The organism is Lysobacter sp. Soil_N_51, assembly GCF_057655755.1.
This window is the reverse complement of the sequence record NZ_JBDGLR010000001.1, coordinates 565,636-621,705: the sequence shown is the minus strand read 5'-3', so window position 1 is coordinate 621,705 and position 56,070 is coordinate 565,636. Positions and strand designations below refer to the sequence as shown.

Sequence of the window (56,070 nt, the reverse complement as noted above, 5' to 3'; positions counted from 1 at the left end):
CGGTCGGGTACAGCATCATGCCCGGGTCGAGCGGACGCACCACGGCGCCGGTGCCCTTGGAATTGGCGAACAGGCGCGCGGACTTGACCACGGTGACCGCCTGCTGCGAATTCGAGGCCGACGGATTGTCCGACAGGCCGCCCAGTTCGGCGACCAGGTTGGTGTAGGCCTGCAGATAGGCCATGGTGATGACCTGGCCGACTTCGGTATTGGCGTAGCCCGACACGCCGGCGCCGCCGAGGCCGCTGCCGCCGAACAAGGCGCCGCTGCCACCGAAGCCGATGTCGGTCTTCTTGGCGCTGCCCTCGGCCATCGCGACCTGCTCGGAGGAGCGCACGTCGGTCACCGTCAGCACCACGTCGGCGGTCTTCTTGTTGAAGTTGAGGTTGCCGGCGACCGCGCCGGCCTTGCCGCCGATCAGACCGCCGAGCAGGCCGCCGATCGCGTTGCCGCCGGCGTTGCTGTTCTTGGAGATCAGGTCCGGCACCAGCACGTAGTCGGCGGCGCGGATCTGGCCCTTGCCGATGTTGGACTTGTTGCGCAGCTGGCCGTCCGAGGCGAGGTCGCGTTCGCGCATCGCCGAGTCCATGCCGACGCCGCGGTCGACCAGGGTGAAGCAGCGCGATTTCTGCACGAACACTTTGATCAGCTTGCTCGGCGCGGGCAACTGCTGGCCGCTCCACCAGTTCACCGTATCTTCCGGCTCGATCACCGAAATCGCGCCGAGGTTCTTGGAGCAGGTCGGGATCTGGGTCATCTTTTCGGCGCGCTGGTCCTGCACGCTCTTGCGCTGGGCCCAGCCCGGTGCGGCGCTCAGCGCGGCGGCCAGCCCGATCACGCAGGCGGCGGCCTGGATTCCCCTGTTTGCGGTCTTCATCGTTCTTCGTTCCTTCAAACTGCTTTCCTGAAAGCCGCGGCCGATGCGGACGCAGCGCCTGATTCGAGTCGATCCGTCCACCCGCCGCGCGGCCAGCAGGCCGGGTCGGTCGGGTCCCCAGACGAATGCAGACACGGATAATCCGTGCCTGAGGGTGACTCGCTTGGCAATAATAACGTGATCGATGTCCGTTTAAGGGCGTCGCCTGTCAGTGTCGACAGGGGCGGGCGTCGCCGGGCGGGTTCTGGCAGGCTGGGCGCCCGTCTGCCGCGTTCGACCCGCATGCTCAGCACTCTGGCTATCGCCAACTACCGCTCCCTGCGCGAACTGGTCGTGCCGATGGGCCGGCTCAACGTGGTCACCGGTGCCAACGGCAGCGGCAAGTCGAATCTGTACCGCGCACTGCGCCTGCTCGCCCAGACCGCGCAGGGCGGGGTGGTGACGGCGCTCGCGCGCGAGGGCGGGCTGGAGTCGACCCTGTGGGCCGGGCCGGAGACGATCTCGGCGCGGATGAAGCGCGGCGAGGTGCCGATCCAGGGCGGGCCGCGCAATGCGCCGGTGTCGCTGCGGCTAGGCTTCGCCGGCGACGAATACGGCTATGCGATCGACCTGGGCTTGCCGATACCGAGCCGGTCGATGTTCGCGCACGACCCGGAGATCAAGCGCGAGGTGATCTGGAGCGGGCCGTTCCTGCGCTCGTCCAATCTGCTGGTCGACCGGCGCGGGCCGATGGCGCGGGTGCGCGAGGGCCGCGGCTGGCGGGTCGCCGCCGAACACCTGAGCGCGTTCGACAGCGTGTTCGCCCAGATCGCCGACCCGCGCGCCGCGCCGGAGGTGTTGAGCCTGCGCGAAACCATCCGCGGCTGGCGCTTCTACGATCACTTCCGCAGCGACGCGCAGGCGCCGGCGCGGCAGCCGCAACTGGGCACGCGCACGCCGGTGCTGAGCCACGACGGCCGCGATCTGGCCGCGGCCTGGCAGACCATCGTCGAGATCGGCGATCCGCGCGCGCTGGCCGAGGCGGTCGACGATGCGTTTCCCGGCGCGCGGGTCGAGGTCGACGGCGAGGGCGGGCGGTTCTCGTTGCGCTTCTTCCAGCACGGCCTGCTGCGGCCGTTGTCGGCGGCGGAACTGTCCGACGGCACCTTGCGCTATCTGTTGTGGATCGCCGCCCTGCACACCCCGCGCCCGCCGCCGCTGATGGTGCTCAACGAACCCGAAACCAGCCTGCACCCGGACCTGCTGCCGGCGCTGGCGCGGCTGATCGCGCACGCTTCGCGCCGCACCCAGGTGTGGGTGGTCTCGCACGCCTCGCGCCTGATCAGCGCGCTGGAGGCCGAAGACGAGTGCAACAGTCTGCATCTGGAAAAACAGTTCAGCCAGACCGGCATCGCCGGGCAGGGGATGCTGGATGCGCCGGCTTGGTATTGGCCGGAGCGTTAGTGCTGCGGCGGTTCGTCTTTTTTGAAGACGTTGTCGTTCCCCGCGTTGACGCCGTTGCTGTTCCTCCCTTTGGAAAAGGGAGGGCAGGGGGATTCGCTTTTGCTCTTCCAATTCCCATGCAACGTCGTTGCTTGCGGGTAAAAGCAAATCCCCTCTAACTGCCCTTTTTCAAATGGGGAAGCGGTAGATCGCTACGCCGCCTCGCGCCACCCCTGCGCCTGCAACCCCACCAACCCCGGAATCCGCTCCACCAGCAGATCGATCGCCGCGCGCGTGCGCAGCGGCAGGTAGTGGGTGTGCGGCCACACCGCGTTGATGCGGCCGCCGACCACGCGGTCGGCGTGCATCACCATCTGCAATTCGCCGGTGCGCACGTACTGGCTCAGCAGCCAGCACGGCAACAAAGCCAGGCCGGCGTCGGCGATCGCGGCGTCGGCGATCGCCTGCAGGTCGTCGAACCGCAGCCGCGCGCGCACCTCGGGTTCGCGCACCTGGCCGTTCGCGTCGCGCAGGCGCCACGGCACGCTCTGGCCGTTGCGGCCGTACAGCACCGCGTCGTGGCCGGCGAAGTCGTCGACCTCGCGCGGCAGTCCGCGCTGCGCGAGGTAAGCGGGCGAGGCGCAGATGCCGAGGCTTTCATCGGTCAACCGGCGCGCCGCGAGGGTCGCGCTGTCGGGCAGGCGGCCGATGCGGATCGCCAGGTCGTAGCCGTCTTCGACCAGATCGACCACGCGGTCGTTGAAGGACAGGTCGATGTCGAGTTTCGGATGCCGGCGCGCGAGTTCCAGCATCACCGGCGCCACGCAATGACGGCCGAACAGCACCGGCGCGCTGACCCGCAACCGACCGCTGGGTTCGCGCCGGCCGCTGTCGAGCGCGGCCTGCGCGGCATCGAGTTCGGCCAGCGCTTTGACGCAGCGTTCGTAATAGGCCTGGCCGTCGTCGGTCAGGCTCTGGCGGCGAGTGCTGCGATGGAACAGGCGCGCGCCGAGCTGCTGTTCGAGCCGGGCGATGCGCTTGCCGATCGCCGAGCGGGTCACGCCCAGGCGCTCGGCGGCGATCGCGAAGCTGCCGGCCTCGGCCGACTGGACGAAGGCGACGATGCCGAGCAGGCGGTCGTTGACGGCCATATTGGTTCCTATAAGGATACAAAGTGTGGCCTGAAGCTAGCCACTGGGGCGTTCGGGGCGACGCTATCGTAGCGCCACACGGTCGCCGGGCACATCGGGTAAGCGCATACCAATCCCTGCCTGGCTGCCGCACTCCCCCACATCCACAGAGAATTCCCATGAAGGCATATCGCATCCGCAGCGGCGCCGGTATCGGCGCGCTGGAATCGTTCGACCGTCCCTCGCTCGCGCTGGCCGCCGGCCAGATCCGGGTCCGGGTCCGCGCGGTTTCGTTGAATTTCCGCGACCTGATGGTCGCCGACGGCAGTTACTCCGCGCGCCCCGACGCGCCGGTGGTGCCGGCCTCGGACGCGGTGGGCGAAATCGTCGAGGTCGGCGAGGGCGCCGGCCGCTGGAAGGTCGGCGATCGGGTCGCGACCAGTTTCTTCCCGCACTGGCACGCCGGCGCGCCGAGCGCGCACAACACCCGCGACTCCTTCGGCGCGATCGCCGACGGTGTGCTGGCCGAGGAAATCGTGGTCTCGGAAGCATCGGTGTTCGCGGTGCCCGCGCATCTCGACGACGCCCAGGCCGCGACCCTGACCTGCGCCGGGGTGACCGCGTGGAACGCGATGTTCGTCGAGGCGCGTCTGCGGCCGGGCGCGAGCGTATTGCTGCTGGGCACCGGCGGCGTATCGATCTGGGGCCTGCAACTGGCCAAGGCGGCCGGGCTGCAGGCGATCATCACCTCGTCCAGCGACGACAAGCTCGCGCGCGCCAGGGCGCTCGGCGCCGACGCGACGATCAACTACCGCGCAACGCCCGAATGGCAGGACGAAGTGCGCCGGCTCACCGATGGACGCGGCGTGGACGCGGTGCTGGAGGTCGGCGGCCAGGGCACCTTGCAGCGTTCGATCGACGCCGCCGCGATCGGCGGGGCGATCTCGATCATCGGCGGGGTCAGCGGCTTCGGCGGCGACTTCAATCCGTTCGCGCTGATCACCGGCGCCAAGCGCCTGTCCGGCATCTTCGTCGGCAGCCGCGCCATGGCCGAGGACCTGTCGCGCTTCGTCGCGGTCAACGCGATCGCGCCGGTGGTCGATCGGGTGTTCGGTTTCGATCGGGCGCGCGAGGCGTATGAGTATCTGCAAAGCGGCGCGCATTTCGGCAAGGTGGTGATCGAGGTCGGGCGTTGAGAATGGCGTGAGTTGTCGCGGGTTGCCTGGGATCGCGCCGCCGATGCGGTGGCGCGGTCGCGGCTTGCGCCGCTGCTACAGGGGGCTGGCGCGGATGCGTTCGAGCGGCGGGCGTGCGATCTTGATCGGCCCTTTCGAAAGCCTCCCGTCATGAGCGATTCGACCGATGTTGCCGCTGCCCTCACCGCCGCCCTCACCGCCACCCACATCCGCCGCGCCCATGCCGGCGACGCCGGCGCGCTCGCCCTGGCGGGCGCGGCGACGTTTCTGGAAACCTTCGCCGGCATCCTGCACGGCCGCGACATCGTCGAGCACTGCCGCGCGCAGCACGCGGCCGAGGTCTACACCGCCTGGCTCGCCGATCCGGCGACCGCATCGTGGCTGGCCGAAACCGATCGGGGCGATGCGCCGGTCGGTTACGCGGTGGTCGCTCCGGCCAAGTTGCCGCTCGACGACTTGAGCGCGGACGATCTGGAGCTCAAGCGCATCTATCTGTTGTCGCGTTTTCATGGCGGCGGCGTCGGTCGCGAACTGATGCGGCACGCTGTCGCCGAATCGCGCGCGCGCGGCGCGCGGCGTCTGCTGCTCGGAGTCTATGCCGGCAATGCGCGCGCGTTGGCCTTCTATGCGCGCAACGGTTTCCGCCAAGTCGGCGAACGACGCTTCCAAGTAGGTGAAAACACCTATGGCGATGCGATCCTTTCATTAAATCTGCATGAATGAAGGTGTGGGTGCCTCGATGTGCGGCGCGGTCGATTGAATCCGGGCGACGACCATATCGCGCAGGAAAATGCGTTCTTTATATGCCTGATGTATGTAAAAAATGAGCGGAAAATTTTAATTGGACAGATCGCGAACACGATCAGTCGGTAACGCGCGCGCGCGTTCGCTCAAGCCGTCGCGGGCCGCGCACGAACGCGGCCGAAACAGGAAAATAAATTCGCGCGAAATCACATCGGATTGACATGAAACGGCGCGTCGGCACGTTAGCCTGCGCACAGAACACGGCAACATCGCTGTGTTCGTCGACCAGGCAAGGAGGGTGCCGTGAGTATTTTGGTCGTTGACCGTTGGATAGACTTTAAGGGAACTTCGATTCACACACTCGATGCTGGCACTCAGAAGGCATACGCCTATCTGAGTCCGCATATTTCGATCACCGCGGACGGCGCGCCCGACGCTTATCATCCACAAAACCTGGGGCTGGCGAACATCCGCCTGAGCGGCTGGCCCGATGGCGACTGGCGTAGCGCGCTGGTCGCCGATCCCAAGCGGCCCGGGCGGCCGCTGGAACAAAGCCGCGGTCGCAACGCCGGCTACTACATCTCGATGACCGCATTGAGCGATCCCGAGCGTCCGCGCACCGATCCGTTGGCTTATGTCGACGCCGCACGCATTCCGTATCTGACCTTGCCGTCGACGTTCCTGGAGATAAACGGCACCGGCGAACTCGGCGATTTCGTCGTGGCCTACCACCCGCGAACGCGTCGCTGCAGTTACGGCGTGGTCGGCGATATCGGCTGGGACAAGCCGCTGGGCGAGGTGTCGATCCGCATGGCCAGCGATCTGTCGGGGCAGACGGTGAACCTGGCCAGCGGCAAGGGCGCGCCGACCGGAGCGACCTTGTACCTGGTGTTTCCCAAGTCGCGGTTGAGTCCGGCCTGGCCGATGGCGCCGGCGGCGATTCGCGCGCGTTGCGCGGCATTGCTTAAGCCATTGGGAGGAAGCGCGCGACTGGAGCAGATCGCCGAAGCGCTGGCCTGAGGCCGGCGCGGCGGCGTGCGCTCACGACCGCGCGACCTCGGGCTGGCCAGCCAGACTGAGGTCCAGCCGCACCAGGCGACCAAGCCGGTCGCGGCGCTGCGCGCGCAGATACCAATGCGCGCGCAGCCGGTCGATGCGCACCGGCGGCAACACCGGTTCGCCCCACAGGCTCAGTTCGTAATGGCGTTCGTGCAGCCAGTGCAGCAGCGCGTTGAAGCGCTCTTCGTCGTCGGGCAACTGCAGGTCCGCATCGCCGGGTCGGCGCGCGTCCGGATCGCCATCGTGCGCGAGCCAATGGGCGAAGCTGCCGTACAGATCGAACGCGAAGCCGGCCTCGCGCATCGCCCGCAGTTCGTCGATGGTGCTGCGCAGGCAGATGGTTTCGGCGGTCTTGTGCATCACCAGCGCGTATTCGTGGCTGCGGTTGCTGGCGCTGGCGCCGGCGGGCAGCGGCGCGGTGTCGCGTTCGTAGCACAGCAGGCGTTCCTCGCGCGCCACGAACATCGCGCCGAGCACCCGGCCCAGGTCCCAGGCCAGCGGCAGCATGCGGCCTTCGACCACCAGGTTCTCCGCCATCGCGATGCAATAGCCGCCCTCGGGCAGGGCCGCGCGCACCGCGTAGAAGATGTCGCGCAGGCGTTCGAGGTAAGCGGCGTAGTCGCGTTCGAGATACAGCTGATCGCGGTTGCGCGGGCTGTCGTCGGTGTTGGTCTGCGGCCAGCGGCAGCCGAAGTAGGGCACGCTGGTCAGGCACAGGTCGATCGGGCCAGGGATCGCGGTCCGCGGCAGGCTGCCGATCGCGATCGGCGCGTCGACGCCGTGCCGGCGCAGCCGTTCGCTGGCGAGCGCGGCGCGGTCGGGATCGATCTCGACGCCGCAACCGGCGCGGCCTTCCAGCGCCGCGGCCAGCAAGGTCGTGCCGAAGCCGCAGAACGGATCGAACACGGTCTGGCCGGGGCGGCTGAAGTGGCGCACGAACGGCCGCATCTGGCTGACCCAGCCGCAGTCGCGGCCGTCGAAGCCGTCGCGGCCGCGCAGATCCTCGGGCAGGCGATGTTCGGGCGGATCGGGCGACAGCACCCACCAACTACGGTTGTCCATGCATCGCTCCGTGAGTCTTGTCCCAAAGAATGTCGCGGTCGGGCTGCCAGCCGGCGCACAGACGGCCGTCGGCATGGAACACCAGTTTGTAGATGTCGCCGCTGGCGTGGCGGCGGTGCATCGCGCTGTAGTCGGAGGATTCGAACACCACCTCCAGACCGCTGCTCTCGTCGCGCAGGCGCAGGTTCCAGAAGTAATAGCCTTCGGTGATCTGCAGCGCGCGCAGGCGCGGCCACCAGTGCGAGGCCATGCAGTCGCCGAGCACCTGTTCGATCGCGACGCGTTCGCTGTCGACGTAACGGCGGGTGCCGTTGTCGCGGTAGCCATCGCCCAGGCGCGAGAACTCGCGGAAGATCACCGTGCCGGCGCCGCATTGCTTCGCCCAGTCGAGGTAGGCGGCGACGCCGTGCGCATCGGCGACGCCGTCGCGTTGCAGGATGCAGACCTGACGCAGCGGCAACGCGGCCGAAATCGCGCGCGCGACCGCTTCGAACGCGGCGTTTTCGGCGACCGCTTCGCCGTCGCGGAAGCGCATGATGCGCTGGTTGCGCAGTGGGTCGGGGTGATGCCGCGACAGTTCGACCCAGGACAGGCCGAAGTCTTGCAGCGCGGCGATCAGTTCCTCGCCGCGCCCGCGCGCGAAGCCGGCGCCGTTGCTGTACAGCACCCGGTCCTGGGTGATGACGCCGTCGCGTTCGGCCTGTTGCAAGGTCCGCAGCAGTTGCAGGAACCAATCTTCGTCATCGCTGGATTCCAGGCCCGACAACGACCACGACAGCGGCAGGCCGCGCAGTTGCGCCAATGCCTGGGTCAGGGTGTCGAAATAGTCATCGGCCGGCCGCAAGGTCTGCGCCATCGTGCCGCCTTCGAGCGGGCGCAGGGTTTCCGAACAGAAGCGACAACGCGCCGAGCACGCGCGCACCGAGGCGTACGGGGTGAAGGTGATGGGTTGGGCGAAGCGGTAGCGTCGGCCGCTCACGCTGTGCGGATGCCAGCGGGTGGCGTCGTGTTCGACCGGCGCGCGGCGCGCGAGTTGCGGCGTGCTCGCGCGCAGGCGTTCGAACAACGAGGAGGCTGCGCTCAGGGGCAGGGTCGCCGGGTCTGCGGCGGCTAGCCCTTCGATGGGGGCTTGCATGGTGGTTTCCGATGATTGTCATGGTGTGGGAAAGCCAAAGCATTTCGAGCCTTCGGCTCTCATCCCTCACCCTGGCCCTCTCCCGCAAGCGGGAGAGGGAACTGCTACGTCGTTACCTGATGATCGCGTCGCCGCTAGCCCCTCTCCCGCTTGCGGGAGAGGGGTTGGGGTGAGGGCCGCGAGCAAGATCAAAGCCGGGTAGCGTTAGCCAACTCGCGCACCTGCGCGAAGGTCCAGTCGTTGACGATCCTGCCGTCCTCCCACACCGTCACCATCGCATCGTCGAAGCCCAGCGGCTTGACCGCTTCTTCCAGCGACGCGGCTTCCGGCGGCACCGGCACGGTCTTGAAGTGGCCGTATTCGCGATGGCGCAGCAGGGTCATGCGGCCGCGCTTGCTCGACTTGCCCTTGTCGGTGACCGGGTCCTTGTACACGTCGATCCATTCGCCGTTGACCCGCGCCGCCGAACACTTGAGCGCGAACTTCTGGGTATCGCGATCCAGTCGCTGCAGCAACGCGCCGCCCATGCCGAAGGCGAGGTTGTCGGTGGCGTAGCCGTAGCTGGTGATGCGTTCGAGGATCGCGCGGATGCTGGTCGGGTTGATGCCGTCGCCCTGGATCACGCGGACGTGGTTCAACACCTTGAAACCCTTGCTGTTGACGGTGTGACCGAAGGCTTCGTCGAGCATGGTCACGCACTGATGCACGACGTCGACCGGATCGCCGGAGTCCGGACGCACCACCAAGGTCGCGCCCGAGGCGATCACTTCCTCGCGCAAGGTCTTGCCCCAATGCTCGCGGATCGCGTGGAAGATGTCGTAGCTGTCGGACACCACCGCGACGATCGCGCCGGGCTTGCCGAACTGGGTCAGCATGTTGCGATACGCATCGACCTCGTGCTCGCGGCCCCAACTGGTGATGGTGCTGTGCTCGGCGGCCGGGATCGAGAAACCCGCCATCGGCTCGTGGTAGTAGCGCTTGGCCAGCAACAGGCCCGAAACCGTGTCGGTGCCGAGGAAGTTGACCAGATGCGCGGCGCCGCCGAACGCCGCCGATTCGGTGCTGGATACGCCGCGCGCGCCGAAGTCGTGCAGCTTGAACGGCAACTGGCCTTCGGGATCGTCGCTGGTGCGTTCCAGGAACTGGCGGATCGTCTGCTTGGCATGCCAGCTGATCGTCGCCACCGTCACCGGATACCACAGCCGCAGCAACAATGTTTCCAGATACGAAGGCACCCAATACGCATCCGGGTCGGTCGATTCGATCGTCACCAGCGCCTGATGGGTCGGCACCACCGTGCCTTCAGGCACGGCGCGGATCCGGATCGGCATCAGGCCGCCATGACGGTCGACGATGTAACGCCAGCCGGTTTCGTTGAACGGCTCGCCGTGCGCGGCGAACAGGTCGCGCGCTTCGTCGATGTCGGCGTGGGTGATCGGCTTGGCCAGGTATTCCTTGAGGATCGCCTGCAGGCCGAAGAACACGGTGCGGTCGTGCACGCCGCCGCGCGATTCGACGTAGAAGAACGTCGCATCGGTGCCGGGCGGGTATTGCAGCCAGTGGCTGGCTTTATAGCTGTCGGTGTTGAGCAGCAGGTTGTCGAGGCATTGCATGACGGGAAGCTCCTTCGCGTCTGGGGTAAGCCGGCGGTCTGTCCGCCGGCGGAGGGCCGGGCGGTGCGTGTGCGCTTAGCCGCGGCCGAGAAAGAATTCGAGGATGTGCAGGTGGTCTTCGAACAACTGCGGGCCCATTTCCAGCGCCTCGCTGACCGCGATCCAGCGCGCCTTGTCGGCGTCGTCGCCGCCGCGCACCGGCGGCAGTTCGCCGGCCGGGAATTCGAAGTGGAAGGCGTGGGTGATGGTGCGTCCGCGCGCGCTGCGTTCGGGATGGTCGAACACGTGCTCGCCCTTGATCGAGCCCTTGAGCACCGGCAGCGGCAGCTTGAGCCGGGTTTCCTCGCGCAGCTCGCGCAGGCAGGCTTCCAGCAGGCTTTCGTGCTGGCCGACGAAACCGCCCGGTAGCGCCCACAGGCCCTTGCCCGGCTCGGCCCGGCGGCGCACCAGCAGCACGTGGCCGGAATGCACGATCACCGCGTCGGTGGTGACGAAGGTCGGGGGGTAGGGCGCATCGCTCCAGGCCGCGCGGTACTGCTCGATGAACTGGTACTCGGCGACCAACTGGGTGAACGCGGGCGAGCTTTTGCGAAAGGCTTCGAGCATGTCGAACACCGGCCCCGGCACGTTCGCGCGGATCAGCATCAAACCGCCATGGCTGTCGATCTGGTTGGCTTCGAACAGGAAGCGTCGCAGCTCGGTGGCCGACAAGGTGGCGGTGTGGCTGACGTCGACCAGCGGCCACTGCGGAAACTCGCGCAGGTAGTAGCTGGAGGCGTCCTTGTCCATGCCGATCAGGCCGATGCGCGCTTCGGCATCGCCGCTGTCGGCGCGCACCGCTTCGGCGACCGCGCGCTGCACGTTGGCGATCCACAGGCTCTCGTTGTAGAGGTGATCGCGCAGCGGACGCACGATCAGCCGGTCGGCGGCATCGTTCAACGCGGCCTGGATCATCACCGCGCGCTCGGCGACGGTGAACGGGTTCTTGGTGGTGCGGGGAGTGTCGGCGGAACCGACCAGGAAGATGACTTTGGACGCCTTGGCCAGAGCGTGGCGGGCGACGGCGGCATGGCCGTTGTGGAACGGCTCGAAGCGGCCAATGAAAACCAGGTAATCGAATTCGATTGCCATGAGAATCCCTCACGGAGTAGTTGGTCGCCATCGGTCTGTCCGGTGGCGTATGGCGAATGCTACGCCGATGGGATGCGCCGTCAAGTGCCTACCAACCGCAGCGACGTACGCAAGCGTCTGAATCCGAAGCTGCGGCGGCTCGGGCTTTGGGCATCGCAGGCTTCGGATCAAAGGCAGCCGAGTTATTTCGCTTCGGTTGGTGGCGCGGCATCCCACCTCTTCGAGTGGTCGCGGCTCGCGCCGCTCCTACAGGGACTTGCGTGCGGCATACGTCGCCAGCCGCGGCGACGATGGCAATCCCCCTGTAGGAGCGACGCAAGTCGCGACCGCGCGCCCACCACCGACGGCGATACGATCCGACAGCGATGCGGCCCCGATATTCGCGGCGCATGGCCGCCGAACATCCGCGTAAACGCCGCTCCCCTCCACACGCCCGACGCATACAATCGGCTGAATCAGGCAGGGAGGCACTACATGGCGATGATCGTTCCGGAATTCTGGGCGGAGGCCCGGATCAGCGAACAGTTCAGCCGCGACCACGCATCCGGGCGACGCTCGCTCACGGTGCGTCGCTTCGGGTGGTCCGATATCAGCCTCGCCGACGCGCAAGCCATGGCCGATGCGCGAGTATGCGAATCCTTCGATCGCATCCTCGCCGGCACCACCTTGCCCAAGCGCGATCCGCGCGTGCCCTACGACGCCGAAGGCCTGCCGATCCGCGAACAGATCGTCGAACGCGTCGGCGATATCGTCATCACCCGCAACAGCTACGGCGCGCGCTGCCTCAACTCGCCCGAGGTGTTGTTCGCCGATGTCGATTTCGACGAGCCGAAATCGGCCTGGAACAAGTACTACTTTCTTTCGTCGCTGGCGGCGGCGTTGATCGCCGGTGCGGTGACCCGTCATCTGGGCGTGTTCGCGCTGAGCTGGATCTTCGCCACCGGCATCGCCATCGCGCTGGCCCAGGCTCGCGGCCGCGCGCGCCATCGCGCCGACGGCGGTCCCGAAGGCCGCGCGCGCAGACGCATCGACGCCTTCATCGCCGCGCACCCGGACTGGCATCTGCGTCTGTACCGCACGCCGAACGGTTTTCGCCTGCTGGCGATGCACCGGGTGTTCGATCCGAACGATCCGGAGGTGATCGGATTTTTCGAAGCGATCGGCGCCGACGCGTACTACGCATTGCTGTGCGGGCGCCAGCATTGTTTCCGCGCGCGAGTCAGCCCGAAACCGTGGCGCATCGGCGATCGGGCGCGCTCGCGCACCCGCGCCGGCGCCGCTTCGAACAGGCCGGACTCGATGCCCAAAGCCGGCGTCTGGCCGATCGCCGCCGATCGCATGCACGAGCGCGAACGTTGGGTCGACGACTACGAGCGCAAGTCGGTGGGCTATGCGTCGTGCCGTTTCGTCGAAGCGCTGGGCAGCCGCGACTACGTCGTGGCGGCGCAGGACGTGCAGCGGTTGCATGATGATCTGTGCCGATCCGATACCACCTTGCCGCTGGCATGAAGTCGACACTTGACCGCACGCGCCACGCGCAGGATTCTGGCCGTGCCATGGCCGGGGGGCCGCTATGAAATCGTCTCGGACATCGTCGGGCCATCGGTTGCGTCCCTGGCGGATCGCGGGCTTGAGCCTGACCTTGGCCGTTGGCGGCATGGGCCTGCTGGCGTTTTCGGTGTTGCAGGCGCAAACGCGGGAAACGACCGGCGTGCAGGCCAGCACACCGTTGGAAGATGATTCGCCAAGCGAGTGGATTGGTTTGCAGGTCCAGCGCCGCGGCCAACTCGTACAGACCGAACTGAGCGCCCTGCATGGCCAGCACGCCTGGGCGGGCGAATACTACGAAGGCGACGGTCTGGGCATGAATGTGCGTGTGCTGATCGCCCCCTCGGCCGGGGTCAGTTCCACCTGGCACGGCTGCACCGGCATGTACGCCCAGAACGAAGGCGAGGTGGCGATGCAAGCCGACGGGTCGCTGAAATTAAATTACGCGCACCCGACCGGCGGGACTTTCAAGCTGCCGACTCAACTGCGTCCCGTGCGATGGGGCGAACGGGTCTATCTGGTCGCTGCGTCCGATATGACGGAGCTCGTCAACGCGATCAACATGGGCGAGGAGCCGCGCGCGACGCCTTACGGGCAGGTCCTGTTGCGCAAAAGCGACGAAGACAAAGCGGTGGTCGGCCTGCCCGATCTGCCCGCGGATCAACTCGCCGCCATTCGCAGCGTCGCCTTGAATCTCAAGGTGACCGCGTCCAGGCGCACGTCCAGCGAGTTTCGCTATGGCTATTGCACCGACGCCTACGAGCTGACGTTCGACCGCGGCATCGCCGATGGGATACGACCCGGCGTCGAATTGCGCTTGGTTTCGAAGTCGCCCGTTGGAGAACGCGTCAGGATCGTCAGTGCGCAACCGGGGACGTCGGTGGCCGAATGGCAGGATGTGAACCACAAGTGCCGGAAGGATCGCAGCGCCGATCTGCGTCGCTGGGTTTTTTCGACCGGGAGCTATACCACGCAAGCGGCCATGTGAGCAGAGTGAGGCTTCAGTCCGTTGCAACGAACTGAACCCACAGGGGCGCCGCACTCACGCGTTATCAACGCGAGGACGCGCCGATGAACGCCTGGATCTCGTTCGCCAGAATTCGCTAAACACCGCCAGGCATCGCACGGCGGTGTTTGCAACCGCGGCGTATTGCGCGCCGAACCGGCGGCGACGCTCCGCTGGCGGGACGCTCAGGCCGCGACCACCTCGATGGTCACGCCCTGGAGCTGCACCGTCTGCCCGACCCGGATCTTGCAGGTCTTGCGCAATTCCACCTGGCCGTCGACCCGGACCGCGCCGCTGGCGACGATCGCCTTGCCGGCGCCGCCGCTGTCGCACAGGCCGGTCAGTTTCAGCAGTTGGTTGAGTTCTACGTAATCGTGGCCGGGGTCGAGTTCGAAGCGGATCGGTTGCATGAGGCCAAGGACGATAAAGGGCCAAGCAGGGTCGCAGCGCTGAGACGTGCGCGCAAGACGTTTGCACCGGGTCCGGCGTACTCTCGCGTATGCAGGCGCGTCGCGGTCGGTCGTCGGTCGCGCGCGCGGTCCCTTGTTCCCGTCCGGTTTGGAGTGACGCAATGAAGAAAGCCCAATACACCCAACGCGGTCCGGTGCCGCAGGACGTCATCGAGGCGGTGGAGTTCCAGATCCCGCCGCTGAGCGCGGGCCAGGTGCTGATCGAAGTGCTGGCCGCGCCGATCAATCCGTCCGACGTGCTGACCCTGACCGGCGAATACGGCCTGCTGCCGCCGTTGCCGGCGGTCGGCGGCAACGAGGGCGTCGGCCGGATCGCCGAACTCGGGCCGGAAGTGACCCAGCTCAAGGTCGGCCAGACCGTGCTGCTGCCGATCCAGGGCGGCAGTTGGGCCACGCACATGGTCGGCACCGCCAAGCACCTGATCGCCTTGCCCGACGGCGCCGATCCCAAGCAGCTGGCGATGATCACGATCAATCCGCCGACCGCGCTGCTGATGCTCAGCGAGTTCGTCGACCTGCAGCCGGGCGACTGGGTGATCCAGAACGCGGCCAATTCGGCGGTCGGCACCTATCTGATCCAGATCGCCAAGTCGCGCGGGCTGCGCACGATCAACGTGGTGCGGCGCGAGTCGGCGGTCGAGGCGGTGCGCGCGGCCGGCGCCGACGTGGTGCTGGTCGACGGCGACGACCTGGGCAAGCGCGCGCGCGAAGCGGCGGACAAGGCGCCGATCAAGCTCGGTATCGATGCGGTCGGCGGCGTGTCGACCCAGCACATCGCGCAGTCGCTGGGCGAGGGCGGTATCGTGGTCAACTACGGTGCGATGAGCGGCGAGGCGTGTTCGATCTCGCCGGCCTCGTTCGTGTTCCGCGACGTGAGCCTGCGCGGGTTCTGGCTCTCGCGCTGGTTCCAGCAGGCGAGCCCGGCGCGACGCGCCGAAGTGTTCGGCGAAATCGCCCAGCGCGTCGCCAGCGGGCAGTTGCAGGCGCGGGTGCAGGCGACCTACGGACTCGATCAGATCAAGGAAGCGGTCGCGGCCGCGGCGGCCGGCGAGCGCGACGGCAAGATTCTGATTCTGCCGAACGGACCGGTGTGAGGGAGCGAGAAGCGCCGAGGTCTCGTGGGAGGGGCTTCAGCCCCGACGCTGTTGCCTCAGGTCGCTCGAAACTTCGAAGTTCGGAGCCGGGTTGATCGAAAAGCATCGGGGCTGAAGCCGCGCCCACGAGACCTCGCGGCTTCGCGTCATCGCGCTGCATCTTCAAGCTGAAATATCGTCAAGCCGCAGCATCTTCGAGGAGAGACACACATGAGCACCGAACTGCAGATGCTGGCCTGGTCAATCGCATTGGGCATCGTGCACTTGCTGGTCAATGCGAGCTTCATGACCGCGCAGCGCGGCGTGCGTTGGAACGCGAGCGCGCGCGACGGCGCGGTCGAACCCTTGACCGGCGTGGCCGCGCGCATGGACCGCGCCTGGCGCAATTTCCTCGAAACCTTTCCGCTGTTCGCCGCCGCGGTGCTGGCGGTCGCCGTCGCCGGCCGCGGCAACGACGACACCGCGCTCGGCGCGCAGTTGTACTTCTGGGCGCGGCTGGTCTACGTGCCGGTGTATGCCGCCGGCATTCCCTATCTGCGTTCGGCGGTGTGGGCGGTGGCGCTGTGGGGGTTGCTCAAGCTGCTGTGGGCGTTGTTCTGAGGCTCAGCCCGAGGCGACTTCAACGGCGGCTTCGGCCGGGATGTCGGCGCCGGCTTGCGCGCACAGCCGGCGTTTGGCCGTCGGCGACAACTGCTTGATCGCATATTCCGCGCGCAGCGCCGACGAACGGTCCGGATAGATGAACCGCGCCAACAGTCGCAACGGCGGCCGCGAACGCGTGTAGCGCGCGCCCTTGCCGGCCAGATGCTGGGCGTAGCGGCGCTCTACATCCAGCGCGATGCCGGTGTACAGGCTGCCGTCGCGGCATTCGATGACGTAGACATACCAGGCGGACATGCCCTTAGCCTAGCGGCCCGCGGGCGCAAGGCGTAGTGTGGGAACGCTCGGGGAACCCGCCAGGCCGGCCGCGCCGACCGTCAGGTCCGGTGCCGACACCGCCGCCATTGGCTAGTGCTTTGGTAGATATTTCCCGAAAGACCGGTCTCGATCACATCCATACGCACGCGCATGTCATTGCCAGGTCTTCGTGCGCTCACCACAATGCGATGTCCTGACTGGAGCTCCCGCTTGAACGCTGACGCCGATTCGCAAACTTCCGTATCCGTAACCAACCTGCGTCAGCTTTGCGCGCGTTTCGCCAAGCCTCAAACCGGACGGGCGGTGTGGCAACTGATCAACACCCTGGTGCCGTTCGCGGCGATGTGGGTGCTGATGGCCTGGAGCGTGGTCGGCCACTGGGGCTACGGCTGGACCTTGCTGATGGCGATCCCGACCGCCGGCCTGTACGTGCGCACCTTCATCATTCAGCACGACTGCGGGCATGGTTCGTTCTTCGCCAGCAGCCGCGCCAACGACATGGTCGGGCGCTGCCTGGGCCTGGTCACCCTGTTCCCGTACGGGTACTGGAAGAAGACCCACGCCATCCACCACGGCACCTCCGGCAACCTCGACCGCCGTGAGATGGGCGACATCGAGACCCTGACCGTCGCCGAATACCGCGCGCGTTCCTGGCTGGGCCGCCTGAGCTATCGTCTGTACCGCAGCATCCCGGTGCTGCTCGGCGTCGGCCCGGTCTATCAGTTCGTGATCAAGCACCGCTTCCCGTTCGACCTTCCGTTCACCTGGAAGCGCGAGTGGGCAAGCGTGCTGTTCAACAACCTCGCGCTGGCGCTGACCATCATCGCGATGGGCTTCGCGATCGGCTGGCACACGGTGTTCATGGTGCATCTGCCGATCGTGCTGCTGGCCGGTGCCGCCGGCGTGTGGCTGTTCTATGTGCAGCACACCTTCGAAGACGCCTACTGGACCCGCAAGGGCGAGTGGGACTCGCACGAGGCGGCGATCGCTGGCAGCTCGTACTACGACCTGCCGGGCATCGTGCATTGGTTCACCGGCAACATCGGCTACCACCACATCCATCATCTGGCCAGCCGCATCCCGAACTACCGCCTGCGCGAAGCGTTCGAATCCAGCCCGCTGCTGCAGGCCGCGCCGCGCCTGACCCTGTGGTCGAGCCTGAAGTGCGCGCGCATGAAGCTGTGGGACGAGGAATTGCAGCGCATGGTCGGTTTTCCGAAGCGCGCCAGGGCCTGACGGCCCGAAGGGCGGGAATCGGGAATGGGGAATAGGGAATCGCAAAAGCGGCTCCCGAGGTCCCGACGATCCCCCAGCCCCCGCGGCTACGCTCTTCCGATTCCCGATTCCCGATTCCCGATTCCCGATTCCCGAATCCCGAATCCCGAATCCCGGCCTTCAAAACAATTAGCAATTTAGTTAAATAAGCACCACTATAATCGGACCCGCGCCACCCCGGCGCGCGCCCCGACCGCAGCGGTGCCCTCATGATGCAGGACAAGATCTTCGAAGCCCTGGCCTCGACGCCGCGACGGCAGATCCTGGCCTTCCTGTCCGAGCGCGAGCTCAGCGCCGGCGACATCGCCGCGCGTTTCGAGATGAGCGCGCCGGCGATCTCGCGGCACCTGTCGGTGCTGGTCAACGCCGGCCTGATCAGCAGCGAGCGCCGCGGCCAGTTCGTGGTCTACAAGCTGGTTCCGGACCATCTGGTCAATACCCTGACCCAGTTCGCGTTCGAAATCTGCCCGGTCGGCGGACCGCTCAAACGCGAAAGCCGGCGCGCCAAGAAGGCGGCCGGCTGAGTTTCGCTGAAGTCTCCGCGCCAGCCGGCCTGATCGCCAGCGGTCGTTACGGCCGTCGCTTACCGGCCCGCGACCTCACTCACGTTCGAATTGCGCGATCTCGTCGAGCAACGCCTGGGCGCGGCGCAGGCTGACGCCGGTGACGCTGTCCTCCATCAGCTTCGCCAGGCGCGGACGGCTGGGCTGGCGCGACCAGTGATACAGGCCCCAGGTCGCGAGCAGGCCGGCCACCCCGATCGCGCTGCCGATGACGTAGACCGATGGCGCATGCAGGTAGATGTCGGCGCCGAAGAACGTCATGAACAGCATGCTCACGAACGGCATCCACAACAGCCACCAGACCAGGCCGACCGCGAGGCCGGTGCGGATGTAGGTCTTGCGTAAGCTCGCCAGACGTTTCTGGATCGTCATCACCGGCGCGGTGTAGTCGGTCTTGGCCAGCAAGGCTTGCATCGCGGCGCCGCAGCCGATCAGGGCGATGCCGTAGACATGCACGATCACGCCGAACACGACCAGATGCGCGCGGTCCAGGTAATGCGTCCAGAACAGCGCGCCCCAGACGATGCACACCAGGCCGAACAGCATCTGCAGCGCCTGGCCCCAGACCAGCGGGCGCAGGCCGGATTTCATCCGCTTGCCGCGTTCCTCGCGAAAGCGCAGCAGGTCCATCGCGTATTGGCGATCGAGTTTGCGATCGAGTTCTTTCCAGGCCAGTTTGAAGTCGTCGAGTTCCATCGTGATTGCGCTCATGAGGTCGTGGTGCCGTCGTGGGAATGGGGGTTGAACAGGCGTGGCTCAGTCGGCCAGATCGTTGCGGATGCGTTGCTTGAGCCGCGCGATCTTGGTCGCGACATTGGTTTCGCTCAGGCCGAGCACTTCGCCGATCTCGCGGTAGCTGCGCTCCTCCAGGTACAGCAGCAACAGCGCGCGATTGAGCGGCTCCAGCGCGGCGATCAGGCGGTCGAGTGCGCGCAGGCGTTGCGCGGCCTCCGGATCGGCGGCGCGTTCGTCGGCCACATCGTGCAGTTGCTCGTCCAGCGCGACCGCGTTTTGCTGCCGCGGCACATTGCTGCGTACCTGCGAGATCGCCACGTTCAGCGCGATCCGGTACATCCAGGTCGAAAAACTGCGCTGCGGATCGAAACCCGGGAACGCGCGCCACAGCTGCACCGCGATTTCCTGGGCCAGATCGGCGCGGTCCTCGTCGTTGCGGCAATAGGTGTTGGCGACCTTGTAAACGATGCCGCGATGGGCCTGCAGCAGCGCTTCGAAGCGCTGTCGCGCGGCCTCGCCCGGCGGGTTGCCGGCACTGTCGCCCTGTCTGGATTTGACGCCGCTATGGTCCATCGCCTGCCGTTTCCCGTTGCCGTATGCACAGTGATTCGCACGACGGCGGGAATCATCACACCCGCGGCGGAGCGCGGGGTGAGGGCGGGGCGGGTGGGGCCGATCCGATCAGGTCAGATCGGGTTACGCGGACGCCGCGGCGGGCTCGGCGCGGCGGCGGTAGAAATCGAGGATGACCTCGCTGAAATCGCCGATCAGCCAGTTCGCCAGCGGCGCCGTGTACCAGTTGAAGCCGGTGCTGACCCGGTAGTCCATGCGGATCGTCAGTTCGGTGGCGGCGCCGCGCGGGGTCAGGGTGTAGCGGGTGTCGAGCAGGTCGAAGTAGGGGCCGCCGATGCGGACGTGATCGTCGAGCGCGCCGGCCGGGACCGAATCGTCTTCGAACAGGTATTGCCAGCGCACGTGCTGCCGCGGCTTCCAGTCGGCCGACACCTGCTGGAAGTGGATGCCCTTGCCCATGCGCACCTCGCGCACCAGCCCGTTCTCGGTTTCGTGGGTGAGACCGGCCAGCGGCGTGGGCACGCCGATGCGGTACATCCAGGCGCGATCGACTTCGCTGGCCTGGATGTGGTCGGCGTCGAGCAGCACCTTCCACACCTCAGCGGGCGCGGCCTGGATCAGCACGCGGCGTTCGACGTGTTCGAACCGTTGCGGGGTGTACTGGCCGACGCCGAGCAGGCCCAGCACCAACGGCAGGGCGACGAAGCTGTAGACCGTCGGTGTTTTCGCGCGCTGCAGCCGTCGGCAGATCGCGCCCATGACCACGCCGCCGACGCCGCCCATCACCGCGAAGATCGGCATGACCATGACCACGCAGATCGCGCCTTCCAGCATCAGCAGCATGCTGCCCAGCACGCACAGCGAAACGCTGAACACCGGCATGAAGAAGTGATACGTGGTGCTGCGCGGTTTGATCCGCTCGGCCAAGTACACCGTGACCGCGCCGATCGCGAACGGCGCGAGCACGATGAAGATCCACAGCATGGTCGCGAACGCGTGCCCGGGTTGCCCGTCGAAAGCCAGCCGCAGCAGCAGGCCGATCAAGGCGCCGCCGAACAGCGGCGAGGCATGCACCAGCAGCGATACGCTCAGGTCGTGGCGCGGCGGTGAGGCGGGTGGTTCGGGCGGCGGCGGAGGTATCGGCAGTTCGGGTGGCTCGACGGTCATGGCGACACTCGGTTGATCAGGCAAAGCGGTCGCGCGCGGCCAGGCAGCGGCTGCGGATCGAGACGATGCAGTTCCTCGCGCGGCGGCAAGTCCTCGGGCAGGCGCAGATCGCGCACCAATCCCAGCCGTTCGCAGCCGCGCAGGAACCACCAGCCCGGGTCCCATTCGCCGGCATACAGGCCCAGCCGCGCCGAACCGGGAAACGCATGGTGGTTGTTATGCCAGCATTCGCCCATGGTCAGCAGCGATACGAACCGCACATTGCGGCCCTGCACCGCGGCGCCGCGCACTTCATGGTGCATACCGCCGTGGTTGTGGGCGAAATAGCCGACCAGCCAATGGCCGAACACGCCCGCGGTAACCCGCGCGCACACGCCCCAGAACACCCAGCCCCAGCCGCCGATCGCATAGAACGCGAGTGCCCACGGCAGGTGCTGCCACATCCAGGTGCGCTGCAGAAAGCGGTAGAAACGGTCGTCGGCGATGCGCGCTTCGATCTCGATCCGCGGCGGCCGCGCCAGACGCAATTCGCAATGCAACTGCCACCACGCATCGACGTGGAAGCGGCGGCGATGGGCGAGGTAATCGTGGCAATCGGGCAGGCGCTGGGCGTAATCGCGCAGGTCGTGCGTGCGCACCAGGCCGATCGGTCCGGCCAGGCCGACCTGCACACCGCAATAGACCAGCAGATATTCCATCCACTTCGGGCAGGCGAAGCTGTCGTGGATCAGCTTGCGGTGCATGCCCAGCGAATGGCCGAGCAGCAGCACCGTCGCGGTGGACACCACGAACAGCGCGAACGCCGCCCACGTGAACGTCGCGATGCCGCCGACCACCGCGGCAATGGCCATGGTCGAAAACCATAGCGAACGCACCGGTTCCCAGACCACGCGGCCGTCGCTGACGCCGCGGATCGATGCGGCGACTTCGGCCTGCGATTGGACGCGATGCGATTGCAGACTTGCGGGCAATGCGTTCATGACCCCTCCATGGTGGAACTGTAGCTGCGCGCGCGAGACGAGCGCGACGTGCGCGAGCGATCGGTTACGCGGATCGGCATCGCCTTATGTATTCAGCAATTAACTAATTTGCTAAATGATTTGCGCGGATGGCGGGAGGCGTCAAGCGCCGGCCGACGAGCGGTTGCCTGGTTATCGCCGCGGACCCGGCCGATGGTCGCCGGTCGCGCGATGCGGCGATCGCAAGGCGTCGTGCCGATACCGGTGGATTGAAGCGAATGCGAAATCGAGCGATGGCGCTGCCACAGACGTCACCTTCGGCGTCGCCGCGCTGCTCGTGGTCGACTCGTACGACTGGAACGCGGTGAGTGACAGGCTGTTGCCGCGGGTGGCGTCCTGCGAGCGATCGACCTGGCCGAGTCGCTCGACTGCCTGCGCGGGAAGGTCTTCTGGAAATACGAAGGCGTCGAATACCGACAGCGGCGCGACGACCGCGCGCCATCGCGAAACTGGCCTCAGCCGTACTCGATCGCCAGCACTTCGACGTTGAGATCCCCGGCTGGCCGTTTCCACACTGCGCTGTCGCCGACCCGCGCGCCATGCAGGCTGCGCGCCAGCGGCGATACCCAGCTGATGAGGCCATGCTCGGGATCGGCCTCGTCTTCGCCGACGATGCGGTAGCGGTGTTCGTTGCCCTCCTCGTCGATCAGTTCCACGCGTGCGCCGAACGCAACCCGGTCGGCCGGCTGGCGTTCGGGCGCGATGGTGATCGCGCCGAGGATGCGCGCCTGCAGCCAGCGGATGTCGCGATGGACATGGGCGCGTTCGAGCTTGACCCCGACCCGTTCGCCGCCGCCGTCGTCTTCGCTCGCCGCGGCGATTTCCGCGTCGAGCGCGGCCAGGCGGCGCGAGGTGTCGTCCAGGCGCGAGCGCAGCAACGCCATGCCGCGTGGGGTGACGTAGTTGGGATGTTCGCTGATCGGCAGCTCGGGCAGATCGCCGGTGCTGTCGTCGCCATCGCCTTCCTTGACGAAGGCGTGGCTCATGCGGAAACGGTCGGATCGGGCATCAGGCCAATGTAGACGAATCGAGGTTGGCGCGGGGTGAGCGATGCGATCGGACCGAATGTGCAAGCTTGTGGATTGTGCGGTCTATTACCCGGTGTCCATGGACGGATATCCGCGCGCGCGTTCACTCGACGAAATCGTACAGCCGATAAATCCACGACAACTGATACAGCAGGCTGACGATCACGAAGATCCGATGAAAGCGCAACGAACGGGTGCGCATGGCGATCAGGCACATGACCACATAGGCCAGATTGCGCACTGGGTATTCGATGCCAAAGGCCTCGAAATACGACCGGCCCTTGATCAGGGTATCGCCGAAGTCGATCACGTAGGTCACCGCCATGATCCCGAAGAACCAGGTGCGCCGCGACAGGAAGTAATCCTGCCAGCCCTCGTAGTCGCCGATGTCGTCGGGAAACAGCAAGGTGCATAGCAGGAACAGGACCACGACATAGGCGATCAGAAACGCGAACGACACGAAGCTCCACTGCGTCAGGTGCACCAGGCGGAACTCCCACCACCAGAAGTGCGCGAGCAGGGTGAACATCGAGATCGCCCAGCCGATATGCACCCAGAACACGCGTTCGCGGCCGGGATGCTGGACGAAGCGGGCCAGGCCCTTGAGCAAGGTGGTGATGGCCAGCCCCAGCACGATGCCGAGCAGGACGCGGATATGCAGGAACTGCTCCATGGGACGGCCTCCGGATCGGTGGCGGCGGGGGAGTTCTGAGGGCGCTGCGGTGACAGGATAGGACGACTTGGGGCGCGTTGGGGGGGCAGCGATGCGACGCTCGGCACCGTTGATGTCCGTATCTACGTGGCAACCCGAGTGTTCGCCCCGGACGGGTTTTCCGGGCGGGTAGCGCCCGAAGCTGCGATCATGGCGCATGACCGACCAACTTCCGCCCGCCGCCGCCGTCGCGGCCGCCACCGCTTTCGATTCCCTCGCCCTGAGCCCGGCCCTGCTGCAGGGCGTGGCCGCGCTGGGCTATACCGTGATGACCCCGGTGCAGGCGCGCGCCTTGCCGGCGATCCTGGAGGGCCGCGATCTGATCGCGCAGGCCCCGACCGGCAGCGGCAAGACCGCGGCCTTCGGCCTGGGCCTGCTGCAGCGGCTCGATCCCGCCGCGATCCGCACCCAGGCGCTGGTGCTGTGCCCGACCCGCGAGCTCGCCGATCAGGTCGGCAACCAGTTGCGCAAGCTGGCCTTCGCGATCGCCAATCTGAAAGTCTCGGTGCTGTGCGGCGGCATGCCGCTCGGCCCGCAACTGGCTTCGCTGGAACACGCGCCGCACGTCGTGGTCGGTACGCCGGGCCGCCTGCAGGAATTGCTGCGCAAGAAGGCGCTCAAGCTCGACGGCGTGCGTACCCTGGTGTTCGACGAAGCCGACCGCATGCTCGACATGGGCTTCGAGGAGCCGATGCGCGAGATCGTCGCCAAGACCCCGAAGACCCGTCAGAGCCTGCTGTTCTCGGCGACCTTCCCCGATGCGATTCGCGACCTCGCGCGCGCGGCGATGCGCGAGCCGCTCGAAGTCACGGTCGAAGGCGAGGCCACCGCGCCGCAGATCGAACAGTATTTCTACGAGGTCGAACCGACCCGCAAGACCCCGCTGCTCGCCGCGCTGCTGCTCGAGTACCGGCCCGACTCGTGCGTGGTGTTCTGCAATATGCGCAAGGACACCGAGGAGGTCGTCGGCTCGCTGAGCCATTACGGCTTCACCGCGCTGGCCTTGCACGGCGACATGGAGCAGCGCGACCGCGATGAAGTGCTGGTGCGGTTCGCCAACCGCAGCTGCAACGTGCTGGTCGCCAGCGACGTGGCCGCGCGTGGGCTCGACGTCGAAGACCTCGGCGCGGTGGTCAACTACGACTTGCCGACCGATCCGGACGTGTACGTCCACCGCATCGGCCGTACCGGCCGCGCCGGTCGCGGCGGCGTCGCGCTGAGCCTGTGCGGCCCGCGCGAAACCGGCCGCGCCCAGCAGATCGAACAAAACCAGGGCACGCCCTTGCACTGGCGTCGCGCCGAACCGCTGAGCGGCAAGGCCAAGAACGCGCCGGCCGCGCCGATGGCGACCTTGCGCATCGACGCCGGCAAGACCGACAAGCTGCGTCCCGGCGATATCCTCGGCGCGCTGACCGGCGATGCCGGCCTGAAGGCCGAGGCGGTCGGCAAGATCAACGTCTACGCCACGCGCTCCTACGTCGCCGTCGCGACCGGCCAGGCCGGCGCGGCGCTGGCGCGCTTGCGCGAGGGCAAGATCAAGGGGCGCAAGTTTCGGGTCAGTCGGATTTGATCTTCGCGTTTGCGTAGCGGCAGCGACCATCCCACCGCCGCAGGCCGACTGTAGGAGCGGCGCGAGCCGCGACCGCGCCACTGCAGTTGCGTCGTAAGCGCGATGGCGTGGTCGCAGCTTGCGCAGCTCCTACAGGGCGCGATCGTGGCTACGTCGCGAGATGGCTAGAGCGGCCACCGCTACGGCACGGCGCGGGAACCGCGATGCGCCGCGCGCCCCACGGCGGCGACGCACCGCGACCATTCAACGCAACGCGCGCACCGTTACCGTCAACGTATCCGGATCGCCCGAACGCGCCGCGCCGCTGAAATCCTGGCCGCCGCTCGGCGATACGTCGTCGTAGGGGAACGCGTAGCCGCGGTTGTCGGGCAGGCGCTCGTGGACCAGGCGCGCGTAGTGGTTGGTCTGCGCGTTGCGGTAGAAGCGGCTGGCGACTTCGCCCTGCGGCTGGTTGGCGTTGTCGAGCAGGGTGGTGCGATTGAGCGCCGCGGCCAGGCGCGGAATGATCGCCTTGCGCACCTCGCTCGCGCCGGCCAGGCTGAAGGGGCCGCTATCGCAGCTGAGCACGTCGGCGGTGCTCGGCCGGGCGAAGGTCTCGCCGTTGTTGAAGCGCAACAGGCCGTCGCCGCCGACCCGCGCGGTCAACACGCCGAAGCCGGACTGGGTGTCGACGGTCAACGTGTTGGATGCGTACTTGCTCCAGACCGAGTTGATGTAACCGCTGAGGTAATTCTGGAACCGGCTGGCCTGATAGTGCGCGCTCATCGCGCGCAGGTTGCGGCCGTCGCTGCCGCGCTGGATCAGCGAATTCCAGGCCGAACCTTCCTGGGTCGCCTGTTGTTGCAGCGCGTAGCAGATCGGATCGAGCGAACCGGCCGGCAGACCCGGAATGGTTTCGACCCGGCCCGACAGCGAGCGCAGCGACAGACCCAGCGGCGCGGCGACGAAGTCGACGTAGCTGATGTTGGAGAACAGTTCCCACTCGTTGAAGGTGAACTCGGCGAAGGTCCAGTTCTTCTGGAAATTGGTGTCGCTGGTGTTGAGGAAACTCGGATGGACCACGGCCGGGCCGGGATTGACGTAGAAGTTGAGCTTGCTGCCGGTGACCACGTAGATGCGCGCGCCGTACATGCGCGGCACCGCGACCCGCGTCGACGAGCCCTGGCCGCCGAGCGGGATCGCGCAGTCCGCGCCGAGCGGGGTGACCGGCGCCGAAGGCGAGGGCGGGTAGTAGCTGCTGCCGTCGGCGCGCACGAACAGCGGCTGGTTGTTGGAGAACCCCACCACGTAGGCGTAGGCGGTGTTCTGACCCGAGGCGTTGACCAGGTTGAGGGTAAAGCGTGCGGGCGTGGCGGCGAGGGCCGAGCGCGACACCAGCGGACCGGCGACGCCGGCGGCGAGCGCGGCGGCCGAGGCACCGAGGAAGTTGCGGCGAGTGACCATGCGATGGGGCTCCTGAGCGAGGCAAGCCCCTGGGCTTTCCCGAGGTCGGCCACGGGCCGGATAGGTCGGTGCGACGCGCGAGGCGCCGCGAAAAGCATGAGAGCTTGACGTGGATGGGCGTGATCGCCCGCGACGCGATCGCCCGCGCGCCTGCGCTCACGGCCCGCACCATGTCCTATAGCTGACAGCGCTGTCAGTGATCGGAGGCGCAGATCGACAAGCGTGAACGGGCGAAGGCCCGGGTGCGATGCGCGATGCTGAACGGCGGTCCGGTTCACGCCGATGCGGCCCGCATCGAGGTCTTGCCGGATCGGTCCGCTCGCGCGCTGTCCCGATGCCGCGTGCTGCTTCATGAACGGCCGGGGTTCAGCCGCGCGCCTACATCGGCGATCATCGACAGCCGGATCGGTCGATATCTGGACCGCGCCGCGCCAGGATGCGCGTCGCGAGGGGTAGAACGGAGTTGATATGCACGATGCACCAAGCTTCACCGCGCCGCGTTCGCCGCGCGCACCACGCCGCGGCGCGGCTCGCACATTGAGCCGCCACGCGGCCGCGGCGCTGGCCTGGGCCACGCTTGCGCTGAGCTTCACGGCCGCGGCGCAGATGGCGTCCGAACGCGCCGGCGCCAATCTCGACGTGCTGCATTACACCGCGCGGATCGAACCCGACCTCGCCGCCCGCACGCTGCGCGGCGAGGTCGCGATCCGGCTGGCGATGCGCAACAGCGGCGCGCAGTCGATCGAATTCGACGCCGGCGATCTGGAAATCGACACGGTGCGCGAACACGGCAAGGCGCTGGGCTTCGAAAAGATCGACAAGCGCGTGCGCATCCGCCTGCCGGCGCCGGCGGTCGCGGGCGAGCGCCGCGAGATCGACATCGCTTATCACGGCGCGCCGCGTCACGGCCTGGAGTTTCATCCCGAGCGCAGCGAGGTCTATACGATCTTTTCGACCAGCCAATGGCTGGTGTGCATCGACGCGCCGTCCGAACGCGCGACCCTGGACCTGACCCTGACCGTGCCCAGCGGCCTCAAGGCGGTCGGCAACGGCCGGCTGGTGGCGAAGTCGGCGCTCGGCGGGCGTCGCGATTCCTACCGCTGGCGCCAGGATCAGGCGATGCCGAGTTACGTGTACGGCTTCGCCGCCGGCCGCTACAACGAAGCCAGCGGCAGCGGCGAAAACGGCGACCTTCGCTATCTGTCGGGCGAGCTCGACAGCGCGCAACTGCGCCGGGTGTTCGCCGACAGCGCCGACATGCTGCGTTTCTTCGGCCGTCGCGCCGGCATCCGTTATCGCGGCCCCTACACCCAGGCGCTGGTGGCCAAGGCCATCGGCCAGGAGCTGGACGGGTTTTCGCTGATGTCGGAAGCCTACGGCCGCGAAGTGCTGGACAAGCCCGAGGCGCAGTCGCTGATCGCGCACGAGATTGCCCACCAGTGGTGGGGCAACCGCATCACCTGCCGCGAATGGGGCCACTTCTGGCTCAACGAGGCCTTCGCCAATTTCATGGCCGCCGCGTACATGCAGCACCGCTTCGGCGAAGACAGTTACCGCGAGCGGGTCGACCAATGGAAGCGGCGGCTGGACAAGCTGCGCGCCGACGGCAAGGACCACGCGCTGGTGTACGCCTCGTGGTCGCGGCCCAGCGCCGACGATCGCGCGGTGGTGTACCAGAAGGGCGCCTACGTGCTGCATCTGCTGCGCGAAGAGCTCGGCGAGCGCGCATTCTGGCGCGGCATCCGCGCCTACACCCGCGCGCACTACGGCCATTCGGTGGTGACCTCGGATTTCCGCCGGGCGATGGAGCGCGCGAGCGGGCGCGATCTGTCGGCGTTTTTCGCGCGCTGGGTGGAGTCGGGCGAGGGCATGGCGAAGTAGGGCGTCGGCCTCGGAGAAGCGATGCAACCCCACTGTAGGAGCGGCGTGAGCCGCGATCGCGACATCTGGCCTGCGACGCTGGCGAGGGTTCACGGTCGCGGCTCACGCCGCTCCTACCCTTTGGGACGTGGCGATCGCGAACGTCGTGAGCGCGACACGCCGGCACCGACTCGCGATCCGCGGGTTCCGTGATCGTGCCTGCATCACACTTCACGTTTTCAGTTCTGACGCTGTGCGCAAACAGGCGTGTTGGCTTTAGGCTAGGCGATCGCCCCAGCCAGACCCAGCAAGGACTCACGCCATGACCCAGCCCCGCCTCGCCCCCCGCCGTGCCCGCCTGCACCGCGCCAGCCTCTACAGCGCCTGCGCGCTATCGCTGGCCAGCGGCTTGTTCGCCGGCACCGCACTGGCCCAGGAGGCTCAGGACGCCGCCCCGGCGCCGGCGCCGGCCAGCGAGGCGCGCACTCTGGAGACGGTGTCGGTGCTCGGCTCGCGGCGCAGCCAGCGCTCGTCCGACACCACCTCGATCTCGCCGGTCGACGTGCTGCCGATGGCCAAGAACGCCGAGGAAGGCGCCCAGTTCGATCTCGCCCAGTCGCTGCAATACGCCGCGCCCTCGTTCAACTCGACCCGCCAGAGCGGCGCCGACGGCGCCGACCTGGTCGACTCGGCCGCGCTGCGCGGCCTGGGTTCGGACCAGACCCTGGTGCTGGTCAACGGCAAGCGCCACCACACCACCGCGCTGCTCAATCTGTTCGGCGCGCGCAATCGCGGCAACACCGGCACCGACCTCAACACCATTCCGCTGATGGCGATCGACAGCGTCGAGATCCTGCGCGACGGCGCCGCCGCGCAGTACGGTTCGGACGCGATCGCGGGCGTCATGAACATCTCGCTGAAGAAGCGCAAGGGTTGCGAAGCGGTCGCCGGTTACGGCCAGTATTCCAAGGGCGACGGCGAGAACTGGCTGGCCAGCGCGTACTGCGGCTTCAGCCTGGGCAGCGACGGCAGCCTCGGCATCACCGGCGAGTGGCAGGACCGCGGCCGTTCCGACCGCTCCGAACCGGCCGGCAGCCCGCGCATCATCGGCGACTCGAAGGTCCGCAACGAAACCCTGTTCCTCAACGGCGACAAGCCGCTGAGCGAGAACCTCGATCTGTACTTCACCCTCGGCGTGCAGAAGCGCGACGCATCGTCGGCCGCGTTCGCGCGCGACGGTCTGGGTTCGGAAGATATTCCCTCGCGCAACTCCGCGGCGATGTACCCCGACGGCTTCGTGCCCTTCATCGACGGCGAGCTCGACGATCGCTTCGGCATCCTCGGCCTGCGCGGCACGCTCGGCGAGTGGAACGCCGACCTGTCCTACACCCACGGCTACAACAAGCTGCGCTACACCATCAACAACACCCTCAACGCTTCGCTCGCCAATCTGGATCTGCTCAATGGCGGCCAGGGCGTGAGCGCGCGCAGCTTCAACGCCGGTGGTTTCTCGTTCGAACAGAACACCGTCAACCTCGACATCAACCGTTTCTACGACCAGGTGTTCAACGGCCTCAACGTGGCCTTCGGCCTGGAGCGCCGCGACGAGAAGTACAAGATCTTCGCCGGCGAACCGGGGTCCTACATCGACGCCGACGGCGTCGGCGTCGGCGGCAACGCCGGCAGCCAGGGTTTCCCGGGTTTCCAGCCCGGCGATGCCGGCAGCCACAGCCGCGACAGCTGGGCGGCCTACGCTGACGTCGAAGCCGACTTCACCGAGCGCTTCACCGCCGGCGTGGCGGTGCGCTACGAGGACTACAGCGATTTCGGCAAGACCACCACCGGCAAGCTCGCCGCCGGTTTCCGCGCCACCGACACCTTGATGTTCCGCGCCTCGGCCAGTACCGGTTTCCGCGCGCCGTCGCTGCAGCAGAAATACTTCTCCTCGACCATCACCGACTTCGTCAACGGCGAGCCGGTCGACGTGGTGATCGCGCCCAACGGCGGCACCATCGCCAACGCCGCCGGCCTGCCTTTGCTGACCAAGGAAAAGTCGCGCAACTACACCCTCGGTCTGACCTGGTCGCCGACCGCCGACACCTCGTTGACGTTGGATGCGTATCGCATCGACATTGACGACCGCATCGTGCTGAGCGGCCGCTTCGACACCACCGATCCGACCATCGGCTCGATCCTCGATTCGCTCGGCGTCGGCCAGGCGCAGTTCTTCGTCAACTCGGTCGATACCCGCACCGAGGGCGTGGACTTCACCTTCAACAACGAACGCGAACTCGGCAACGACTTCAAGCTCGGCACCTTCTTCGCCTTGAACCTCAACCGCACCAAGGTCAACGCGATCCACGCGCCGCCGGCGCTGGTCGGCCGCGAGGATGTGCTGTTGTCCGAGCGCGAGCGCTTGTTCATCGAGCAGGGCGCGCCGAAGTCCAAGGCCGTGCTCGGTTTCGACCTGTCGCGCGGCGCCTGGGACGGCAACCTCAAGCTGATCTATTTCGGCCCGCAGACGTTGGGCACGTTCTCGGGCACCGCCGCCGGCGTGCCGAACGCGCGCTACAAGTCCAGGAGCTCGGCCGACCTGAGCGTGACCTATGCGTTCAGCGAAAACACCAAGCTCACCGTCGGCGCCACCAACCTGTTCAACGTCAAGCCGAGCCGGCAGAACCCGGACGAAACCGACAACGGCCACATCTTCGACAGCGTCCAGTTCGGTTTGAACGGCACCGCCTACTTCGTGCGCCTGTGGCATAAGTTCTGATCGCGCGCCGCTGACGCGGCGGCGACAACGGCGATAAGATCGAAGCCATGAGCGCCGATCTTATCGCCCACCTGCAGGACGTCGCCTCGGACTTCGGCGCGCTCGGCGCGCGCCGGATGTTCGGCGGCCATGGCATCTACCACGATGGCGTGATGATCGGACTGATCTCCGATGACGTGCTGTATCTGAAGGTCGACGATCAAACCCGCGAACGTTTCCGCGCGGCCGACAGCGGACCGTTCATGTACACGCGGCGCGGCGAGACGGTGCCGACCAGCTACTGGTCGGTGCCGGAGGCGGCGATGGATTCGCCGCAGGATATGAAGCCGTGGTTGGTGCTGGCGTACGGAGCGGCGTTGCGCAAGGTCAATACGGCGGCGTCGAAGCTCAGGCCGTCGAAAGCCTGGACGGTGAAAATCGAGCCGGTGAAAGCCAAGTCCGTAAAAACAAAATCTGCGAAGCCTCGATGACGGGTTCTTTACGCGCTGTTTTTTGCTTTCAGCCGTCATCCCCGCGAAAGCGGGGATGCAGAGACTTCAGAGCCATGCATCGGTGAAGCCCTGGATCCCGCCTTCGCCGGATGACGAGCAGAAAAAGTCCTCCAGGAACCTGCGCTTATCGACGATGCGGCCGACGCCGCGATCTCAGCGCTTGTCCACCGCCAGCAACCAATCCAGAAACGCCTGCGCCGCCGGCCGCAGCCGTCGGTGCGAGGGATAGATCGCGTAGTAGCCCCAGCGCGCCGGCATCGACGGGCCGGGCAGGCGGATCAGCTGGCCCGAGCGCAGGTACGGCACCACGATCTGCTCGCGCGCCAGCGCCACGCCGATGCCTTGCGCGGCCGCCATCATCGCGTCGGTGGTGTTGCTGAAGATGTAGCGCTCCTCGAGCTTGCGGCCATGCACGTCGGCGGCGCGGAACCAGTCGTGCCAGCCCTGCCGCGCCTGATCGGCGATCAGCGGCAGATCGCCGATCTGCGCCGGCTCGGTGATCTGATCGATGCCGGGAAACGTCGGCGAGGCGACCGGGAACAAGGCGTCGTCCATCAGGTGATGCGCGGTCAGTCCCGGCCAATGCCCCGCGCCATGGCGCACGCCGAGATCGGGGCCACTGTCGTCGAAACGGGTCAGTGCGATCTCGGTATCGACCCGCAACTGGATGTGCGGATGGGCGCGGGTGAATCCGCCCAGGCGCGGCAGCAGCCAAGTGTAGGCGAGCGAGTGCAGGGTGGTGATGCGCACCCGGTCGCGCTCCTCGCGCGCCAGCCGCAGGCTGCGCAGCACGCCGTCCATGTCGGCCAGCGCGGTGCCGGCGGCGTCGGCGAGCTGGCGGCCCTGATCGGTCAGCGCGACCCCGCGCGCGTGGCGCTGGAACAGGCTCAGGCCGAGCCGGCTTTCGAGCTTGCGCACGTGGTGGCTGACCGCGCTGGCGGTCAGGTGCAGTTCCTCGGCGGCGTGGGCGAAATTCTGATGCCGCGCCGCCGCTTCGAATGCCGCCAGGGCCGGCAGCCAGTCCGCTCTGAGCGCCATATCGAGCCTTGAGTAATATTTGTGGCTGGGTTCGAAAGTATGCGCTTGCATGACTTTGGCGGCCAGTCAGAATAGCCGTCAGGGAAAAGCCAGATTGTCGTCAGGGCCGAATTTGGAGCCTCGGCGGAGTCGGCAAGTTGCTTGGCGGGATGTGCGGACGACGACAGATTTCCGGCGTATCCGCACGCCGTTCACCGGCGACCCGCGGGTGATCCGAGCGGCCGCGAACCACACTTGATTCGCGCTCTCGAACTTCACCGCGCGACGCGATGTCGGCGTCGGGAATTCGGATATCGCCGCCGCGCCGATCGCTGCACGCTGCACCCAGATTCGCAAGCCGGCGCCCCACGCCCCGGTACCGTCTTCGTCGCTTCGCGAGGTCCCCATGAGTACGTCTCCATCGCTCCGCCTGCCTACCGATGCGCCGCCCGCCGCCGCACCGACCCATGAAGCCGCGACCGTGCAGAGCTGGCGCACGCCGCTGGAGCTGACCGTCCTCGGCGCGATCTGGGGCTCGTCGTTCCTGTTCATGCGGGTGGCGGCGAAAGATTTCGGCGCGGTGCCGCTGGTGGAAATGCGCCTGGGCCTGGGCGCGCTGATCCTGCTGCCGTTCCTGTGGAAGGCGCGCGCGTCGTTCAAGGGCGCGATCTGGGCCAAGCTGGCGATGATCGGCCTGATCAATTCGGCGATCCCCTTCATCCTGTTCGCCTGGGCTGCGCAGCGCGCGCCGGCCGGGATCGGCGCGATCACCAATTCGATGGCGGTACTGTTCACCGCCTTGGTCGGGTTCCTGTTCTTCGGCGAAAAGATCGGCACCCAGCGCGCGATCGCGTTGTTGGCCGGGTTCGCCGGCGTGGTCGTGCTGGCCAGCGGCAAGACCGCCGGCGCGAGCATCGGCTGGGCGGTCGCGGCCGGTTGTACCGCGGCGTTTCTGTACGGCATCGGCGCCAATCTGGTGCGGCGCCAGCTGACCGGCCTGCCGGCCGCGGCGGTCGCGGCGGCGACCTTGGGCACTTCGGCGCTGTTGATGCTGCCGTTCGCGATCGCCTACTGGCCCGACCACGCGATCCCGGCCAAGTCGTGGTTCTCCGCCTCAATGCTCGGCGTGCTCTGCACCGGCATCGCCTTCGTCATGTACTACCGCCTGATCCAGCGCATCGGCGCGGGCCGCGCGGTCGCGGTGACTTACCTGGTGCCCCTGTTCGGCGTGGCCTGGGGCTGGATGCTGCTGGGCGAACCGCTGACGCTGACCATGCTGGTGGCGGCGGGGTTGATTCTGGGCAGCGTGGCGTTGAGTCAGCGGGCGGCGAAGTAGGTTTTTTCGAGAACTGCTTTCGCCGTGTTTCGAATATTGCAGATACCACCGCGCCACCCTCCTCCCGTCATTCCCGCGTTCGCGGGAATGACGAGCAAAAAATCTGACTGGAGCCGTTTCGTGACCCCCACCCAACACCGCGTCCAATTCGACTTCGAAATCGAATTCAGCAACGGCGGCGGCCTGCAAGGCCAGGGCTTCCGCCTCGACATCGACGGCGACGACATCGGCGATGCCGAATTGATCGACTACATCGTGCGCGATCTGCGCCTGCTGATGGTCGGTCCCGCGCGCATCCTCAACAAGACCATCCTGGTCGAGGCGCACAAGCGCACGGCCGGCGCGATCGAAGGCGGCGAAATCCGCTACATCGACCTGAGCCACACCATCGAAGACGGCCTAGTGACCTACCCGGGCATGCCGGCCACGCACATCTGCGACTACCTCAGCCGCGAGCGTTCGCGCGAGTTGTACGAGGAAGGCACTCAGTTCCAGATCGGCCGCATCGACATGGTCGCCAACACCGGCACCTACATCGACTGTCCTTCGCATCGCTTTGAAGACGGCAAGGATCTTTCGCAGATCGGGCCGGAAGACTGCGCGGACCTGGATGCGATCGTGGTGCGCGTGCCGGCGTCGGTGCAGGTCATCGACGACAGTTATTTCCGCGACCTGGAACTGCGCGGCCGCGCGGTGCTGGTGCATACCGGCTGGGACGTGCATTTCGCCACGCCGGCCTATGGCGTCGATCATCCGTTCCTGACCGAAACGGCCGCGCAGTGGCTGCGCGACTGCGGGGTCAAGCTGGTCGGAATCGACTCGGTGAATATCGACGACACCCGCGGTAAATCGCGGCCGGTGCATTCGACCTTGCTCGGCGCGGGCATCTTGATTGTTGAACACCTGCGCAATCTGGCGGCATTGCCCGACAGCGGTTTCAGCTTCAGCGCGGTGCCGCCGAAGGTGAAGGGCATGGGGACGTTTCCGGTGCGGGCCTTGGCGAAGATCGCTGGTGCTGTTGCGTCGGTTGGCTGAGATGGAGATCCAACCTTTGCTGATCGAACGGCGTCGGGGCTGAAGCCCCTCCCACAAGAGACCTCGCGGCAGCGAAGTGAGGTTGTTTAGAAGCGGGTAGGGTGGAGGTTCGATTGCATCGGATCGAACGGCGTCGGAGTTGAAGCCCCGCCCACAAAAGATCTCGCGGCAGCGAAGTGAAGTTGTTTGGAAGTGGGGCGGTGAAAGTTCGATCGCATCTGATCGAACAGCATCGACGCTGAAGCGCTGCTGCAAATACTGCGAAGCGACGAGGTCTTTTGTGGGAGGGGCTTCAGCCCCGACGCTTTCCGATCCGTTGTCGGCGATCGATCACGACAGCCCACACCTCGGCGCTCACTTGTGCAAATACGCCTGCAACGCCGTGATCGCCATGCGCACCTTCGCCGGTTGCGCATCGCGTTGCGCGGTCACCGCGAACACGCCCAGCGGCGGCATCGACCAGTCCGGCAGCACCCGCACCGCGCGACCGTCGGCCAGCAGCGGCGTCGCGTCGGGCTCGGGTAAGCGCACGATGCCCAAGCCCTGCAGCATCATTTCCATCAAGGTGCGCGAGCTGTTGCTGACGATGCGTCCGCCGACCCGCACCCGCCGCGCGGGCTCGCCGTCGCGATGCATGTCGACGTATTCGGGCTGGTTCATCACGCTCAGGATCAACATGGGATGCTGCGCCAGATCCTCCGGTGTCCGCGGCAGCCCGTGTTCGCGCGCGTACTCGGGCGCGGCCACCAGCAGGTGCCGCCATTCGGCCATGCGCCGCGCGATCAGGTTCGAATCGGCCAGCCGTCCCACCCGGATCGCCAAGTCGATGCGTTCGGCGATCAGGTCGATCTGACGGTCGTCGGCGAACACGCGCAGCGACAGCGCCGGATAAGCGCGCAGCAACGGCGCCAGCGCCGGCGCGAGATGCGAGGCGAACCCCACCGGCACGGCGATGCGTAACTCGCCGCGCGGCTCGTCGCGCAGATCGCCCAGGCGGCCGTCGGCATTGCGCGCGGCGTGCAGCATCGCCGCGCAGTCCTCGTAATAGGCCTGGCCGATTTCGGTGGTGGTGAGCTTGCGGGTGGAGCGGTGCAACAGCACCACGCCGGTCTCGGCCTCCAGCTGGCGCAGCTGCTGGCTGACCGCGGACGGGGTCATGTCGAGTTCGCGCGCGGCCGCGCTCATCGAGCCCAGCTCGACCACCCGGGCGAACAGGGCCATGCGCTTGAGGCGGTCTATAGTGAAGTCCAGCTTCATGGTGATAGCGTCTGGGGCCGGATTATCGGCTGGCTTGTTAGCGAGCAGACTATATCCCGTCCCATCCACCACAGGAGTCCCCCATGAACATCGTTCTGATCGGCGCCACCGGTTACGTCGGCCGCGCCCTGCTCCAGGAAGCGCTGCAGCGCGGCCACCGCGTCACCGCCATTGCGCGCGACACCGCCGGTTTGCCGGCCCATGACGGTCTGAGCGCGAAGGCGGCGACCATCGACGGCGGCGATGCGGCTACCGTCGCGGCCTTGGTGCGCGGCAGCGACGCGGTGATCGCCTCGTTCAACGCCGGCGGCTGGAAGAACCCGAACCTCGGCGCCGAGACCGTCGCCGGTTACGCTCAGATCGTCGCAGGCGTGAAGCAGGCCGACGTGCCGCGCCTGCTCGTGGTCGGCGGCGCCGGCAGCCTGGAAATCGCGCCGGGCCAGCAGGTGCTCGACCAGCCCGGTTTCCCGGCCGAATACCGCGACGGCGCCGAGGCGATGCGCAGCGTGCTGAACACCTTGCGCGAGGAGCGCGAGCTGGACTGGACCTTCCTGTCCCCGGCCGCGCATCTGGTGCCGGGCGAGCGCACCGGCCGTTACCGCATCGGCGGCGATCAGTTGCTGGTCGACGCGCAGGGCGAGAGCAACATCTCGGTGCAGGACTATGCGGTCGCGATGATCGATGAGCTGGAGCAGCCGGCGCATTCGCGTAAGCGGTTTACCGTGGCTTACTGATCTTGCAAGCCGTCATCCCCGCGAAGGCGGGGATCCAGAGACTTCAGCGTCGTCTTTCCAGATGGTCATCCCTGCCAAGGCGGGGATTTCGAGATTTCAACGTCATCCTTCAAGACCGTCATTCCCGCGAACGCGGGAATCCAGTGACTTCAAACGTTCTCGCACGAAAGGCACTGGATGTTCGGCTGCGCCGAAGTAAAGCGGAGCCCGCGTTCGCGGGAATGACGTTCTGGACAGCGGCGAAGTAAGTCCGTTGGTGCGTAGAGCCGAAGTGAGTGCACCCCTCACCCCACCGCCACCACCAACGCCTCGCGCTGCTTCGCATTCAGCATCGCCCCAACACCGGCCTTCAGATTGTCGCTCTGATTGCGCGGTTTCGACGTCGCCGGTATCACCACCGTCACCGCCGCCTCGCTGAGCACGAATTTAAGCAACAGCTGCGCCCACGAATCCGCGCCGACCTCGCTCGCCCAGGCCGGCAGCGGCTTGCCTTTGACTTGGGCGAACAAGCGCCCGTCCTCGAACGCGCGGTTGACCATCACCGCGATGCCGAGCTCGCGCGCCAGCGGGAAAATCGTCCGCTCCGCGCCGCGCGACACCACCGAATAGTTGATCTGCACGAAGTCGGGCTTGAGCGCGCGCATCTCGTCGGCCAGTTCGGCATGCGCTTCGTCGCGGTAGTGGGTCAGGCCGATCATGCGCACCTTGCCCTGCTGCTTGAGCTCGCGCGCGAGCGCGAACTGGACTCGGGTGTCGCGCAGGTTGTGGACCTGCAGCAGGTCGATGCGATCGGTGCGCAGCCGGCGCAGCGATTCGTCGAATTGCCGCCGTCCTTGCTCGATGCCGTTGACGCCCGACAACTTGGTCGCCAGGAACAGTCGATCGCGCAGCCCGGCTTCGGCCACCAGATCGCCCAGCGCATCTTCGGCGCTGGAATAGGTCGGCGCGGTGTCGATGACGCTGGCGCCGGCGTCGACGAAACGCTTGAGCACTTCGCGCAGCGGCGCGCGCGCGGCCTCGTCGCGGCCGACTTCGAAGCTGCCCGAGGTGCCCATGCCGATCACCGGGATCGATTCGCCGGTGCTCGGGATCGTGCGTTTGAGCAGTGGGCCGACGAAGGGCGTTTCGGCGGGGGCGGTGGCCGCAGCGGTGGTCGCGGGCGGTGGCGACTCCTGACTGCAGGCGGCCAGGGGCGCGAGCGCGAGACCGGTGGCGACGAGCGAGGCGGTGCTGAGGAAATCGCGACGAGTGGGCATGGTGGGACCCGTTGGAATTCGCAGTGGTTGAAGACGATAAGCGAGTAGTGCGTGTACGGCGATGGAGGGCCGCGCCGGGCGTTGTAGTGTCGCGGTCGCGGCTTACGCCGCTCCTACAGGGGGCCGATGCGGCAACGGCGCGACGTGGTCTCGTAAGCCGACTGTAGGAGCGGCGCAAGCCGCGACCGCGACACCACGACCACGATGCATCCGTCCGCAAGACTACGTGCTATCGAATCCGGTCCGCAAAGGCCGACCCATCACCGCGCGCCCAATTTCTCCAACAACCGCATCGCCGCTGCCGGATTGCGCTCCTTCGCCGCGCTGATGAAGTACACGAACACCTCGCGCGCCGGACCGGCGTCGAGCGGCGCGGCGACATGCGGCAGGTCCGGGTTGTCCTCGCCGCGCGCCCAGGCCTGCGCGCGCCGCGCCCACGCGTCGAGCTCGTCGTCGGGATAACCGGTCGGAATGCCCGCGCGCGAACCCATCAGCCGGGCGTAGATGAAATCGCCGGTGATGTCGGCCAGCGATGGGTATTGATCGGAGTCGGTGAACACCGTGGCGATGCGCCGCTCGCGCGCCAGCGCCAAGTAGTCGGGTTGCAGGAAACCGGGATGGCGCACCTCCAGCACATGCTTGAGCGGGCGGCCCTCGAGCGTGAGCGGGAGCGCGTCGAGAAACGCGGCCAGGTCGTCGCGATCGAATACGCGGCTGGGCGCGAGTTGCCACAGGATCGGCCCGAGCCGGTCGCCGAATTCGGCCAGGCCGCCTTCGATGAAGGCTTTCGCGCCCGACGCCGCCTTGGCCAGCGCGCCGCCCTGGGTGATGCGGCCGGGTGCCTTGAGCGAGAACACGAAATGCTCCGGCGTTTCCGCCGCCCACTTGGCGTAGGTCGCCGGTTTCTGCGCGCTGTAGAAGGTGCCGTTGATCTCGATGCTGCTGAGCTGGCGGCTGGCGTATTCCAGCTCGCGCCGCTGCACCAGCTTGTCGGGATAGAAATTGCTGCGCCACGGCACGAAGGTCCAGCCGCCGATGCCGCTGCGGATGCCGTCAATGGGTTTCACCCCGGTGTTGCCGGCGAGCGGATCGGCCGGCGCGGCCGCGGCTGAGGCGAACAGGTCGCCGCCGGAGGCGGTGGCATCGTTGGATTGGCTGCGTTTGCGATTCATGGGTTCCACGGGTTGTAGGTGCCGAACCACCACAGGCGGCCTTCGAGATCGCGGCAGGTGTAGGCGCGTCCGCCGTAATCCTGGTCGGCGATGTCGACCACGATCTGCGCGCCGGCCGCACGCGCGCGGGCGTAATGTTCGTCGGCGTCGCTGACGACGACCGAGCAGGCCTGAGTTTCGCGCCCGCCGATCTCATCGGGTTGGACGATGCGCTGGCCCCAGTCGCTGGCGTTGTCGACCGAGCCGAGCATGATCATGCCCGGTCCGTAGGTCAGCTGGGCATGGTGGACGATCTCGCCGTCGGCGTAGACGGCGTGTTTCTCGAAACCGAAGGCGCGGCACAGCCATTCGATCGCGGCGGGCGCGTCGCGGTAGCGCAGGGACGGGATGATCGTGCTTCCGGCGATGGGATCCATGGGACGCTCCTTGAGGCGGAATGCGGGCGGCGTGGATGGCGCGAAGCGGACGTGACACACGTCAGGCGACGAGGATAACGCCGCGGCGTTATCCTCGCGTCTTCATCGGCGCAGGGAGTTTCGGACATGACCACGTATTCGGGCGGCTGTCACTGCGGCAAGGTCGCCTACGAGGTCGAAGGCACGATCGACCAGGCGATCGATTGCAATTGTTCGATGTGCCAGCGCCGCGGCGGCCTGCTGTGGTTCGTGCCGCGCGACAACTTCAATCTCAAGACCGACCCGGCGGAACTTGGGACGTATCGCTTCAACAAGCATTCGATCGACCATCATTTCTGCAAGAGCTGCGGCATTGCGTCCTTCAGCCAGGGGCAGATGCCGGATGGAACGAAGATGACCGCGATCAACGTGCGGTGTCTGGAAGGGATCGATTTGACGTCGGTGAAGGTGGTGGCGGTGGATGGGCGGTCGTTTTAACAAGGCACTGGCTTGGCGCTGAGATTGCGTCGTGCCGTGGTGACGGAATCAACGTTGCGAAGCTGCGGCCATCAAGTTGCGACCACCAAGCTGTAATCGCGAAGTTGCGGCGATGCCTTGCTTTCCCTCTCCCGCTTGCGGGAGAGGGTAGGGTGAGGGCGCTGTTTCCAGCAGACTTTCGCGGCGGTCCGTTTGCCCTCACCCAGGCCCTCTCCCGCAAGCGGGAGAGGGAGCATTAAGCGGGATGATCCGATCGTGCGTGGAGTGGTGCGATCCGCGTGAGTAACGGGACGCGTGAGCCCCGGCTCAATCCGCGGCGCTACCCGAGCGCAACCGCTCCCGTCCGCGCTCGGTCAACACCGCCAGACTGCTCTCCCCATGCGCCTCCACCCGCACCCAACCCGGCGCGGGATGATCGCCGATCGCGTCCTCGCCGATCCACGCAAGTTCGCGCAGCAGCACGCTCATGCGCACGTTCAGCCGCTTGCACAGACGCGGCAGCGAAACGCCGCCGGGTTCGCCGGCAAGCATCGCCAGCAAGGGCTCAGTCAACTCGGACAAGGTCGATGTCCTTGGCCGATTGCAGGTTGTGGGCCGGCTGCGCCACATGCGGGTACACGATCACCGGGATCGATTTCGAGGTCGGCGTGCGCGCTTCGTCGGCGAAGCTCGACAGCGGCACCAGCGAATTGGTTTCCGGGTAATACGCCGCCAGGCAGCCGCGCGGGATGTTGTACTCGACCAGCAGGAAGCGCTTGGCCACGCGCCGCACGCCGTCGTCGCACAGGCTCTCCAGGTCGACCCAGTCGCCGGCCTGCAGCTTCAGCTCGGCGATGTCCTGCGCGTTGATGAACAACACGCGCCGCTCGCCGAATACGCCGCGGTAGCGGTCGTTCATGCCGTAGATGGTGGTGTTGTACTGATCGTGCGAACGGGTGGTGGCCAGGGTGAACACCGGTTGCTCGCGACTGGCGCGGGCGCGGTGCACGGGCAGGTCGGTCGGTACCGCATGCGGCTTGAACAGCGCCTTGGCTTCGCGATTGAGCCAGCGCCGCTCGGCCGCGGCATTGGTCAGATGGAAACCGCCGGGCACGCGCACGCGTCGATTGAAGTCGTGGAAGTCGTCGAACACCTCGGCGATCTTGTCGCGGATGCGGTCGTAATCGCCGATCAGCCACAGCCACGGCACCTTGCTGCGCGCGCCGAGGGTCGCCTGCGCCAGGCGCGCGACGATCGCCGGTTCCGACAGCAGCATCGGATCGGCCGGCGCGTTGATGCCGGCCGACAGGTGGACCATGCTCATCGAATCCTCGACCGTCACGCTCTGCGGCCCGGCTTGCTGCATATCAATCTCGGTGCGGCCCAGGCAGGGCAGGATGTAGGCGTCGCGGCCATGCACCAGATGGCTGCGGTTGAGCTTGGTGGTGACGTGCACGGTGAGGTCGCAGCGGCGCAGCGCGCGATGGGTGGCCTCGGTGTCGGGCGTGGCGGTGGCGAAGTTGCCGCCGAGGCCGAAGAAGGTCTTGCAGCGGCCGTCGAGCATCGCCTCGATCGCGCCGACGGTGTCGTGGCCGCGTTCGCGCGGCGGTTCGAACCCGAACACGTCGCGCAGGCGATCGAGAAACGCCGGCGTCGGCTTCTCGTAGATGCCCATGGTGCGGTCGCCCTGCACGTTGCTATGGCCGCGCACCGGGCACGGCCCGGCGCCGGGGCGGCCGATATTGCCGCGCAACAGCATCATGTTGACGATCATCTGGATGGTCGCGACCGAATGCTTGTGCTGGGTGATGCCCATGCCCCAGCAGCAGATCACGCTCTTGGCCCGCGCGTAGATGTCGCCGGCGCGTTCGAGTTCGGCGCGCGACAACCCCGACTCGGCGACGATCGTGTCCCAGGATTCGCTCTCGACCTCGGCGACGAAGGCGTCGAAGCCGCGGGTGTGTTCGGCGATGAAGTCCAGATCGATCACGCGTTCGCGCCCGTCGCGTTGCGCCTGCGCGTCGAGCTCCAGGGTGCGCTTGATCATGCCCTTGACCGCGGCCAGATCGCCGCCGATGCGCAACTGGAAATAGTCCGATGAAATGCGGGTCGAGCCGTTGTGCAGCATCTCCAGCTTGTCCTGCGGGTCGGCGAATCGCTCCAGCCCGCGCTCGCGCAGCGGATTGAACGAGACGATCGCCGCGCCGCGCTTGGACGCCTGGCGCAGTTCGCCGAGCATGCGCGGGTGATTGGTGCCCGGGTTCTGACCGAAGATGAAGATCGCTTCGGCGATCTCGAAGTCGCGCAATTGCACCGTGCCCTTGCCGATGCCCAGCTGCGCCTTCATCGCCGTGCCCGAGGGTTCGTGGCACATGTTCGAACAGTCGGGGAAGTTGTTGGTGCCGTACTCGCGCACGAACAACTGGTACAGGAACGCGGCTTCGTTGCTGCAGCGGCCGGAGGTGTAGAACAGCGCCTGGTCGGGCGAGACGAGCGCGTTCAAATGCGCGCCGATGCGGTTGAAGGCTTCGTCCCAGGTGATCGGCAGGTACTTGTCGCTGGCCGCGTCCCAGCGCATCGGATGGGTCAGGCGGCCCTGGTTTTCCAGCCAGTGATCGCTGTAGCGGGCGAGGTCGGCGACGGTGTATTCGGCGAACAGTTCCGGGGTGGCGCGATGCTTGGTCGCTTCGGCGGCGACGGCCTTGGCGCCGTTCTCGCAGAACTCGAAGGTCGAGGTGTGGTCGCGATCGGGCCAGGCGCAGCCGGGGCAGTCGAAACCGTCGGGCTGGTTGGCCGACAGCAAAGTGCGCGCGCCGCTGACCGGGATCTCTTGTTCGATCAGCTGGGTGGCGACGCTGCGCAGCGCGCCCCAGCCGCCGGCGGGGCCGTTGTAGGGGCGAATGGGGTTCTTGCTCATGGGCGCGATTCCAGATTCATGCGGCGGCTTCGCCGCTGGCGTCGACGGGGTCGTCGAGCAGCCGGTATGCGTGGGTGTAGACGGCATGCCCGTCGTCGCGGGCGAAGCCGATCAAGGTGAGGTGAGCCGAGTCGGCCAGGGCGATCGCCAGCGCGGTCGGCGCGGAGATCGCGGCCAACAGCGGGATGCCGGCCTGCGCGGCCTTCATCGCCATTTCGAAACTGGCGCGGCTGGTGACCACGGCGAATCCCGACAGCGGATCGATCGCGCGCGTCGACAGCGCGCCGATCAGTTTGTCCAGGGCGTTGTGGCGGCCGACGTCTTCGCGCACGAACGCCACGCGGCCGTCGTGATCGGCCCAGCCGGCGGCATGGGTGGCGCCGGTCAGTGCGTTGAGCGGTTGCTGCTGGCGCAGTTCGCGCAGGGCGCGTTGCAAGGCGCGCCGATGGATCGGGGCGCTGTCGGGCAGACGCGGCGGCGGGCGCAGCACCGCTTCGATGCTCTCGGTGCCGCACACGCCGCAACCGCTGCGGCCTTGCAGATTGCGGCGACGTTGGCCGAGCGCGGCGGCATGCGATTCGGGGATGCTCAGGGCGATGGCGATGCCTTCGAGCGAGGTGTCGATGGCGTCGACGCGCAATTCCTGCGCGCTGGCGACGATGCCTTCGCTGAGCGAGAAGCCCAGGGCGAAATCGGTCAGATCGTCGGGCGTGGCCATCATCACCGCGAACGGCGTGCCGTTGTAGGCCAACGCGACCGGCACTTCGGCGGCGATCGCGTCGAACGCTTCGGCCACGCGTTCGCCGCGGCGTCGCTGCACCTTGCGTTGCACCGCGCCGGTCATGCCTGGGGTGGCGGCCGGCGCAGGCGCATCCGCCGATGGCTCGGTGAGGTGGGGCGGACGCGGTGTCGGCGAGGTTCGGTTCATGGGATGTCGGACGCCGGACGCTGAGCCCGGCGTCCGGCTCGCGGCCTCAGTGGAACAGCACGAAGGCTTTCTGCAAGGTGACCCACACGCCCCAGGCCAGCGGAATGCCGACCGCGGTCCAGGCGGCCAGCACCAGCAGCGGATTGCCGCCATGGCCGATCAGGGCCATCTGTTCGGGGCTGTACAAGGCTTCGCCGTTGCTGCCGGTCTTTTCGTGGGCGAGGGCTTTTTCGCGCGCCAGTTCTTCCGGCGTCATGAAATGCTTCTGCGCCACCGGACGCACCAGCAGATTGCACAGCAGGCCCAGCACCAGCATCCCGGCCAGGATATACATGGTGGTGTTGTAGACCTGCGAAGGCGGCAGGCCCAGGCTGAGCTGGTAGTCGCGCATGTAGTTGACCACCACCGGGCCGAGGATGCCGGCGGTCGCCCAGGCGGTCAGCAGGCGGCCGTGGATCGCGCCGACCATCTGGGTGCCGAACAAGTCGGCCAGGTACGCCGGAATGGTCGCGAAACCGCCGCCGTACATCGACAGGATCACGCAGAAGATCGCCACGAACGCGGCGATGCTGCCGGCCGAACCCGCGCTCGGCGCCGACGCGTACAGGATGAAGCCGAGCACGAAGAACGCCACGTAGGTCATCTTGCGGCCGATGTAGTCCGAGGTCGACGCCCAGAAGAAGCGGCCGCCGATGTTGAACAAGCTCAGCAAACCGGTGAAACCGGCGGCGATGCTCGCGATCAAACCCAACTGGGTCGGATCGAGCGACTTGATGCCGCCGTCCACGCCGATCAGCTTGCCGCCGAACACTTCCTGCAGCATCGGCGAGGCCATTCCGATCACGCCGATGCCGGCCGAGACGTTGAGGCACAACACGCCCCACAACAGCCAGAACTGCGGGATGCCCCAGACTTTTTTCACGTGCACGTGTTGCTGGGTGATCATCGCGTTGGCGTTGGCCGGCGGCGGTGTCCAACCCTTGGGCTTCCAGCCGGTCGGCGGAATGCGGTAACCGAACGCGCCGCCCATCATGAAGATGAAGTACAGCACCGCCATGGTCAGGAAGGTTTCGTACACGCCGACCGAGGTGGGCGTGGCGAAATACTTCATCAGCTTGTCGGCGAGCGGACTGCCGATCAGCGCGCCGCCGCCGAAGCCCATGATCGCCATGCCGGTGGCCATGCCGCGACGGTCGGGGAACCATTTGATCAGCGTCGACACCGGCGAGATGTAGCCCAGCCCCAGGCCGATGCCGCCGATCACGCCCGAGCCCAGCCACAGCATCCAGATTTGATGCGTCTTGACCCCGATCGCCGAGATCACCAGGCCGCCGCACCAGCACACCGCCGAGACCACGCCGGCCTTGCGCGGACCGGCGCGTTCCAGCCAGCCGCCCCAGATCGCCGCCGAACAACCCAGCAGCACGAAGAACAAGGTGTACATCCAACCCAGCTCACTGACTTTCCAGTCGCAGCCGGTGGCGAACACGCGCGCGAGGAAACCCATTTCCTTCGCGCATTCCAACGGTTGCTCGATGCCGATCGCCTTCGACAGCGGCAGCCAGAACACGCTGAAGCCGTAGGCCATGCCGATGCACAGGTGGATCGCCAGCGCGGCCGGCGGGACCAGCCAGCGGTTGAAACCGGGCTTGGCGACGATGCGTTCCTTCGACAGCAAGCCTTCCGTGACCGATGGCGGTGCTGCAATCACAGCGCTCTCATTCGACATGCGTGGACCCCTTTAGTACGTGCCGCCGGCTGATCTCAAATATGTACTTCAGGGCATAAAGTAGGGGAGTGCCCGGAATTGTTGGCGAGGCTAACGCGGCCGGGGGCGTGACGTATATCACCGGGTAGTCTAATAATCGGCTTTGAAAAGCCGATTGGGCGTACGAATGCAGGACCTCGTTCATACCGTCGCTGTACTCGATCCACGATGTGTCTGTGCAACTGGCACGCAGGGGCTGTCGCCCAGGCGTGCAGCCCGGCTGCGAACCTTGCGTCGCGGCTCAGGGGCCGTTGCCGTCGGGCATCAGCAATGCCATGGGCGCGCAGGCGGCGGCGCTGCAGCCCCAGCGCCGGAAGGTCTCGCCGTCGCGCCAGGTCGCGGTCGCGGCGGCATTGATCTCGAATTCCCAGGTACGGCCGTCGGCGATCAGCCGGCCCTTGATCGAGCACGGCAGCCAGTAATAGGCATCGCCCATGCCGTCGGGGTATTCCTGGGCGAGGGCGAAGAACCGGGCCGCGTCGGCCTCGCTCAGGCGCCAGGCCTTGCAGGCTTGCGTCAGGCTTTCGCGCTCGGACGCGGAGTCGTTCGAGTCCTGCATCTGCGCCGGCTGGATCTCGGTGATGCGCAGCTTGCCCGGTCGCATCGCATCGGTCGTCGCGTGCGGCGCGGTGCTGCACGCCAGCAGCGCGAACAGCGCGGCGGCGCCGCACGACGCGCGAGCGATGCGTTTGATCGGGGTGATTGCGGCGATCGGCATGGAAGCGGTGTCCTGGTCGGAGTGGGGGCTCGTGCGCGCGTGCGGGATCGCGCGTTCGCCGCTCGCAGTCTGCGATGCGCTAACGATATGCACGAATGCGATGGTTATCGACCCCGCGTGTGGATGGATCTAGCGCGCGCCGAACGCGCGCCCCGGATGCGTCATCGTATCGGCTCGACCCGGCCCGCGGCCGCGAGCGGCCTTCATGCACGTAACGATCTGACGGAGCGGCCATGTTCAAAGTCCTGATCCAACCCAAGTGGACCCTGCACGCCGCCGACGGCCGGCCGTTGCCGCCCAAGCTGATCGACCTGCTGCTCGGCGTGCACGCGACCGGTTCGCTGGCCGCGGCCTGCCGCGATCTGGACCTGTCGTACCGCTATGCCTGGGGCCTGCTGCAATCCTCGCGCACGCTGTTCGGCGCGCCGCTGCTGCGCATGACCCGCGGGCGCGGCGCCAAGCTGACCGCGTTGGGCGAACGCCTGGTCTGGGCCGATCAACGCATCGCCGCGCGCCTGGCGCCGACCCTCGACAGCCTGGCCTCGGAGGTCGAAGTCGAACTCGGACGCACGCTCAGCGCGCAATCGGCGCCGCAACGGCTGCATGCCGCGCACGGTTTCGCGGTCGAGACATTGCGTCGCTTTCTCGACGAGGCCGGCACGCCGGTCGATCTGAAATACCGCAGCCCCGGCGAAGCCCTGGCGGCGCTGCGCTCGGGCGATTGCGATCTGGCCGGCGTGCATCTGCCGATCGGCGAATTCGAACACGCCATCCTCGCGCACTACGCCGACCGCATCGATCCGCTCAACGATCGCGTGCTGCATCTGGCGACGCGGCGGATCGGTTTGATCGTCGCGCCCGGCAATCCCAAACGCATCCGCACCCTGGCCGACCTGCTGCGCGACGACGTGCGTTTCATCCATCGGCAGGCCGGATCGGGCGCGCGCCTGCTGCTCGAACACATGCTGGCCAAGCAAGGGCATTCGATTCGCGACATCCGCGGTTGCGGCATCGACGAACTCACCCACGCCGCCGTTGCGACCTATGTCGCCAGCGGCATGGCCGATGCCGGATTCGGACTGGAGACGCCGGCGCGGCGCTATGGCCAGGATTTCGTGCCGATCGCCTCCGAGCATTATTTCTTTCTGGCGCGCGCGGAAACGCTGGAATCGCCGGGGCTGGCCGAGGTGCTGGCGATCCTGCGCAGCGAGCGTTTCCGCCAGGAACTGGGCCGGCTGCCGGGGTACGACGCCGATCGCTGCGGCACGGCGCAGGATTTGTTCGAGGCGTTTGCTTCGGCGCGCTCGGTGTTTGGGTGAGGGCTGGTGGCGCAGACGCGCGTGCCCTCACCCCAACCCCTCTCCCGCAAGCGGGAGAGGGGCCGAGTACGCGATGTTCTTCGATACGCTGCGTGCCTATCCCTTCTCCCGCTTGCGGGAGAAGGTGCCCGAAGGGCGGATGAGGGAGCGCGTCAACCCAATCAGCGAATCGGTTCGTCCAGCATCAACTCGCGCACGAAACGCACCGGCGGGGCGCCGTAGGACAGCACCTGGTCGTGATAAGCCTTGAGGTCGAACTTCGCACCGAGCTGGGCCTCGACCGCCTTGCGCATGTCGAAGTGTTCCTGCGCGCCGACGAAATAGGTTGGCAACTGCGCCGAGGTCAGCTGCGCGCGCACCCACTTGCCGGCGGCCTCGCGTTCCTGCTGGAAGGTCTGCTGGGTCATGAAGGTCATGGCCTGCTCGCGGCTCCAGTCTTCCACCTGCACGCCCTGATCGAGGATCGCGTTGCCGAGCGTGCGCAGATAGAACTTCAGCTGCACCAGGCGGAACAGCGGGTCGTTATCGAGATAGCCCGCGTCGGCCATCATGTCCTCGGTGTAGACCGCCCAGCCTTCGGCGAACACGCCCGAGCGCAGCACCGCGCGCAGGGTCGACGGCGCCTTGGCCGAATGCGCGCCTTCCAGGTAATGGCCCGGCATCGCTTCGTGGATCGACAGCAGGTGGACCATGCGCGTGTTGTATTCGCGCAGGAACGAATTCACCTGATCGTCGCTCCACTCCTTCGGGATCGGCGAGATCGCGTAATACGTGTCCAGGCCCTTGTCGAGCGGGCCGGGCGAATCGCAGTACGCAAGCGCCACGCCGCGCTGGAATTCCGGCATCAGGATCACCTTGACCGGCGCGTCCGGCACGGTGACCAGATTCTTGGCGCGGGCGAACGCGGTCGCATCGCTGAGCGTCTGCTTGGCGAAATCGACGACCTTGTCGCGCGGCGGCTTGTCGGCGTAGGCGAGTTCCAGCGCCGCTTCGATTGCCTTCTGCTGCTGCTCGGGCGTGGGCTTGTCGGGCAGCGCGGGCGCGCCGGGCTTGTCCTTGAGTTCCTTCTGCGCGATCGCGTACATCTCGCCGCGCGCCCGCGCCAGTTCGGCCTTGGCGCGTTCCATGATCTGCGCGCGCGACAGCGAGGAGTTCAGCGAGAACTTGAGCTTTTCGTCGTACAGGGTCTGGCCGATGCGGAAGTTGCCCTTGGCGTTGGGCACCAGGGTCTTGTCCAGCCATTCCTGCTGCTCGGCCACGGCCTTGCGCAGGGTGGCGACCGCGTCGTCCAGGCGCTTGCGCTCGGCGCCCTTGAGCTGGCCGGCGTTGGGCGTGATGAAGGTGTCGATCAGGCTCAACACGCCGGCGTTCTGCTTGGCCACGGTTTCGGCGTGGATTTTCGGAACCCGCGCCGGATCGAGATTGGCGCGGGCCTGGGCGAAGATCTGCGGGATCTTCTCCATGCGCGCGGTCGCCGATTTCAGCCGCTGCGGCAGCGGCGCGTATTCGCGCGCCATCAGGTTGTAGATCGCGTCGCCGGCCAGGCCGCTGTAGACCATCGGGTCCCAGGCCCAGCTCTGCAGGGTCTGGATCGACCACACGTCCGAGCGCAGGCGATTGCGCAGGATCAATGCGTCGACCTGGTTCTCGCGCGACAGCCTGGTGGTGTCGATCTTGTCCAGTTCGGCCAGCAGCTTGTTGTTGAAGTCGAGCTGACGCTGACGGCCGGCGGCGCTGTAGTCGTCGACTTCGCCGTCGAAACGGTGATCGCCGATCTGGGTGGCGGCGATCGGATTGATCTGCATCACTCCGTCGAGCCAGCGCTTGGACAGGGCGGCGAACGCGGTGTCGACGGCCGGGTCGGACGGATTAGCGGCGGCGCCCGCGGCTGGCGGCGCGGCGGCGGCCGGCGGCGTCGCCGGTTCGCGCGGGCCGCAGGCCGACAGGGCGAGGACGAGCAGGGCGGGGCTGAGCAAACAAGCGAGCTGCGTACGGCGCAACGGGCGCATATCCATTCTCGGGTCGGTGGCGGGCCGGGTTGCGCGCAGGATAGGCCAAGCCGATCGCGCCCGCATGGGTCATTGGTCGGGTCGTCGTGGTGGCCGTGGCGGGTGGTGTTTTTCGTCGGGCCTTGTCGTGCCGGGCCGATGTGGCGTGGTTTGCGCGGTGTGTGGTTTCGCGGTCAAGGCAAACGGCAATACGGGCAAACCGTTGGCGGCAAGGTCCGACTGTAGGAGCGGCGCGAGCCGCGACCGCGAAATCTGCTTGCGTCGTATGTGGGGAGTCGCGGTCGCGGCTCGCGCCGCTCCTACAGGGGGCGTCCGAGGATTTACGCGTGGATTGGTTTTTGCGCAGTTGCCGTGTCGATGGTCGGGTTTCGCTGCTTTCGCCGGAGGCGCCGACATAACGATCGGTAATGCGGTCATGCGCGCGGATTGGGATTCGTTTTGCGGCGGGGTATCGCCAACGCAGCGGGAAAACAGCGCGATCGCTTTGCGGCACGGGCGTTGCGACTGAACAGAGCGGCTGCACGTCGATCCGGCGTGGTCTCGGCGTGCTCGGCCGTTGGCGAAAAATTCATCATTTTCCCACCCACGCTTCGTTGACATCGTTTTATCGCGATGCAACATAAAGCCGTCGCCGCGTCCCGCGTCCGACCTTCCTTCCGCATCGAACGGCACCACCGTGAACGCAGTTGCCCCGACGAATCCGACCGCCGTTTCGCGCCGCTTCCATGGCGACGGCTGCATGGCCATGTGTTGCCGCTGACCGCCCGTCCGCGTCGTCCCATCGCTTTTCGTCTCCTGTTCCGGTGCTGCCTCATGTCCATGTCGAATGCCATCTCGATCTTCAACGCTCCGACCGATTCCTGGCGCGCATCCGCGCCGCGCGATCCGTCGATGTGTACCCGGCGGGTGATGCCCTGACGGGCTGAACCTGCCGCTTTCTTCGCCCGTCCCGGATCGGCACGCGGCTGACGGCATCGCCGTTTCGCGTCTCTCTCCCCTCTCGTGACCGCGCTGCAACGCGCTGCGTTCGCGCAGCGCCGGCGGCCGCGCGCCGTTCCGGGCGGGCGTTCTTTCTGCTCCGAAATTCTTCGCTTTCCCTTCCCACGTCTTGCAGGAATCGTCCATGTCGTTCGTACACGCAACACGATTTGTGCCCGCTCGCGCCGTGCATTACCGACGTCTCGCCCTGGCCTTGTCGATCGCGCTCGCCGCGCCGCTGGCGCAGGCCGACGAAGCTGCGGCGACCGCCGCGCCCGGCGTCACTCTCGATGCGGTCCAGGTCACCGGCAGCAACCTCAAGCGCAGCGACGAAGCCGGGGTCAACCCGGTGCTGGTGATCGATCGCGTGCAGATCGAAAAGAGCGGCAAGGTCACCGTGTCGGATCTGCTGCGCAGCCTCACCGTCAACAGCGGCAACAGCTTCAACGAGCAGTACACCGGCAGTTTCGCCAACGGTTCGGCCGGCGTGTCACTGCGCGGTCTTAGTCAGAAGAACACGCTCGTGTTGGTCAACGGGTATCGCGTGGCCTCGTACGGTTTCGCCCAGAACACCCAGGACAATTTCGTCGATCTCAATGCGCTGCCGCTGGGCGCGATCGAGCGGGTGGAAATCCTCAAGGACGGCGCTTCGGCGCTGTACGGCTCCGACGCGATCGCCGGCGTGGTCAATCTGATCCTGCGGCGCAAGATCGAAGGGGTCGAAGTCGATGCATCCTACGGTGCGGCCACCCAGGGCGGCATCGATCAACACAGCCTCGGTCTGCGCGCCGGTCACGGCGATCCGGACAAGGACGGCTACAGCCTGCGTTTCAGCTTGGACGTGTTCAAGCGCGGACAACTCAACGGCGACGAACGCGCGCTGACCCGCAGTGGAGATTTTCGCGATCAACCCGGCGGCCGCCTGGCCGGCTGGTCAACCCAGGGCGGCGCGTTCCTGAGCAACCCGCGCGCGCCGGTTGCGTTCGCTTGCCAGCCCGGCACCCAGTCGCGTCCGTACAGCGACTTCGGCAGCCCGCTGCCGGGCAACGCCTGCGCGTTCAACACCCAGCCGTATCGCACGTTGATCCCCGACGTGGAGCGTTACCAGGCCTTGGTCGCCGGTGACGTGTGGTTCAACGACAAGGTGCAGGGCTTCGCCGAGATCCTCTACAGCACCAGCAACAACGGCACCTATTTCAGCGCGCCGATGACGGTCGGCGCCGGCCTGCGCGCTTACGATCGCAGCTCCGGCCGCCTGGTCGATATTCCGGCGGTGCTGCCGGTCGGGCATCCGAACAATCCGAATGCGACGCCGACGCCGTTCGAGTATTCCTTCCTCGACCTGGGCGCGCGTTACAAGATCAACAAGTCGGAGTTCTCGCGCATCCTGTTCGGCCTGCGCGGCAAGGGCGAGGTGTGGGACTGGGATGTCGCCGCCAGCCATTCGGAAAGCCAGCAGCGCGAATACGTGCGCAACTTCCTCAACCGTTATGCGTTCCAGCAGGTGCTGGCCGACGGCAGCTACGATTTCCTCAATCCGTCGCGCACGCCGGGCGCGCTCGACGCGCTGCGTCTGTCGACGCGCCGTCCCGGCACGTATCGCCTGAGCACGCTAAGCGGCAAGGTCTCGGGTTTCCCGTGGCAATGGCGCGCGGGCGATGTCGGCGTCGCCGCCGGTGTCGAGTTCCGCGACGAAGCCCAGGACGCGGGCACCAGTCCGCAGGTGTTGTCGGGCACCGAGCTGCGCCCGGCGATCAATCTGATCGACGGCGATCGCCGCGTCGCCGCCGCGTTCTTCGAATTCAGCCTCAAGCCCTGGGAGCAGGTGGAAGTGCAACTGGCCGGTCGCGGCGATCACTACAGCGACTTCGGCAGTGCGTTCTCGCCCAAGCTCGGCATCCGTTGGCAGGTCAGCGACGACTGGCTGCTGCGCTTGAACGCCTCGCGCGGTTTCCGCGCGCCGTCGCTGCCGGAAATCGCCCAGAGCACCACCATCAGCTACGGCAGCGTGATCGATCCGTTCGATCCGGTGCAGGCGGGCGCGTCGCGCGGCGTGACCGTGCTGCGCGCCGGCAATCCCGATCTGAAGGCCGAGCGTTCCAGTAACGTCAACCTGGGCGTGTTGTGGGCGCCCGATGCCGACACCAGCCTCGGCATCGATCTGTACCGCATCCGCCAGGACGATCTGATCGCGCCGGACAATGTGCAGTTCGTGGTCTCGAATCCGCAGAGTAATCCCGGCCGCGTCACCCGCGACGCGCAGGGCCGGCTGCAACTGGTCGAGAACCGCTATGCCAATCAGGGCACGCTGACCACGACCGGTTTCGATATCGAAGGCCGCAAGGTCTGGCATGCCGGCGACGACACCTGGACCCTCGACGGCACCTGGACCCGATTGCTGAGCTACGAGCAGCCGCAGGTGGCCGGGCAGGGCGCGCTGGAAGGCGCCGGCGGCAACCGCTTCGGCGCGCTGCCGAAGTGGCGCGGCATCACCTCGCTGGCGGTTGCGCGCGGCGACTGGAATGCGCAGCTGTCGTGGCGCTACATCGGCGGCTACCGGCAGCAGGTGGTCGATGCGCGCAGCAACCCGGGCCTGAGCAGCAAGGTCGACGATCACCACCAGTTCGATCTGTACCTGGGCTACGAAGGCCTGCGCGACACGACCTTGTATTTGTCGGTGCAGAACCTGGCCGACAAGGACCCGCCGTTCGATCCGGCCGGCGGCGCGCTGCCGTACGACATCAGCCAGTACGACGCGCTGGGCCGCTTCGTCACCGTGGGGGTCAAGCACAAGTTCTGACGATCCACCGCGCACGGCCGCGCGCCGGCGCCAACCCCGTTGGCGCCCGGCGCGCGTTCGCTCAAGCATCGACAGGCAAGGCGCGTCCGAGGGAATCTGCTTCGGGCGCGTCGCGGTGGCATAGTGCCGCCTGCCACTGACGGCTGAGGAGATGGACGCGATGGACAGGAACAAGATCACCGGACTGCTGTTGGCGCTGATGCTGGCCGGCGGACTGCTGGCCGGTTGCGGCAAGAACCGCAGCGAAAGTCCCGCGATGGAGGAGGCGGTGCAGGTGCCAGATATGCCAGCGGCCAGCGGGGCCAGCCCCGATTCCGCTGGTGGCGCCGCGCAGCCCGACCTGGGCGTGCTGCTGGCCTACGAACATCAAGTCCGCATCCGCATGCCCGGCGAGCGCATCGCGACCCAGGCCGCGGCGGTGCAGTCGGCCTGCAACAGCGGCAAGTTCGGCGCCTGCGCGGTGCTCGAGATGAGCCAGAGCGGCGGCGAGGATCCTTCGGCGAGCCTGCAGGTGCGGATCGTGCCGCAAGGCGTCGACAAGCTGATCGCGCTGGCCGGCCAGGGCCAGGAAATCGCCGAGCGCAGCATCCAGGCCGAGGATCTGGCCACCGCGGTGCGCGACAACAGCATGCGTCAGGACCGGCTGCGCAAGGAGCATGCGCGCCTGCTCGAATTCCAGGACCGCAAGGACCTCAAGATCGCCGACGTGATGACCTTGTCGAGCCGCATCGCCGAGATCGAATCGCAGTTGCAGGCGGCCGAACAGGAAGCCGCGCAGCAGCAGCGGCGCATCTCCACCCAACTGGTCACGCTGAGCTTCCAGACCACGCGCGCCCAGGAGAACACCAGCGAGGTCGGCGAGGCGTTCAAGGACGTCGGCGGTATCGTCACCGGCACGATCGCGTTCCTGATCCGCGCCTTCGCCGCGTTGTTGCCGGTGGCGCTGGTGCTGACCGTGCTGGTGCTGCTGATCCGCCGCATCCGCCGCGCGCGCCGCAAGGGCTGAGTCGCGCGACGCATGGCCGGGCCGCCTCGCTGCGGCCCGGTCGCGTCGGTGTCAGCCCAGCGTGCGGGTCAGCGTTCTTCCTCGGTCTCGAACTCGACCAGCACGTCCAGGTCGAAGGCCAGCGCTTCCACCGCCTCGCGCACCTTGTTGGCGGTGGAGGCGTTGGGCGCGTCGATCTCCAGTTCGTGCGTGCCCGGGCCGGCGTCGTCGGGCAGGCCGGCCGAACTGGAATCGCTGTCGTCCATGTGCGGCATCAGGTCGGCGACTTCCTCGACGTGTTCGATGCCCTCCAGGCTGGACAACAGATTGCTGATCGCGCGGGCATCGTCTTCGGTGCCGGTGATGCGAATGCGAAGCTGGGGCATGCGGGCGGCCTGGTAGCGAGGGGAGTGAGCAGGCTAGGCATCGTCCGGCTAAGGTCGCGTGAAACGTCACATCGGCTGCATGCGGCGCGAGTAGGCTAAACGGCATGAACACGACCTCTGATTCGCCACAGTCATCGCCACCCTCGTCGGTCCCCGCGCCGAGCGTGACCTTGCGTCCGCTGGAGCGCGGCGACCTGCATTTCGTGCACGTGCTCAACAACAATCGCAGCGTGATGGGCTATTGGTTCGAGGAGCCCTACGAGTCCTTCGTCGAACTCGAAGAGCTGTACCGCAAGCACATCCACGATCAGTCCGAGCGCCGCTTCATCGTCCAGGACAGCGGCCAGGAGCGCGTGGGCCTGGTCGAACTGGTCGAGATCGACCACCTGCACCGGCGCGCGGAATTCCTGATCATGATTTCGCCCGAACAGCAGCGGCGCGGTTATGCGCGCGCGGCGACGCGGCTGGCGATCAACTACGCGTTCCGGGTGTTGAATCTGTACAAGCTGTATTTGCTGGTCGATGTCGACAACAGCCGGGCGATCCAGATCTACGAGGACGCGGGCTTTCAGCGCGAGGGCGTGTTGATCGACGAATTCTTCAGCGACGGGCGCTATCACGACGTGGTGCGGATGTGTCTGTTTCAGCCGCAGGCGTTGGGGCAGGGTAGTGCGGGGCGTAGTGCTGATGCCCTCACCCCAACCCCTCTCCCGCAAGCGGAAGAGGGGCTTTAAGCAGTTCTTCTCCCGCGCAAGCCGGAGAAGGTGGCCCGCAGGGCCGGATGAGGGCCGCGACCCGCGCTTACTTCTTCTTCGCCACCCGATCGCGCACCGGCAGCGGCACATTGCAGATATTGATGTAGCCCGCCGGCCGCTTGTAGAAATCGTCCTGGCGGTTGCGCCGCGATTCGACCAACTCAGTGAACAGCGGCGTGTCGGTGCGCAGCACTTCCAGATCGCTGCGTTCGGC

50 protein-coding genes (2 of these 50 cut by a window edge) are annotated in these 56,070 nt (G+C 66.9%); 22 read left to right on the top strand and 28 right to left on the bottom strand.

Annotation, left to right across the window (positions count from 1 at the left end; translation table 11 throughout):
• A protein-coding gene (locus AC3A4T_RS02855) for a CsgG/HfaB family protein (protein ID WP_487673984.1) crosses the window boundary here: on the bottom strand, nucleotides 1–877 show its 5' portion. Its footprint begins 89 nt before the window's first position; only the first 877 of its 966 coding nucleotides appear in the window; the start codon lies at nucleotides 875–877; the stop codon falls past the left edge of the window.
• 282 nt (nucleotides 878–1,159) lie between these two features.
• Between AC3A4T_RS02855 and AC3A4T_RS02850 the strand changes: the two genes are divergently transcribed.
• Nucleotides 1,160–2,320 carry an AAA family ATPase gene (locus AC3A4T_RS02850; RefSeq protein WP_487673983.1) on the top strand — a complete coding sequence of 387 codons (1,161 nt, stop codon included), beginning with the start codon at nucleotides 1,160–1,162 and terminating at the stop codon, nucleotides 2,318–2,320.
• Nucleotides 2,321–2,511: 191 nt separating this feature from the next.
• Here the strand turns inward: AC3A4T_RS02850 and AC3A4T_RS02845 are convergent, their stop codons facing one another.
• Nucleotides 2,512–3,450 (bottom strand): LysR family transcriptional regulator, encoded by a 939-nt coding sequence (locus tag AC3A4T_RS02845; protein ID WP_487673982.1) that lies wholly within the window; start codon nucleotides 3,448–3,450, stop codon nucleotides 2,512–2,514.
• A gap of 158 nt (nucleotides 3,451–3,608) precedes the next feature.
• Here AC3A4T_RS02845 and AC3A4T_RS02840 point away from each other — a divergent pair, with 158 nt between their 5' ends.
• The 3 genes from AC3A4T_RS02840 (at nucleotide 3,609) to AC3A4T_RS02830 (ending at nucleotide 6,389) form a co-directional block, all read left to right on the top strand.
• A complete protein-coding gene (locus AC3A4T_RS02840; protein ID WP_487673981.1) occupies nucleotides 3,609–4,625 on the top strand; it encodes a zinc-dependent alcohol dehydrogenase family protein in 1,017 nt (338 codons plus the stop codon).
• A gap of 150 nt (nucleotides 4,626–4,775) precedes the next feature.
• Entirely contained in the window at nucleotides 4,776–5,348 is a 573-nt protein-coding gene (locus tag AC3A4T_RS02835; protein WP_487673980.1) for an N-acetyltransferase family protein, read from the top strand.
• A 324-nt stretch (nucleotides 5,349–5,672) separates the two neighbouring features.
• A complete protein-coding gene (locus AC3A4T_RS02830; RefSeq protein ID WP_487673979.1) occupies nucleotides 5,673–6,389 on the top strand; it encodes a hypothetical protein in 717 nt (238 codons plus the stop codon).
• 21 nt (nucleotides 6,390–6,410) lie between these two features.
• Here the strand turns inward: AC3A4T_RS02830 and AC3A4T_RS02825 are convergent, their stop codons facing one another.
• From AC3A4T_RS02825 to AC3A4T_RS02810, 4 genes are all read right to left on the bottom strand, one after another.
• Nucleotides 6,411–7,490, bottom strand: a complete 1,080-nt coding sequence (locus tag AC3A4T_RS02825; protein ID WP_487673978.1) for a DNA methyltransferase — start codon at nucleotides 7,488–7,490, stop codon at nucleotides 6,411–6,413.
• On the bottom strand, nucleotides 7,477–8,574 hold the full coding sequence (locus AC3A4T_RS02820; protein ID WP_487674039.1) for a hypothetical protein: 1,098 nt from the start codon (nucleotides 8,572–8,574) through the stop codon (nucleotides 7,477–7,479). Before AC3A4T_RS02820 ends, AC3A4T_RS02825 begins: the two co-directional genes overlap by 14 nt.
• Nucleotides 8,575–8,813: 239 nt before the next feature.
• Complete coding sequence (locus AC3A4T_RS02815; RefSeq protein ID WP_056110948.1) at nucleotides 8,814–10,238, bottom strand: nicotinate phosphoribosyltransferase; 1,425 nt, start codon at nucleotides 10,236–10,238, stop codon at nucleotides 8,814–8,816.
• 75 nt (nucleotides 10,239–10,313) lie between these two features.
• Nucleotides 10,314–11,369, bottom strand: a complete 1,056-nt coding sequence (locus AC3A4T_RS02810; RefSeq protein WP_487673977.1) for a bifunctional nicotinamide-nucleotide adenylyltransferase/Nudix hydroxylase — start codon at nucleotides 11,367–11,369, stop codon at nucleotides 10,314–10,316.
• A 474-nt stretch (nucleotides 11,370–11,843) separates the two neighbouring features.
• On the opposite strand from AC3A4T_RS02810, the gene AC3A4T_RS02805 reads away from it, so the two are divergent.
• Nucleotides 11,844–12,878, top strand: a complete 1,035-nt coding sequence (locus AC3A4T_RS02805; RefSeq protein WP_487673976.1) for a hypothetical protein — start codon at nucleotides 11,844–11,846, stop codon at nucleotides 12,876–12,878.
• A 121-nt stretch (nucleotides 12,879–12,999) separates the two neighbouring features.
• A complete protein-coding gene (locus tag AC3A4T_RS02800) occupies nucleotides 13,000–13,905 on the top strand; it encodes a hypothetical protein (protein WP_487673975.1) in 906 nt (301 codons plus the stop codon).
• Nucleotides 13,906–14,108: 203 nt separating this feature from the next.
• Here AC3A4T_RS02800 and AC3A4T_RS02795 read toward each other — a convergent pair whose 3' ends face one another.
• Nucleotides 14,109–14,333: an RNA-binding S4 domain-containing protein gene (locus AC3A4T_RS02795; protein WP_056110961.1), complete on the bottom strand. Its 225-nt coding sequence runs from the start codon at nucleotides 14,331–14,333 to the stop codon at nucleotides 14,109–14,111.
• 161 nt (nucleotides 14,334–14,494) lie between these two features.
• On the opposite strand from AC3A4T_RS02795, the gene AC3A4T_RS02790 reads away from it, so the two are divergent.
• Together AC3A4T_RS02790 and AC3A4T_RS02785 are read left to right on the top strand one after the other, a co-directional pair.
• Nucleotides 14,495–15,487, top strand: a complete 993-nt coding sequence (locus tag AC3A4T_RS02790; protein ID WP_487673974.1) for a zinc-dependent alcohol dehydrogenase family protein — start codon at nucleotides 14,495–14,497, stop codon at nucleotides 15,485–15,487.
• 210 nt (nucleotides 15,488–15,697) lie between these two features.
• On the top strand, nucleotides 15,698–16,087 hold the full coding sequence (locus AC3A4T_RS02785) for an MAPEG family protein (protein ID WP_056110966.1): 390 nt from the start codon (nucleotides 15,698–15,700) through the stop codon (nucleotides 16,085–16,087).
• Nucleotides 16,088–16,090: 3 nt separating this feature from the next.
• On the opposite strand, the gene AC3A4T_RS02780 is transcribed toward AC3A4T_RS02785, so the two are convergent.
• Entirely contained in the window at nucleotides 16,091–16,384 is a 294-nt protein-coding gene (locus AC3A4T_RS02780; protein WP_487673973.1) for a GIY-YIG nuclease family protein, read from the bottom strand.
• A gap of 231 nt (nucleotides 16,385–16,615) precedes the next feature.
• Between AC3A4T_RS02780 and AC3A4T_RS02775 the strand changes: the two genes are divergently transcribed.
• Nucleotides 16,616–17,641 carry a fatty acid desaturase gene (locus tag AC3A4T_RS02775; RefSeq protein WP_487673972.1) on the top strand — a complete coding sequence of 342 codons (1,026 nt, stop codon included), beginning with the start codon at nucleotides 16,616–16,618 and terminating at the stop codon, nucleotides 17,639–17,641.
• Nucleotides 17,642–17,889: 248 nt separating this feature from the next.
• Nucleotides 17,890–18,204 (top strand): metalloregulator ArsR/SmtB family transcription factor, encoded by a 315-nt coding sequence (locus tag AC3A4T_RS02770; RefSeq protein ID WP_056110968.1) that lies wholly within the window; start codon nucleotides 17,890–17,892, stop codon nucleotides 18,202–18,204.
• Between the two features lie 75 nt (nucleotides 18,205–18,279).
• On the opposite strand, the gene AC3A4T_RS02765 is transcribed toward AC3A4T_RS02770, so the two are convergent.
• From AC3A4T_RS02765 to AC3A4T_RS02740, 6 genes are all read right to left on the bottom strand, one after another.
• On the bottom strand, nucleotides 18,280–18,954 hold the full coding sequence (locus AC3A4T_RS02765) for a serine/threonine protein kinase (protein WP_487673971.1): 675 nt from the start codon (nucleotides 18,952–18,954) through the stop codon (nucleotides 18,280–18,282).
• A gap of 45 nt (nucleotides 18,955–18,999) precedes the next feature.
• Nucleotides 19,000–19,551, bottom strand: coding sequence for an RNA polymerase sigma factor (locus AC3A4T_RS02760; RefSeq protein WP_487673970.1), 552 nt, complete (start codon nucleotides 19,549–19,551; stop codon nucleotides 19,000–19,002).
• 123 nt (nucleotides 19,552–19,674) lie between these two features.
• Complete coding sequence (locus tag AC3A4T_RS02755) at nucleotides 19,675–20,718, bottom strand: SRPBCC family protein (RefSeq protein ID WP_487673969.1); 1,044 nt, start codon at nucleotides 20,716–20,718, stop codon at nucleotides 19,675–19,677.
• Nucleotides 20,715–21,698: an acyl-CoA desaturase gene (locus AC3A4T_RS02750; RefSeq protein WP_487673968.1), complete on the bottom strand. Its 984-nt coding sequence runs from the start codon at nucleotides 21,696–21,698 to the stop codon at nucleotides 20,715–20,717. Before AC3A4T_RS02750 ends, AC3A4T_RS02755 begins: the two co-directional genes overlap by 4 nt.
• 494 nt (nucleotides 21,699–22,192) lie before the next feature.
• Nucleotides 22,193–22,723, bottom strand: a complete 531-nt coding sequence (locus tag AC3A4T_RS02745; RefSeq protein ID WP_487673967.1) for a GreA/GreB family elongation factor — start codon at nucleotides 22,721–22,723, stop codon at nucleotides 22,193–22,195.
• A 145-nt stretch (nucleotides 22,724–22,868) separates the two neighbouring features.
• Complete coding sequence (locus AC3A4T_RS02740; RefSeq protein WP_487673966.1) at nucleotides 22,869–23,438, bottom strand: hypothetical protein; 570 nt, start codon at nucleotides 23,436–23,438, stop codon at nucleotides 22,869–22,871.
• A gap of 196 nt (nucleotides 23,439–23,634) precedes the next feature.
• Here AC3A4T_RS02740 and dbpA point away from each other — a divergent pair, with 196 nt between their 5' ends.
• A complete protein-coding gene (gene dbpA / locus AC3A4T_RS02735; protein ID WP_487673965.1) occupies nucleotides 23,635–25,047 on the top strand; it encodes an ATP-dependent RNA helicase DbpA in 1,413 nt (470 codons plus the stop codon).
• A gap of 243 nt (nucleotides 25,048–25,290) precedes the next feature.
• Here dbpA and AC3A4T_RS02730 read toward each other — a convergent pair whose 3' ends face one another.
• Nucleotides 25,291–26,490, bottom strand: coding sequence for a glycoside hydrolase family 64 protein (locus AC3A4T_RS02730; protein ID WP_487673964.1), 1,200 nt, complete (start codon nucleotides 26,488–26,490; stop codon nucleotides 25,291–25,293).
• 468 nt (nucleotides 26,491–26,958) lie between these two features.
• Between AC3A4T_RS02730 and AC3A4T_RS02725 the strand changes: the two genes are divergently transcribed.
• The 3 genes from AC3A4T_RS02725 to AC3A4T_RS02715 all read left to right on the top strand — a co-directional run bounded on the left by AC3A4T_RS02725 (nucleotide 26,959) and on the right by AC3A4T_RS02715 (nucleotide 31,593).
• Entirely contained in the window at nucleotides 26,959–28,371 is a 1,413-nt protein-coding gene (locus AC3A4T_RS02725) for a M1 family metallopeptidase (protein WP_487673963.1), read from the top strand.
• 301 nt (nucleotides 28,372–28,672) lie between these two features.
• Nucleotides 28,673–31,123 (top strand): TonB-dependent receptor plug domain-containing protein, encoded by a 2,451-nt coding sequence (locus AC3A4T_RS02720; RefSeq protein ID WP_487673962.1) that lies wholly within the window; start codon nucleotides 28,673–28,675, stop codon nucleotides 31,121–31,123.
• Between the two features lie 47 nt (nucleotides 31,124–31,170).
• The gene (locus tag AC3A4T_RS02715) at nucleotides 31,171–31,593 is read left to right on the top strand and encodes a TfoX/Sxy family protein (protein ID WP_487673961.1); all 423 of its coding nucleotides are present in this window, start codon (nucleotides 31,171–31,173) and stop codon (nucleotides 31,591–31,593) included.
• Between the two features lie 174 nt (nucleotides 31,594–31,767).
• On the opposite strand, the gene AC3A4T_RS02710 is transcribed toward AC3A4T_RS02715, so the two are convergent.
• The gene (locus AC3A4T_RS02710; RefSeq protein ID WP_487673960.1) at nucleotides 31,768–32,703 is read right to left on the bottom strand and encodes a LysR substrate-binding domain-containing protein; all 936 of its coding nucleotides are present in this window, start codon (nucleotides 32,701–32,703) and stop codon (nucleotides 31,768–31,770) included.
• Between the two features lie 334 nt (nucleotides 32,704–33,037).
• Here AC3A4T_RS02710 and AC3A4T_RS02705 point away from each other — a divergent pair, with 334 nt between their 5' ends.
• Nucleotides 33,038–33,967 (top strand): DMT family transporter, encoded by a 930-nt coding sequence (locus AC3A4T_RS02705; RefSeq protein ID WP_487673959.1) that lies wholly within the window; start codon nucleotides 33,038–33,040, stop codon nucleotides 33,965–33,967.
• A 120-nt stretch (nucleotides 33,968–34,087) separates the two neighbouring features.
• Nucleotides 34,088–35,002, top strand: a complete 915-nt coding sequence (locus tag AC3A4T_RS02700) for a cyclase family protein (protein ID WP_487673958.1) — start codon at nucleotides 34,088–34,090, stop codon at nucleotides 35,000–35,002.
• 354 nt (nucleotides 35,003–35,356) lie between these two features.
• On the opposite strand, the gene AC3A4T_RS02695 is transcribed toward AC3A4T_RS02700, so the two are convergent.
• Complete coding sequence (locus AC3A4T_RS02695; RefSeq protein WP_487673957.1) at nucleotides 35,357–36,259, bottom strand: LysR family transcriptional regulator; 903 nt, start codon at nucleotides 36,257–36,259, stop codon at nucleotides 35,357–35,359.
• Between the two features lie 83 nt (nucleotides 36,260–36,342).
• Between AC3A4T_RS02695 and AC3A4T_RS02690 the strand changes: the two genes are divergently transcribed.
• Nucleotides 36,343–36,993 carry an NAD(P)-dependent oxidoreductase gene (locus tag AC3A4T_RS02690; RefSeq protein WP_487673956.1) on the top strand — a complete coding sequence of 217 codons (651 nt, stop codon included), beginning with the start codon at nucleotides 36,343–36,345 and terminating at the stop codon, nucleotides 36,991–36,993.
• A 284-nt stretch (nucleotides 36,994–37,277) separates the two neighbouring features.
• Here the strand turns inward: AC3A4T_RS02690 and AC3A4T_RS02685 are convergent, their stop codons facing one another.
• The 3 genes from AC3A4T_RS02685 to AC3A4T_RS02675 all read right to left on the bottom strand — a co-directional run bounded on the left by AC3A4T_RS02685 (nucleotide 37,278) and on the right by AC3A4T_RS02675 (nucleotide 39,837).
• Nucleotides 37,278–38,249, bottom strand: coding sequence for an aldo/keto reductase (locus tag AC3A4T_RS02685; protein WP_487673955.1), 972 nt, complete (start codon nucleotides 38,247–38,249; stop codon nucleotides 37,278–37,280).
• Nucleotides 38,250–38,509: 260 nt separating this feature from the next.
• Nucleotides 38,510–39,421: a DUF72 domain-containing protein gene (locus AC3A4T_RS02680; protein ID WP_487673954.1), complete on the bottom strand. Its 912-nt coding sequence runs from the start codon at nucleotides 39,419–39,421 to the stop codon at nucleotides 38,510–38,512.
• Nucleotides 39,418–39,837, bottom strand: coding sequence for a VOC family protein (locus tag AC3A4T_RS02675; RefSeq protein ID WP_487673953.1), 420 nt, complete (start codon nucleotides 39,835–39,837; stop codon nucleotides 39,418–39,420). The genes AC3A4T_RS02680 and AC3A4T_RS02675 overlap by 4 nt, the downstream gene beginning before the upstream one ends.
• A 126-nt stretch (nucleotides 39,838–39,963) precedes the next feature.
• On the opposite strand from AC3A4T_RS02675, the gene AC3A4T_RS02670 reads away from it, so the two are divergent.
• Nucleotides 39,964–40,314, top strand: a complete 351-nt coding sequence (locus AC3A4T_RS02670) for a GFA family protein (RefSeq protein WP_487673952.1) — start codon at nucleotides 39,964–39,966, stop codon at nucleotides 40,312–40,314.
• A gap of 306 nt (nucleotides 40,315–40,620) precedes the next feature.
• Here the strand turns inward: AC3A4T_RS02670 and AC3A4T_RS02665 are convergent, their stop codons facing one another.
• The 5 genes from AC3A4T_RS02665 to AC3A4T_RS02645 all read right to left on the bottom strand — a co-directional run bounded on the left by AC3A4T_RS02665 (nucleotide 40,621) and on the right by AC3A4T_RS02645 (nucleotide 46,624).
• Entirely contained in the window at nucleotides 40,621–40,875 is a 255-nt protein-coding gene (locus tag AC3A4T_RS02665) for a hypothetical protein (RefSeq protein WP_487673951.1), read from the bottom strand.
• Nucleotides 40,859–43,210 (bottom strand): FdhF/YdeP family oxidoreductase, encoded by a 2,352-nt coding sequence (locus AC3A4T_RS02660; RefSeq protein ID WP_487673950.1) that lies wholly within the window; start codon nucleotides 43,208–43,210, stop codon nucleotides 40,859–40,861. The genes AC3A4T_RS02665 and AC3A4T_RS02660 overlap by 17 nt, the downstream gene beginning before the upstream one ends.
• A 16-nt stretch (nucleotides 43,211–43,226) precedes the next feature.
• Nucleotides 43,227–44,054, bottom strand: coding sequence for a formate dehydrogenase accessory sulfurtransferase FdhD (gene fdhD / locus AC3A4T_RS02655; protein WP_487674038.1), 828 nt, complete (start codon nucleotides 44,052–44,054; stop codon nucleotides 43,227–43,229).
• 130 nt (nucleotides 44,055–44,184) lie between these two features.
• Entirely contained in the window at nucleotides 44,185–45,849 is a 1,665-nt protein-coding gene (locus AC3A4T_RS02650; RefSeq protein WP_487673949.1) for an OFA family MFS transporter, read from the bottom strand.
• A 298-nt stretch (nucleotides 45,850–46,147) separates the two neighbouring features.
• Entirely contained in the window at nucleotides 46,148–46,624 is a 477-nt protein-coding gene (locus AC3A4T_RS02645; RefSeq protein WP_487673948.1) for a hypothetical protein, read from the bottom strand.
• A 233-nt stretch (nucleotides 46,625–46,857) separates the two neighbouring features.
• On the opposite strand from AC3A4T_RS02645, the gene AC3A4T_RS02640 reads away from it, so the two are divergent.
• Nucleotides 46,858–47,943, top strand: a complete 1,086-nt coding sequence (locus AC3A4T_RS02640) for a substrate-binding domain-containing protein (protein WP_487673947.1) — start codon at nucleotides 46,858–46,860, stop codon at nucleotides 47,941–47,943.
• Between the two features lie 161 nt (nucleotides 47,944–48,104).
• Here the strand turns inward: AC3A4T_RS02640 and AC3A4T_RS02635 are convergent, their stop codons facing one another.
• Nucleotides 48,105–49,952 carry a DUF885 domain-containing protein gene (locus AC3A4T_RS02635; RefSeq protein ID WP_487673946.1) on the bottom strand — a complete coding sequence of 616 codons (1,848 nt, stop codon included), beginning with the start codon at nucleotides 49,950–49,952 and terminating at the stop codon, nucleotides 48,105–48,107.
• A gap of 1,150 nt (nucleotides 49,953–51,102) precedes the next feature.
• Between AC3A4T_RS02635 and AC3A4T_RS02630 the strand changes: the two genes are divergently transcribed.
• Nucleotides 51,103–53,730, top strand: a complete 2,628-nt coding sequence (locus AC3A4T_RS02630) for a TonB-dependent receptor plug domain-containing protein (protein ID WP_487673945.1) — start codon at nucleotides 51,103–51,105, stop codon at nucleotides 53,728–53,730.
• A 160-nt stretch (nucleotides 53,731–53,890) separates the two neighbouring features.
• A complete protein-coding gene (locus tag AC3A4T_RS02625; RefSeq protein ID WP_487673944.1) occupies nucleotides 53,891–54,736 on the top strand; it encodes a DUF4349 domain-containing protein in 846 nt (281 codons plus the stop codon).
• A 68-nt stretch (nucleotides 54,737–54,804) separates the two neighbouring features.
• Here AC3A4T_RS02625 and AC3A4T_RS02620 read toward each other — a convergent pair whose 3' ends face one another.
• Nucleotides 54,805–55,101, bottom strand: a complete 297-nt coding sequence (locus AC3A4T_RS02620; RefSeq protein WP_036110561.1) for a hypothetical protein — start codon at nucleotides 55,099–55,101, stop codon at nucleotides 54,805–54,807.
• A 104-nt stretch (nucleotides 55,102–55,205) separates the two neighbouring features.
• Between AC3A4T_RS02620 and speG the strand changes: the two genes are divergently transcribed.
• The gene (gene speG, locus AC3A4T_RS02615) at nucleotides 55,206–55,835 is read left to right on the top strand and encodes a spermidine N1-acetyltransferase (protein WP_487673943.1); all 630 of its coding nucleotides are present in this window, start codon (nucleotides 55,206–55,208) and stop codon (nucleotides 55,833–55,835) included.
• A 67-nt stretch (nucleotides 55,836–55,902) separates the two neighbouring features.
• Here speG and AC3A4T_RS02610 read toward each other — a convergent pair whose 3' ends face one another.
• On the bottom strand, nucleotides 55,903–56,070 hold the end of the coding sequence (locus tag AC3A4T_RS02610; RefSeq protein ID WP_487673942.1) for a peptidylprolyl isomerase. 771 nt of this gene lie beyond the right edge of the window; 168 of the gene's 939 nt are visible here — the last part of the coding sequence; its start codon lies beyond the right edge, outside the window; the stop codon is at nucleotides 55,903–55,905.

Coding starts and splice junctions, on each gene's coding strand:
- AC3A4T_RS02755 (WP_487673969.1), bottom strand. CDS start 20,718: ATGACCGTCGAGCCACCCGAACTGCCGATACCTCCGCCGCCGCCCGAA.
- AC3A4T_RS02795 (WP_056110961.1), bottom strand. CDS start 14,333: ATGCAACCGATCCGCTTCGAACTCGACCCCGGCCACGATTACGTAGAA.
- AC3A4T_RS02730 (WP_487673964.1), bottom strand. CDS start 26,490: ATGGTCACTCGCCGCAACTTCCTCGGTGCCTCGGCCGCCGCGCTCGCC.
- AC3A4T_RS02695 (WP_487673957.1), bottom strand. CDS start 36,259: ATGAAGCTGGACTTCACTATAGACCGCCTCAAGCGCATGGCCCTGTTC.
- AC3A4T_RS02760 (WP_487673970.1), bottom strand. CDS start 19,551: ATGGACCATAGCGGCGTCAAATCCAGACAGGGCGACAGTGCCGGCAAC.
- AC3A4T_RS02680 (WP_487673954.1), bottom strand. CDS start 39,421: ATGAATCGCAAACGCAGCCAATCCAACGATGCCACCGCCTCCGGCGGC.
- AC3A4T_RS02745 (WP_487673967.1), bottom strand. CDS start 22,723: ATGAGCCACGCCTTCGTCAAGGAAGGCGATGGCGACGACAGCACCGGC.
- AC3A4T_RS02850 (WP_487673983.1), top strand. CDS start 1,160: ATGCTCAGCACTCTGGCTATCGCCAACTACCGCTCCCTGCGCGAACTG.
- AC3A4T_RS02815 (WP_056110948.1), bottom strand. CDS start 10,238: ATGCAATGCCTCGACAACCTGCTGCTCAACACCGACAGCTATAAAGCC.
- AC3A4T_RS02640 (WP_487673947.1), top strand. CDS start 46,858: ATGTTCAAAGTCCTGATCCAACCCAAGTGGACCCTGCACGCCGCCGAC.
- AC3A4T_RS02810 (WP_487673977.1), bottom strand. CDS start 11,369: ATGGCAATCGAATTCGATTACCTGGTTTTCATTGGCCGCTTCGAGCCG.
- AC3A4T_RS02670 (WP_487673952.1), top strand. CDS start 39,964: ATGACCACGTATTCGGGCGGCTGTCACTGCGGCAAGGTCGCCTACGAG.
- AC3A4T_RS02770 (WP_056110968.1), top strand. CDS start 17,890: ATGATGCAGGACAAGATCTTCGAAGCCCTGGCCTCGACGCCGCGACGG.
- AC3A4T_RS02660 (WP_487673950.1), bottom strand. CDS start 43,210: ATGAGCAAGAACCCCATTCGCCCCTACAACGGCCCCGCCGGCGGCTGG.
- AC3A4T_RS02845 (WP_487673982.1), bottom strand. CDS start 3,450: ATGGCCGTCAACGACCGCCTGCTCGGCATCGTCGCCTTCGTCCAGTCG.
- dbpA (WP_487673965.1), top strand. CDS start 23,635: ATGACCGACCAACTTCCGCCCGCCGCCGCCGTCGCGGCCGCCACCGCT.
- AC3A4T_RS02725 (WP_487673963.1), top strand. CDS start 26,959: ATGCACGATGCACCAAGCTTCACCGCGCCGCGTTCGCCGCGCGCACCA.
- AC3A4T_RS02635 (WP_487673946.1), bottom strand. CDS start 49,952: ATGCGCCCGTTGCGCCGTACGCAGCTCGCTTGTTTGCTCAGCCCCGCC.
- AC3A4T_RS02805 (WP_487673976.1), top strand. CDS start 11,844: ATGGCGATGATCGTTCCGGAATTCTGGGCGGAGGCCCGGATCAGCGAA.
- AC3A4T_RS02620 (WP_036110561.1), bottom strand. CDS start 55,101: ATGCCCCAGCTTCGCATTCGCATCACCGGCACCGAAGACGATGCCCGC.
- AC3A4T_RS02675 (WP_487673953.1), bottom strand. CDS start 39,837: ATGGATCCCATCGCCGGAAGCACGATCATCCCGTCCCTGCGCTACCGC.
- speG (WP_487673943.1), top strand. CDS start 55,206: ATGAACACGACCTCTGATTCGCCACAGTCATCGCCACCCTCGTCGGTC.
- AC3A4T_RS02825 (WP_487673978.1), bottom strand. CDS start 7,490: ATGGACAACCGTAGTTGGTGGGTGCTGTCGCCCGATCCGCCCGAACAT.
- AC3A4T_RS02705 (WP_487673959.1), top strand. CDS start 33,038: ATGAGTACGTCTCCATCGCTCCGCCTGCCTACCGATGCGCCGCCCGCC.
- AC3A4T_RS02785 (WP_056110966.1), top strand. CDS start 15,698: ATGAGCACCGAACTGCAGATGCTGGCCTGGTCAATCGCATTGGGCATC.
- AC3A4T_RS02780 (WP_487673973.1), bottom strand. CDS start 16,384: ATGTCCGCCTGGTATGTCTACGTCATCGAATGCCGCGACGGCAGCCTG.
- AC3A4T_RS02765 (WP_487673971.1), bottom strand. CDS start 18,954: ATGAGCGCAATCACGATGGAACTCGACGACTTCAAACTGGCCTGGAAA.
- AC3A4T_RS02715 (WP_487673961.1), top strand. CDS start 31,171: ATGAGCGCCGATCTTATCGCCCACCTGCAGGACGTCGCCTCGGACTTC.
- fdhD (WP_487674038.1), bottom strand. CDS start 44,054: ATGACCGGCGCGGTGCAACGCAAGGTGCAGCGACGCCGCGGCGAACGC.
- AC3A4T_RS02625 (WP_487673944.1), top strand. CDS start 53,891: ATGGACAGGAACAAGATCACCGGACTGCTGTTGGCGCTGATGCTGGCC.
- AC3A4T_RS02790 (WP_487673974.1), top strand. CDS start 14,495: ATGAAGAAAGCCCAATACACCCAACGCGGTCCGGTGCCGCAGGACGTC.
- AC3A4T_RS02710 (WP_487673960.1), bottom strand. CDS start 32,703: ATGCAAGCGCATACTTTCGAACCCAGCCACAAATATTACTCAAGGCTC.
- AC3A4T_RS02740 (WP_487673966.1), bottom strand. CDS start 23,438: ATGGAGCAGTTCCTGCATATCCGCGTCCTGCTCGGCATCGTGCTGGGG.
- AC3A4T_RS02645 (WP_487673948.1), bottom strand. CDS start 46,624: ATGCCGATCGCCGCAATCACCCCGATCAAACGCATCGCTCGCGCGTCG.
- AC3A4T_RS02840 (WP_487673981.1), top strand. CDS start 3,609: ATGAAGGCATATCGCATCCGCAGCGGCGCCGGTATCGGCGCGCTGGAA.
- AC3A4T_RS02750 (WP_487673968.1), bottom strand. CDS start 21,698: ATGAACGCATTGCCCGCAAGTCTGCAATCGCATCGCGTCCAATCGCAG.
- AC3A4T_RS02720 (WP_487673962.1), top strand. CDS start 28,673: ATGACCCAGCCCCGCCTCGCCCCCCGCCGTGCCCGCCTGCACCGCGCC.
- AC3A4T_RS02685 (WP_487673955.1), bottom strand. CDS start 38,249: ATGCCCACTCGTCGCGATTTCCTCAGCACCGCCTCGCTCGTCGCCACC.
- AC3A4T_RS02835 (WP_487673980.1), top strand. CDS start 4,776: ATGAGCGATTCGACCGATGTTGCCGCTGCCCTCACCGCCGCCCTCACC.
- AC3A4T_RS02690 (WP_487673956.1), top strand. CDS start 36,343: ATGAACATCGTTCTGATCGGCGCCACCGGTTACGTCGGCCGCGCCCTG.